General features: G+C 44.3%; 49 protein-coding genes and 1 pseudogene (1 of these 50 running past the window's edge). 17 read left to right on the top strand and 33 right to left on the bottom strand.

What is annotated here, in order from left to right; genetic code table 11:
* The 28 genes from HJG39_RS13840 to HJG39_RS13705 form a co-directional block, all read right to left on the bottom strand.
* On the bottom strand, positions 1-51 hold the 5' end (the start) of the coding sequence (locus HJG39_RS13840) for a hypothetical protein (RefSeq protein ID WP_268409946.1). Its footprint begins 339 nt before the window's first position; 51 of the gene's 390 nt are visible here — the first part of the coding sequence; it begins with the start codon at positions 49-51; its stop codon lies off the left edge, out of view.
* Between the two features lie 221 nt (positions 52-272).
* Complete coding sequence (locus HJG39_RS13835; protein WP_268409944.1) at positions 273-3341, bottom strand: prolyl oligopeptidase family serine peptidase; 3069 nt, start codon at positions 3339-3341, stop codon at positions 273-275.
* Positions 3338-3961, bottom strand: a complete 624-nt coding sequence (locus tag HJG39_RS13830) for a hypothetical protein (RefSeq protein ID WP_268409942.1) — start codon at positions 3959-3961, stop codon at positions 3338-3340. Before HJG39_RS13830 ends, HJG39_RS13835 begins: the two co-directional genes overlap by 4 nt.
* 130 nt (positions 3962-4091) lie before the next feature.
* Entirely contained in the window at positions 4092-7154 is a 3063-nt protein-coding gene (locus HJG39_RS13825; RefSeq protein WP_268409941.1) for a hypothetical protein, read from the bottom strand.
* A 225-nt stretch (positions 7155-7379) separates the two neighbouring features.
* Positions 7380-8336 carry a hypothetical protein gene (locus tag HJG39_RS13820; RefSeq protein WP_268409940.1) on the bottom strand — a complete coding sequence of 319 codons (957 nt, stop codon included), beginning with the start codon at positions 8334-8336 and terminating at the stop codon, positions 7380-7382.
* Positions 8337-8439: 103 nt separating this feature from the next.
* Positions 8440-10701 carry a hypothetical protein gene (locus HJG39_RS13815; protein ID WP_268409939.1) on the bottom strand — a complete coding sequence of 754 codons (2262 nt, stop codon included), beginning with the start codon at positions 10699-10701 and terminating at the stop codon, positions 8440-8442.
* Between the two features lie 117 nt (positions 10702-10818).
* The gene (locus HJG39_RS13810; RefSeq protein WP_268409937.1) at positions 10819-13392 is read right to left on the bottom strand and encodes a hypothetical protein; all 2574 of its coding nucleotides are present in this window, start codon (positions 13390-13392) and stop codon (positions 10819-10821) included.
* The gene (locus HJG39_RS13805; RefSeq protein ID WP_268409935.1) at positions 13389-15212 is read right to left on the bottom strand and encodes a hypothetical protein; all 1824 of its coding nucleotides are present in this window, start codon (positions 15210-15212) and stop codon (positions 13389-13391) included. Before HJG39_RS13805 ends, HJG39_RS13810 begins: the two co-directional genes overlap by 4 nt.
* Positions 15213-15247: 35 nt before the next feature.
* A complete protein-coding gene (locus HJG39_RS13800; RefSeq protein ID WP_268409934.1) occupies positions 15248-15862 on the bottom strand; it encodes a Pvc16 family protein in 615 nt (204 codons plus the stop codon).
* Position 15863: 1 nt separating this feature from the next.
* Positions 15864-17924 (bottom strand): ATP-binding protein, encoded by a 2061-nt coding sequence (locus HJG39_RS13795; protein WP_268409933.1) that lies wholly within the window; start codon positions 17922-17924, stop codon positions 15864-15866.
* Positions 17921-18397, bottom strand: coding sequence for a transcription termination/antitermination protein NusG (nusG, locus tag HJG39_RS13790; protein ID WP_268409932.1), 477 nt, complete (start codon positions 18395-18397; stop codon positions 17921-17923). The genes HJG39_RS13795 and nusG overlap by 4 nt, the downstream gene beginning before the upstream one ends.
* 104 nt (positions 18398-18501) lie before the next feature.
* Positions 18502-19056, bottom strand: a complete 555-nt coding sequence (locus HJG39_RS13785; protein WP_268409931.1) for an RNA polymerase sigma factor — start codon at positions 19054-19056, stop codon at positions 18502-18504.
* Positions 19057-20265: 1209 nt separating this feature from the next.
* Entirely contained in the window at positions 20266-20586 is a 321-nt protein-coding gene (locus HJG39_RS13780) for a heavy metal-binding domain-containing protein (protein WP_268409930.1), read from the bottom strand.
* Between the two features lie 179 nt (positions 20587-20765).
* A complete protein-coding gene (locus HJG39_RS13775) occupies positions 20766-21173 on the bottom strand; it encodes a DUF4345 domain-containing protein (RefSeq protein WP_268409929.1) in 408 nt (135 codons plus the stop codon).
* A 58-nt stretch (positions 21174-21231) separates the two neighbouring features.
* On the bottom strand, positions 21232-21744 hold the full coding sequence (locus HJG39_RS13770; RefSeq protein WP_268409928.1) for a DUF2165 family protein: 513 nt from the start codon (positions 21742-21744) through the stop codon (positions 21232-21234).
* A 266-nt stretch (positions 21745-22010) separates the two neighbouring features.
* A complete protein-coding gene (locus HJG39_RS13765) occupies positions 22011-22526 on the bottom strand; it encodes an anthrone oxygenase family protein (RefSeq protein ID WP_268409926.1) in 516 nt (171 codons plus the stop codon).
* Positions 22527-22669: 143 nt separating this feature from the next.
* Positions 22670-24064: a dihydrolipoamide acetyltransferase family protein gene (locus tag HJG39_RS13760; RefSeq protein WP_268409925.1), complete on the bottom strand. Its 1395-nt coding sequence runs from the start codon at positions 24062-24064 to the stop codon at positions 22670-22672.
* 12 nt (positions 24065-24076) lie between these two features.
* The gene (aceE, locus tag HJG39_RS13755; RefSeq protein ID WP_268409924.1) at positions 24077-26770 is read right to left on the bottom strand and encodes a pyruvate dehydrogenase (acetyl-transferring), homodimeric type; all 2694 of its coding nucleotides are present in this window, start codon (positions 26768-26770) and stop codon (positions 24077-24079) included.
* Between the two features lie 5 nt (positions 26771-26775).
* On the bottom strand, positions 26776-27774 hold the full coding sequence (locus tag HJG39_RS13750; RefSeq protein ID WP_268409923.1) for an acyltransferase domain-containing protein: 999 nt from the start codon (positions 27772-27774) through the stop codon (positions 26776-26778).
* Between the two features lie 50 nt (positions 27775-27824).
* The gene (locus HJG39_RS13745; protein WP_268409921.1) at positions 27825-28826 is read right to left on the bottom strand and encodes an electron transfer flavoprotein subunit alpha/FixB family protein; all 1002 of its coding nucleotides are present in this window, start codon (positions 28824-28826) and stop codon (positions 27825-27827) included.
* A gap of 42 nt (positions 28827-28868) precedes the next feature.
* Positions 28869-29627 (bottom strand): electron transfer flavoprotein subunit beta/FixA family protein, encoded by a 759-nt coding sequence (locus HJG39_RS13740; protein WP_268409920.1) that lies wholly within the window; start codon positions 29625-29627, stop codon positions 28869-28871.
* Complete coding sequence (locus tag HJG39_RS13735) at positions 29624-31093, bottom strand: UbiD family decarboxylase (protein ID WP_268409919.1); 1470 nt, start codon at positions 31091-31093, stop codon at positions 29624-29626. Before HJG39_RS13735 ends, HJG39_RS13740 begins: the two co-directional genes overlap by 4 nt.
* 2 nt (positions 31094-31095) lie before the next feature.
* Positions 31096-32988, bottom strand: a complete 1893-nt coding sequence (locus tag HJG39_RS13730) for an FAD-binding oxidoreductase (protein WP_268409918.1) — start codon at positions 32986-32988, stop codon at positions 31096-31098.
* 58 nt (positions 32989-33046) lie between these two features.
* Positions 33047-34297 (bottom strand): hypothetical protein, encoded by a 1251-nt coding sequence (locus HJG39_RS13725; protein WP_268409917.1) that lies wholly within the window; start codon positions 34295-34297, stop codon positions 33047-33049.
* A gap of 37 nt (positions 34298-34334) precedes the next feature.
* Positions 34335-34589 (bottom strand): acyl carrier protein, encoded by a 255-nt coding sequence (locus HJG39_RS13720; RefSeq protein ID WP_268409916.1) that lies wholly within the window; start codon positions 34587-34589, stop codon positions 34335-34337.
* A 42-nt stretch (positions 34590-34631) separates the two neighbouring features.
* Entirely contained in the window at positions 34632-35873 is a 1242-nt protein-coding gene (locus HJG39_RS13715; RefSeq protein WP_268409915.1) for a beta-ketoacyl-[acyl-carrier-protein] synthase family protein, read from the bottom strand.
* Between the two features lie 297 nt (positions 35874-36170).
* Positions 36171-36491, bottom strand: a complete 321-nt coding sequence (locus tag HJG39_RS13710) for a type II toxin-antitoxin system RelE/ParE family toxin (RefSeq protein WP_268409914.1) — start codon at positions 36489-36491, stop codon at positions 36171-36173.
* Entirely contained in the window at positions 36478-36735 is a 258-nt protein-coding gene (locus HJG39_RS13705) for a type II toxin-antitoxin system ParD family antitoxin (RefSeq protein ID WP_268409913.1), read from the bottom strand. Before HJG39_RS13705 ends, HJG39_RS13710 begins: the two co-directional genes overlap by 14 nt.
* 448 nt (positions 36736-37183) lie before the next feature.
* On the opposite strand from HJG39_RS13705, the gene HJG39_RS13700 reads away from it, so the two are divergent.
* Both HJG39_RS13700 and HJG39_RS13695 read left to right on the top strand, forming a co-directional pair.
* Positions 37184-38236: an SIR2 family protein gene (locus tag HJG39_RS13700; RefSeq protein ID WP_268409912.1), complete on the top strand. Its 1053-nt coding sequence runs from the start codon at positions 37184-37186 to the stop codon at positions 38234-38236.
* A 5-nt stretch (positions 38237-38241) separates the two neighbouring features.
* On the top strand, positions 38242-40290 hold the full coding sequence (locus tag HJG39_RS13695) for an ATP-binding protein (RefSeq protein WP_268409911.1): 2049 nt from the start codon (positions 38242-38244) through the stop codon (positions 40288-40290).
* 218 nt (positions 40291-40508) lie between these two features.
* Here HJG39_RS13695 and HJG39_RS13690 read toward each other — a convergent pair.
* Positions 40509-40676: pseudogene (locus tag HJG39_RS13690) on the bottom strand (antitoxin); the annotation flags it as partial.
* A 319-nt stretch (positions 40677-40995) separates the two neighbouring features.
* On the opposite strand from HJG39_RS13690, the gene HJG39_RS13685 reads away from it, so the two are divergent.
* From HJG39_RS13685 to HJG39_RS13640, 10 genes are all read left to right on the top strand, one after another.
* On the top strand, positions 40996-42141 hold the full coding sequence (locus HJG39_RS13685; RefSeq protein WP_268409910.1) for an acyl-CoA dehydrogenase family protein: 1146 nt from the start codon (positions 40996-40998) through the stop codon (positions 42139-42141).
* Between the two features lie 19 nt (positions 42142-42160).
* Entirely contained in the window at positions 42161-43717 is a 1557-nt protein-coding gene (locus HJG39_RS13680; RefSeq protein ID WP_268409909.1) for an amino acid adenylation domain-containing protein, read from the top strand.
* On the top strand, positions 43701-43955 hold the full coding sequence (locus HJG39_RS13675) for an acyl carrier protein (protein WP_268409908.1): 255 nt from the start codon (positions 43701-43703) through the stop codon (positions 43953-43955). Before HJG39_RS13680 ends, HJG39_RS13675 begins: the two co-directional genes overlap by 17 nt.
* 62 nt (positions 43956-44017) lie before the next feature.
* Positions 44018-44677: a phosphoribosylanthranilate isomerase gene (locus tag HJG39_RS13670; protein ID WP_268409906.1), complete on the top strand. Its 660-nt coding sequence runs from the start codon at positions 44018-44020 to the stop codon at positions 44675-44677.
* A gap of 2 nt (positions 44678-44679) precedes the next feature.
* Positions 44680-45063 carry an ectoine synthase gene (locus HJG39_RS13665; RefSeq protein ID WP_268409905.1) on the top strand — a complete coding sequence of 128 codons (384 nt, stop codon included), beginning with the start codon at positions 44680-44682 and terminating at the stop codon, positions 45061-45063.
* 71 nt (positions 45064-45134) lie between these two features.
* Positions 45135-45845, top strand: a complete 711-nt coding sequence (locus HJG39_RS13660) for a transglutaminase-like domain-containing protein (RefSeq protein WP_268409903.1) — start codon at positions 45135-45137, stop codon at positions 45843-45845.
* A 29-nt stretch (positions 45846-45874) separates the two neighbouring features.
* Complete coding sequence (gene ilvA / locus HJG39_RS13655) at positions 45875-46957, top strand: threonine ammonia-lyase, biosynthetic (RefSeq protein WP_268409901.1); 1083 nt, start codon at positions 45875-45877, stop codon at positions 46955-46957.
* Positions 46958-46975: 18 nt separating this feature from the next.
* On the top strand, positions 46976-47836 hold the full coding sequence (gene trpA, locus HJG39_RS13650) for a tryptophan synthase subunit alpha (protein ID WP_268409899.1): 861 nt from the start codon (positions 46976-46978) through the stop codon (positions 47834-47836).
* Entirely contained in the window at positions 47820-48848 is a 1029-nt protein-coding gene (trpD, locus tag HJG39_RS13645; RefSeq protein WP_268409898.1) for an anthranilate phosphoribosyltransferase, read from the top strand. Before trpA ends, trpD begins: the two co-directional genes overlap by 17 nt.
* Before the next feature lie 3 nt (positions 48849-48851).
* A complete protein-coding gene (locus HJG39_RS13640) occupies positions 48852-49592 on the top strand; it encodes an indole-3-glycerol-phosphate synthase (protein WP_326849262.1) in 741 nt (246 codons plus the stop codon).
* Positions 49593-49647: 55 nt separating this feature from the next.
* On the opposite strand, the gene HJG39_RS13635 is transcribed toward HJG39_RS13640, so the two are convergent.
* Both HJG39_RS13635 and HJG39_RS13630 read right to left on the bottom strand, forming a co-directional pair.
* Positions 49648-49887, bottom strand: coding sequence for a hypothetical protein (locus HJG39_RS13635; protein WP_268409895.1), 240 nt, complete (start codon positions 49885-49887; stop codon positions 49648-49650).
* 146 nt (positions 49888-50033) lie between these two features.
* Complete coding sequence (locus HJG39_RS13630; protein WP_268409893.1) at positions 50034-51371, bottom strand: magnesium transporter; 1338 nt, start codon at positions 51369-51371, stop codon at positions 50034-50036.
* A gap of 198 nt (positions 51372-51569) precedes the next feature.
* Between HJG39_RS13630 and HJG39_RS13625 the strand changes: the two genes are divergently transcribed.
* The 5 genes from HJG39_RS13625 (at position 51570) to HJG39_RS13605 (ending at position 56430) form a co-directional block, all read left to right on the top strand.
* A complete protein-coding gene (locus HJG39_RS13625) occupies positions 51570-52223 on the top strand; it encodes a response regulator (RefSeq protein WP_268409891.1) in 654 nt (217 codons plus the stop codon).
* Between the two features lie 68 nt (positions 52224-52291).
* The gene (locus HJG39_RS13620) at positions 52292-53347 is read left to right on the top strand and encodes a sensor histidine kinase (protein ID WP_268409890.1); all 1056 of its coding nucleotides are present in this window, start codon (positions 52292-52294) and stop codon (positions 53345-53347) included.
* Positions 53340-55013 (top strand): hybrid sensor histidine kinase/response regulator, encoded by a 1674-nt coding sequence (locus HJG39_RS13615; protein ID WP_268409888.1) that lies wholly within the window; start codon positions 53340-53342, stop codon positions 55011-55013. The genes HJG39_RS13620 and HJG39_RS13615 overlap by 8 nt, the downstream gene beginning before the upstream one ends.
* 65 nt (positions 55014-55078) lie before the next feature.
* Complete coding sequence (locus HJG39_RS13610) at positions 55079-55720, top strand: mechanosensitive ion channel family protein (protein WP_268409887.1); 642 nt, start codon at positions 55079-55081, stop codon at positions 55718-55720.
* A gap of 122 nt (positions 55721-55842) precedes the next feature.
* Positions 55843-56430 carry an RNA polymerase sigma factor gene (locus HJG39_RS13605; protein WP_268409885.1) on the top strand — a complete coding sequence of 196 codons (588 nt, stop codon included), beginning with the start codon at positions 55843-55845 and terminating at the stop codon, positions 56428-56430.
* A 145-nt stretch (positions 56431-56575) separates the two neighbouring features.
* Here the strand turns inward: HJG39_RS13605 and HJG39_RS13600 are convergent, their stop codons facing one another.
* Together HJG39_RS13600 and HJG39_RS13595 are read right to left on the bottom strand one after the other, a co-directional pair.
* Complete coding sequence (locus tag HJG39_RS13600) at positions 56576-56839, bottom strand: hypothetical protein (RefSeq protein WP_268409883.1); 264 nt, start codon at positions 56837-56839, stop codon at positions 56576-56578.
* A gap of 111 nt (positions 56840-56950) precedes the next feature.
* Positions 56951-57475 (bottom strand): hypothetical protein, encoded by a 525-nt coding sequence (locus HJG39_RS13595; RefSeq protein ID WP_268409882.1) that lies wholly within the window; start codon positions 57473-57475, stop codon positions 56951-56953.
* Positions 57476-57671: the final 196 nt, after the last annotated feature.

Below are 57671 nucleotides of genomic sequence, written 5' to 3'. Positions count from 1 at the left end.
TACTGGCTCGAAACTGATCACCGCGCCTTTAACCGCAACCAATTTAGACATAATAAATTCCTTCGTTTGTAAGGTTTTGAAAAGTTGAACACGGACGTTGAGCAGAGATGTTAAAAACAACGCACATGTTTGTTCGTGCGTATTTATTAGGAGTCGCAGGTTAGGCTGAATTGTGATTGGAATTTAGCGGAGAAGGTCAACTCAAATCATATTGAATGGCTGAAAAACAAAAAGGGCGCTCATTAAGCGCCCTAAATTAATTTCTAAAAAAGTTATTCTGCTTCAACAATAGTGAAGTCTTGTTGATGCAACTTTTTCCCTCGTGTGGAGAAAATCTCGACTCGCCATTGGGAATTCACTTTGTCGTTTTCATCAACCATTCGCAAAACCGGAAATGGATAGTTGATATTACGGATAGTGAGTTTTTCGTCCTCAACCACAAAGTCTGTTTCATCTTCTAACTTTCGACTCCAACGAATGAACACCGCCACATTGCTATCGTAATCGCTGTCTTGTGGCTCAACTTCAAATTTAATACCGTAGCGAGTCTCTTCTTCTTCACCAAACTGCAACGGGATACGTGTTACTGAATAATAATGCCTAAAACTTTTAGAGAGCCTGAAATGGAAAGGCCCAAACGTGCCATAATCCATATCATCCAATTGGAAAGGGATTTCTTGATAAGCACGAACAGACTGCATCATTGCATTCAGTTTATCGTATTCTTCGTCTGTGTATTTGCCTTCAATCATTATTGTAGCTAATACCGCCCTACGCGCTGAATAGCTATCTGTGGTAACGGGATTGGCAAGATCTTTTTCTTTGTCTTTTCCTCGTTCCTCTAGGCTCAAATACTCAATGCATTTATCGACGTTTTTCTCAACACCTAATCCCATGCAGTATGCAAAGCCAAGGTAAACTAACGACTCTGCATCATTGCCCTGCTCAACCGCTTTTTGAAACGCTTTAACGGCATTGACTTGGTCGACATGATTCGTTTGCTTCATGCGCTTGTGATGACGATAGGTGGGCCTTGTCTCCTCATCGCTTTTTTCACTTTCAATTGGCGGCGATTGGTAGTCTCCCTGCATTAACAGGTAACCTAAACGATGGCTTGCCCCTGAATTTCCTGCTTCTGAGGATTTCTCGTACCACATCCGTGCCATGTTTAAATCTTTCTCAACTTGGTCGCCTCGATGATAGTAAGCGCCAACATTAAACATGGAACGATCGTGTCCAAGTTCAGCTGCGAGTCGATAATACTTTAACGCCAGTGCTTCTTGGTCGCCAACCAATGTGTCTCCACTGAAGTAGTCCGCTAAGGCAACATATTCTTGTAAATCCGCTTCTTTATCCGGCAACGCTGGTAAGGATAAGGTTTCCCTTAAAAAGCGGTCGATAATAGCGGATTCGTGCCAATCTCCACCCCATGTATGATGACCATGCCCAACGCCTTTATAAAATACCGTTTCTACTGGCTTATTGAACTTTTCTAACATGTATTTCATGCGGTTGCTGTGCTCAAAAACCGCAATGTTGTCGTCCGTGCCGGCAAGCAATAAAACCGGCACATTGACTTTGTCCACAAGATAAACTGGCGAGACACGCTTTAAATCTTCGCTGTTTTTGCCCACCACTCTGGTGACGGCATTAATATATTGCTGATTCATTTTGCGGTTACTGGCATTAAACAATAGCGGCAAATCGTAAACGCCATAACCACCTACTGCGCAAGAAAATAAGTCTGGGTTTTGAATGCTCAGCATCAGTGCAGAATAACCACCGTAACTCGTACCGATGGAGCATAAATGTTCAAAGGATTGCTTTTGTAAAAGATCGTTAACCGCAAGCATGATGTCCTGCTCTATCAACTTACCGAACTGAGCGCGGCCTTTTTTCTGGAAACGTTTACCAAAACCACTGGAACCACGGAAGTTAACACGTAAAACGGTATATCCTCTGTCTGCAAGGAACTGAACAGAATTGTTAAAAATGGCATCATCCCTCACGCCAATCGGGCCACCGTGCGGCATAACCAGCAAGACATTATTGTTATTCCTTACAGGCTCAGTTAGTAGCACTTCAATTTCATCATCATCGGGCGTTGCAAGTGAGTAAGTTTGCGTTGCTGCAAAGGTGTAGTCTTGCGCGTTTTTCATGATAGTAGCGAGAAGACGAATAGTTAGCTCAGGTTCTGAGCTTGCACCTTCTACTGCATTGGCACTCGATAATACATAAAACGCACCTGAATCTTGCTTACCCAAGGCTAAAACAACCGCCGTATTGTTATCCAACGAGTTGCTTACCACGTACCACTTTTTACCATCAAGCTGCGATTGAATGTGGCTGCTTAATGCCACCACGGTGTCGCTCAAAAATTCTGTTCTTAAGTTGCCATATTCAAAATAACTCACCGAGCCCAACCCCGTTTTATTGTTGTTCATCGTGGCAGACGTTAGGTCGTATTTTTCGTGTTGATACAAAACTTCTTCTATTTTTTGTGTGCGAGCATTAAAGCGAACCGCGCTTTTTGTGTCGGTATCTTTATTGGTAATAACAAGGAAAGTATCGCCGCTGATATGGCTTATTGGATGGAAGTAAAAATCTTGGTTATTCCATGTGTATAAGTGATTCCAATCACCTTGCCTACTGAGCTGATACCATAAAGAACTGCTTTTTTTCGCTTCATCAAACGTTACTGCGAATAGTGTTTGTGGATCCGCACCTTTAATATAACTTATGGCATCGCTTTTATAGTCGATGGGCTCCTCAAAGTCTTTTGCCGCTTCATTCTGACCAGAAGGCTGCGTTAATTGAGAGAGTTTGGCTTTGTAAATTTTTAAATCAATGACATATTTGCCTGTGTTCTTACTGAACAAAACCGTGTCTTCTTCGTTAGGTAAAAAGTCGATAATATCGCCTACACTTCGCAAATAGGTGAATTCCACAAGTTCACCTAGCTGAGCAAGATCGAGATCGATATATCCTGTTACGTATTCTGCTTTGCCGCGCATCAGGCCGATATAAATCGTGTTGTTATCAACCCACTCCAGCTCTCGAAGACTCTCTTTTTCATACAACCTTAGTTTTTTGTACGACTGCAAGGTTGCGGTATCAAAAATAGTGATGTAACGCTTATCATCATCCCGCGTTTGTGCTGCAATGAGTTTTCCGTCCGGGCTCATTTCGATGTGGGAAATTTGGGCAGGAGCGAATAAGTCTCGAACAGGAATTTTTCCCGCGACCGAAAAGAAAGAAATAAAACACGCGAGCAACACAGAAGCAATTCGAAAAGACGCTAGGTTGCTAACCAAATAACGAATAACGTTGGCGATTCTCATTGCGCCTCTCCTCTGGCTGTTTGAACTGCGCCTTGTTTCTCAGGCATCGGAGTTACTGGGGTTGCCGATGCGGGGGGTGCTACAACCCCTTGTTCCACACTCGCGGCATAATCAAAAAAGCTATCTTCGCCGGGCCCTTGGTATTCAACAGCACGTTGCGCCAAGATATTGGGAAAACTGTCCTCCAAAAACTCCAGCGCCATGGAAGACTGGTTCACCAAGCTAATATTGGCTCCGCCGAATGCGCTAACGAAGGATAAATCCCCAACATAACTGATGACTTGCGGTTTAATAGAGAAGTCCCATATTTCATCTCTGAGCATGTAATATGAGCGACCAATGGTGATTTTTGTAAAGCGATAATCTCCGGCAGGTAAGGCAAGCAAAATATAGTTTGAGCCTTTTCTTAGATCATCTTTTGAAAGTGTGAATGTGGTACGGCCAAACACGCGAATGGAGGATAAATCGGTTTGTGTGTCGACTGACATCAACAAATAGCCATCGTGATTTGATGCTAATATGTCTTTGTCTTTTGATAGGGTATTTTTGGTGGCCCCACACCCTAAAAGCATAAGCATTGATACAACGATCAACCCCCAGCCCAAACGCTTACTCAGCATAACAATCCTTTTCCCTTTAAGTGTTGTTTTTGTCGTTCCTCGGCACTTAAATATCACGCTTCGCTAAACAGCTTGGTTCAAAGTACTGCGAGACCCAAATCTATTGAAGGAAGAGGATTCTAACCTAAGTTTACAACGCTAAAAAGCGCTCTTGCTTAATATTGTGCAGAAACTCTTCGGCAGACGCTTTGTTTTCTTCGGACTTGGTTTTCTTATCTTTGTATTCGGTAACCAGTTTTTCCATATCATCAAGCAATTCATGTCGTTTTTTAAGCGTTGACGTTTTCTTATGATAGGACTCAATGTACTTAGCGACCTTGGCTTTGCTTTCACTTTGTTCGAAAAAGAATAATATTTTTCTTCTTCCCACGGCTTCATTCCAAGTATCAATACTCCAAATGAAAGTGCCCGTTTCAGGAAGTGCATTCTTTTCAATCTTCATCTTGCTGTAGATGTCTTTCAGCATGTCTTTTTGGTTTCGCTGTTCAAGTAACATGCTGTATTTATCTATCAACTCTTCCGTTTTTTCTTTTGAAAAACTCCCAAATAATGTTTTGCGCGAGACCTCTGCTATTCGCCTTTTTGCCTGAGCATTATCATTATAGGTAATCTTATTTTTTTCTTGTTCATGCTGATTTATCCATTTATCGACGGAGGTCGATATCGGTTCTGCTTTGGATGCTTGTTCTTCCCGTGTTTTGAAGCCAGATTTAGCATGATCAATTTCAATTTTATAACTTCTTCCTGTGGCATCTTTCTTCACGCATCCCAATAATTGGTATTCTCCCAGTGTCCATTCCCCAAAGGTAATTGAAGCGATTTTCTTCTCGAAAAGGAGTGCTTTTGCTTTTATCGAAGCGCCAACATTCGCCGATATTTTACCGCCCAAGCGAAATTCACCTTCTATGGGATTAGCAGGGTTAAGACCAAAACTGCCGAAAGAATGATCCTCCTTGCCCTTGGTGTACTTTAAACCGCCGGAAATAGTTACATCACCGAAAATACTGCCATCTACTTCACCATGTATCCCAGCCTGAAGCTTGGCAAGGAAAGGTATGCCAACAAAAGCGCCGCCTTCCACTCTTATAAAGGCTTTTGCATAACCCCCCGTTTTACCGTTAACTTTGTATAAGGTTTCGCCTGTTTTAGCATTGCTTTTGCCTTTTTTAAGACCTAATCCAACACTTGCACCAACCTCAAAACCGCCTCTCAATCCCACTGAGCTACCCGCGACACCAGCAACAAGCGGAATATCAATGTCGATTACCGGAATAGAGGCTCGTTGTCGCCAATCGCCTTCGATGCCACCTTCTTTTTTGTCTCCGTCGTAATACGCATCTAGCCCTAACACCCGCGCGCGCAATTTCTGTATGCCATTGTTCGCGTCTTTTTCGTAAGTAAACTTCCCGCCTTCGTATTTAAGCGACGACAAACCTTGATGTATGGTTAGCTGCTTTAAATCAATAATATTGTTCAGAATATTATTTTCCGTGAAAAGGCTTGAGCCGACGACATCCTTTTCATTAAGCTCCTTGCTGGTGTCGTGCTCCAAATCCATGAAGGCGTTTTGCGCTTCTATTTTATCTTTGGTGAATTTGGCGTTTTTCATTGCCAACGACATCGTGGTGTGAGGCCCTACTGGAATCGTTACATCTGCCGAAGCTATCTCGCCGCCAAGGGCCTTGTCGTGATAAAAAACCTTCGCTTCGGAAACATTCGCCTTTACGCCGCCGGGTAGTTTGTTGAAGTTAACATTTGTGCTTATATCAAATTCCGGCGTTTCACCCTTTTTGACATGCACCTCGCCCCTTGGATTGGCAATAGAAAGGTAGTCTGGGATCACCTCAAATGTGCTATCGGAATGTACTCTTGCTCTGCCCGATTGAAATTCCCCTGCGGTGTTGAGTTTTAGATCGAAGTTGCCGCCAACCTTTTTATCCCCCCACAACGGCACTTGTGCATCACCATAAAAGTTGACCACATCCTGACCTTTAAAATAGGAGAGCGTGATTCTTTCTGAACGCACCCGCCCACTGGCAATACTGAGGCCGTGGATACTCGCACCAAAGAAGTTTAAACCTTGCTCGTTTACAATAAGCTTATCGCCTTGTACTTTTTCAGCGCGAATGAACTCGGAAAAACCAATTGAGGACGTTTGAAAAACCGGTTCAACGGTAATCTCCCACCCCGTGCCAAAAGGTAAATTAACATCAACGTTTCCCCCTAAGGACTGACCAAGAAAAGACACTTGCGCGCGACCAGTTGCCATCAAACCCGCACGCTTTTGGTCGGATTCATTGCCATTCCATTCCCCCAATTTAGGCGGATTAATCCCTAATGAGATGAACTGGTTTGACACTAAATTAGGTTCGTTCTGTTTTTGTGCGGAAAGATCTTCTGAGGTTAACGCCGTTGTATCCGCGCTGTCGGTTTCTTCGTCTGAGGCTCCGCCCCATAACCCCGCCAACTTTGATGCTATTGCACTTTGAATGGAATTGACCCACGCTTCAATCGCATCGACAAAATTATTTAACTTACTCAGGGCAGATTCAAAACCATTTAGAATGCCAAAAATATAAGATTCCGTGACATCGCCACGAAGAGAGGCAAGCCAGCCACCGTTGTAGAGTTTATTGGCAGCCCAAAACCATATTTTACCGATAGCCCAAAGTACCGTCGACACCACCTCTGAGGGTATGGACTTCAGAATATCGACCGCTTTCACTAATGCTGCCACCCACGGACTTAACGACTTAATTGAAGTAACGCTGTAAGTCAGCAATCCCGAAATGACCTGTTTAACTGATGTTCCAATGTTGACATGGCTCCAGAGCATTTGTAACGCATAATCCCGTGCCACATTGACGCCTGCCGACAGAATATCAACGCCCACGGCTCCTGCCCCTAAAACCGTCTGTGGTTTTTGTGCAAGCTCCTTTTTCACCCCCTTGGCTGATTCTGTCATGGTTGCGTCCCCTGCATCGTTGACTTGTGATTGGGGTAAGCCAGAAGAGCCAGACATTACCAGTTCGTGCGAAAGGATGGCTTGATGTAAAGGATACCTGTATTGATTTAACAACAAATATGCCGTTCGCGATTTAGATTGGCCTCCACCTAAGGTTTGCATGGGGTCTTGTATGGAATCTTGTGCCAACTCTGACTGCTTTTCTTGTTCCGTTTTATTCGCTTGCATTATCAATTTCCTTAAGTAAGTTTTCTTGAAGAACCAAGGCTCAACGCACTCATAAAAGATCGAGTCAAATATCAATGTTCAAGAGGAGGCCAATGTGTTTTATGCGCTAAAAGCAAAGCGCTAAATAAGGTATTTGAGGGTTGTTTTTGGGTTTGGGTTTGGGTTTGGGTTTTGTGAAATTTTTACCGGCTAAATTCAACCAAGGTAAGTTCATTAAAGAAAACGCTATACTTTCAAACCATTCGCTTTGTACCTGCGAACCATTTCTATGGGTGTTACAGCGTAAGAGGATTGAGCATCATTAGCTGCTAACTCAGCGATAATACTCTTTTTTGGTTCCTCACCTTTTTTAAGTCGACTAACCGCCCCAACATAAGCCAGATAAAGTTTTTCTCTACGCGCCCCTACAGAGGTTGTCGTTGTCATTCTCTTATCATATTTTAGAAAACCTAGATTTTTATCTATTTTGACCCCTCTAGGGTTCATGGTATTGACAAGTTTAACTACCATTTTCATTCCTTCTGATTGCCCTTTTTCAGCACCATTCATCATTTGCCTTGCAGCATCGTTGTACAACGTTGTAGGTTCCGGATAATAAATAGCTAACGCATTAATTTTATATAACGCTTCTCGCTTTTCATTTTCCTCGACTGCCGCTTTATCCAAAAAACCATTAAAACTTTCAAACCAAATGTCACCAGCCTCTTTTACATTCCCTTCACTCTCATCTTTAAACCGATAGGCGCTTGTGACCACTTCAGGGTCATAGTCATCTTGCAAACTATCAGCAACACTCACCCAATTCGCCACTTCCGCATCATCCCATAGACCATCGCTATCACTGCTTTTATAAACAACTTCAGAATCAGGAAACATCTTCTTGCCTTCTTCAACAGCTAATTGATGCGCCTGATCACGATATCTTGCATAAGGGAACGTTTGCGTAGAAAAATCCCTTGGGGTTTTATCAAGAGAATGCTTATAAGCAAATAGGTGCTTTCCATCTTCTACCAAGACATCTGCTCTCACTGTTTTTCCATCACCACCTTGTTTGCTATTCGTCAACATGACATACCCAACTCGAGGATTGGCTGGAATTCTGCCAAGTCGAGCAAATAAGTCCTTTTCTGACTTCCCATGAACACCTATTGATTCAGCAACTAAAGCTTTATTTGCTTGCATCAGAGACCTTTTTTAACAATTTACTTATCCATTAGAATTGTTGTCGTATTTGAAGCTCTTCATAAAAGTGGCTATTGCCTCAGCGACCAATAAATAGCTAAATCTAAGCATTAAACAACGCACTTTCTGCACTCAACAATGCTTCAAATGCTTTTTGATGAATAGTTTCTGAAAGATCAGTTAAAAACTTATTCACTTCCTTTGCGATTTTATCCTGCAACGCTGTTGCTTTGCCCAAAGGGCTTGAGTTGAGCAAATCTTTTAAAACCGTCATGACGTACTTTTTCAAAAGCTTTTTAAATAGCGCCTCTTTTTGCTCAAATTTCTGCCTATCAATGTAGCCTTTTTGTAAAATGTATTGCTCAATAACGGCTGGTCGTTCTCCTTGCCCTTCAATATATTTAATTACTTGACTGAGTTTATCTTTATCACTGACCAACCAACTCAATGGACCGCGATTATATTGCTCAAGGTATTTAACAACGACCTTCTTCTCTTTGCTATCTGGCGTATGATTAGAAACGAACTGTTGAGGCTTAGTTAATTTGGGCTTTTTTAGGATTTTGTCTTTAACAAGCAAATCATACATAAGCTTTGAGGCGGCTCCCCCAACTTTTTCTTTTGCTACTTGATGAAAAATAACTTCAGCGCTTAATGCTCTACGCTGGCCTCGTGTATTATTTAACTTTTTAATGAAGCCTTTTAGACGCAAATACACTTCCTCAACACCTTCGATTACAGAGCCTACAAGACGAATACTCTCAGATATTATTGCGGCCACGCCGCCAGTTACCAAAGATAAAATACGGCCAGCAAACTTCGCGATTTGCGAACCCAGCAAAATAATCGAACGCACTTTTAAGCTTTCTAACTTATCCAACCCATAAATTGAAAATCCCGTAAGTTCATCAATCACTTTACTCTTGGTGAGACTTTTACTTAACACTTCCACTTTACCGCTAGCGCGCTTGTAAAGTTTATGGGAATTCCAAGCACCTTGGATATCTTTCAAACCAAGCACATCGGCAATAATAAAAAGTTTTTCAGAAATACCACTCAAGTCGGTTAAATCAGTAATTTTCTCTTTAACATTTAGATAATCTTGAATCACACCATCATTCAAATTAGTTTCATCTAATTCATTAATAACGGCATCAACCCCCTTATCTACAGCGGCTTTACTCTTCACCTCATTATTCAGTTCTGTTATAGATTTACTAAGAAGCTCCTTATTCTCCAGCACATTTTGCTGCTGTTTTTCACCTTTTATATCTTCTACATCTATTACTAACTGCTGACCAGTTTCATATATTTCATATGCAGCGTTAGTACCCTGAGCAATTTCAGATACTTTTTTCAATTCATCTCGTGTATTTTTTGCAGAGGGTATATATCCAAAAACATCCCTAATTTGGTTTTCATAAATTTCTTCAGCTTGCGCAATTTCCGTTTTATTTTGGCCTTCCATATTATCGGCAGATGACCTACTCAGAATGCCTAAAGCTTCCCGCTGAACATCAATGCTACTTCCTATTGCCTCTCGAACTTTATGCTTAAAAATGGCCCTACTCCACAATCTAGGATCGTCTTCATATGACAGCTTTGACGTATATTTTATCTGAGACCATGCCTTATGCGATCTGGTGAGCATTTGAATTGAATCGCTAACAACGCTGTACTTCTCTGGATTATTTTTAACTTCATTTCGAAAAGCATCCACGTTCTGCTCAAACTGACCTCTCTCTGGAGATGAATTCCCCCAAAATTGTTCAATTTTAAATTTGCTCAGTAAAGAATACGCTAATGCTTCTCGGCTCGGTACATAGGTGTCGACAGCCCAGTCAAAACCATATTTATCGAAATTTTCTCCATGAATGTCTAAAGCATCAGTTAATCCATTACTTATTGGCCCATCATCATCAATATCTTTTTTTGATATTCTTACGAACTTGCGACTTTCTGGAGGCTCCGAGTTAGATGCACCTTCATCACCTGCGTGCATATTTAACCTATTCGAACCAGATTGAATGCTGCGTTTCATCCCTTCAGGAGCTTTATCGTATAAGTCTTGAAGTAGAAGTGCTTGATAGTAGTAATAGTGACTACCTTCCTGACCTATCTCTTGAGTCACATCAGAAAGCTCAAAATTATAGGTAATTAAATCAGCTAAAATTGCTTTGGTATTATTAACGTCGTTTATGTTACCTCGGTAAATCGCCTTGTCGGCAATAAGTGCTGTGGCGCTTCTATCACGAACCCAATCCACCCACCTTTCCTCACTCCGAGGAGGTTCAGAGAAGTTTCTGGAATTTACCCAAATATCATGAGCATTGTTTTCATTTACCTCTTTTGGTTTTTCTATCATCTTTTCTCCAATACATCAGGATAAACAATAAATACAGTCGCCAATTTGATATTAACTAAGCTTATCGCTAGTAATTTCTCGCACTTCGTTGAGAGTGTAAAAATGCAGAGAGAAACCTTATCTCGACATTACCTTGCGTGATATTCCATGCGACATCAGCACCTGCGCCGACACCTCGTTAAACTCCCAAGCCGAGGTTTTCACGCTTTTCACCAAGCCTTTTTTTGCCATTCTTTTCACCTGCCAAACCGCTTGTTTTAGTGCTGCATTGGCAAAGCCTAAGCCCTGGTAGTCTGTGCCTATCCAAAATGAAATAATGTAGTTTTTGGCGTGTGATTTGGGATTATTTAACGCATTGAAATCGTCGGATTTTAGTTCGAATTTAATTTCTTTGAATGGGCTAACGCATGTTTCTGTTCTAGTCGCCTGCGCGTTACTTTGCTCACCGTTACTTTGCTCACTTTGTTGAGCGGTTTTTCCGTCACAAGCACCGTCACAAGCACCGTCACGGGCATCATCATGCATTTCAGCATCTAACGACACACAACCGACAAACCCAAGCCGAGGATGCACGGCGGCATAGCAAAGTTTTTGGTTATTTTTTCCTGCGTTTTTCCACTGTACAAAAAGTTGTTTGAGCATATCGACAGACTCAATTTCAACGCCGCGCAAACGCTGAGCAATGTTGGGGTCTCGATACTGCAATAAAAACTCAGCAAGATGATGTTCATCCAGTGGCACTAGTTGTAGCGGCGGGCTTTCATCTTGCTCGCCGAGCATCTCTTGATAGGGTTGATACCAATCTAACGTGGTGATGCTTTGCTGATAATTTTCAATATTTTGCGCCAGCTTTTGGCTTTGTTCATCGTTTGGAACCACTTGCAATGCCGTTTCGATACTTTGCTGAGCAAGAGTTAAGTCGTGGGTTGCAAAGGCTGCCAATGCAAGGTTATGCAAGCTCGCTAAATGCGGGCCTTTTAGCTGTAAAAGTGCCATAAAACACTGCTTTGCCATCGCCCAATGCCCAATATCAATGCTGAATAGCCCAAGCTGAAACGCGAACTTGGTATCGTCGAAAACCGGCGTATACAGGTTCCAAATGTGGTTTAAGGTTTTGCACCATAATATTCGCTGATCTACATGCACGCCTGCATCAAGCAAAATGGGCAAGTACGTGGCGAATAGCTTTGGCTCATATTGATGCGTTTTTAACTGCGCTAGCATTTGATTTTCTGAGATGAACGGCGCGTGTTGATTGTTAAAACGCGATGTGTTCGACAACCTTAGTTGCTCGGCTTGCACGGCAACGGCTGCCATGTGTATTACTTGCTCGGCATTTTCGGGCGTTCCTAACGCAAAATGTTGTTCTACCGCAGCAGCAAGCACCCATTGCCAATCGTCTTCTTGCTCATCAAAAAGCGTGATATTGAGCACTTTGCCATTAAGGTGATTTTGTTGGTTTAGCACGCAAAAATACGATGCGTTACGTTGCACGGTTTCAATAAACGCAAAATTCACTTTTTGCATCACTATGCGGGGTTGTTTTTCAGTTTTGTTTTCTGGCAACGAAAAGCGTTGCTTTACATGAAATTCCGAGGTGACGCCAATATCACTTTGAAGGCACAACACGCCTTTTTTGCAACGTGCTCGAAGCTGCTCTTGTAGGCAAATGGCAGCGGTCGGCACATATAAAATCTCACTTCGGCTTTTTGCTATTTCTTGCTGAAAAGCCACCCTTGCTGCTGACTGTAACACTTCAGGAAAAGCGCTCACCGCTTGTGGAAGTGTTACTTTCTGCCATTGATACGCTAAGGTTTTATTGGCCTGCTCTTTTTTATTTTCTGCGCCGACTTTATTCGCTAACTCAGTGTGCGTTTCAGTTCTTTGGCTTAGTTTTTGCCTTTGTTTTTGACTTTGTTTTTGCCGTAAGTGCAAAGGCAAAAAGCGCAGATCAGATGTTGGTTTTCCTTCAGTATTAGCGCTTGAAGCAGCGTCAAAACTAACCTCGCTAACCTCCGATACTTGCGCCGCATATACATCGGAATAATGCACATGAAAAAGTTGCTGAGGCATTGTTGAGGATACGCCATTGGCGATAAACGCCACGGGGTTCCTATCGTAGTGAATAGGGTTGCCGCTGATATCTTGCTCAGGAAGCTGTGGGTGTTGCAATACGTCCCACTGTATCATTTTGGCTCGGCTGTCTTCAGCAAGCGCCTCAAACAAAGGATGCGCCATTAAACGTGCTTGATAGCCCTCTTCAGATATGCCAAATACGTAACAAATTTGGAGCGATTCAAGCTGTAATTCTTGGCACTTTTCATCCAACGCTTGCAGCAATCCCATGCCAAATTGCCCTGTTGTTGCTTGCGCTTCCAGTAAATACACCGGTTCTGATGTGTCGATTTTTTGCTGTTTGTGCAGTAAATAAAGCCAATCTGCAAGGGTATCGGCATAAGACTGAATCCAGCTTTGCAAGCACCATGATTGCTGATGTTGCGCCACGCTTTGCGCAAAACAATGCGAGTTATTCTGCCTCATAAACGCATCGAAAGGCATAAATTGGCTTTGCGCTTGCTGCGCTTCCGTCAGCTCGGTGTCGACAGGCGGCGGCGCAAGCTGAGCGACGGGTACATCAAACCAGCGCGTATTTTCCGCAGAACGGCTTTCAGCCACATGCTTTTGATTCATATTTCTGGCACACCAACCCATGTGATCCAGTACATCAAAATATGCGGTGGCGCAGTTTCATCATCACCGCCTAACAGGTTATGAGTATGCGACGTTGCTTCGGTGTCTTTCGCTTCAAGCGCAATATCAAATTCGTGTTGATGTTCAACAGAAGGGTCGAGCATTTCAGAATCATTGGAAACTCGCCCAGCAATGCCACCAGAGCCATCAACATCAATAAACTTTCCGTCACTTTGCAATAACGGCATTAAATATTCATTGGTGTTTACGGGAACAGGCCCATCAGCAAGCGGTTGAGAGTCGGATGCAGGCTCTGTATTTAACGCCCTAATATTGGCGCTTAAATCCGCGCCCAATGTGGTGGCATTAGCATGATAAGCGCTCACATGGTGAGCATGGCTGTTGGCTTCAATCGTCAATCCTGCCTGAGGCAAGGCTGTACTGTAAGTTTTCACGTTACCTACTTCGGCGTCGTTTTGCGCACCACGAATGAATTGTGTACGTAAATCCGGCGTTGCAACACCGTTATAAACGCCGCCATCACAAATGGCCCACCCCGGAGTCAGTTCTTCCTGTGTTCCCCAGAATGGAATTGCGGTTTTCGGCGGCAAAGGTGGCATGTTGGGCGCTTGCGGTACTTGAGACACCACTTCCGACACATACTCCTGTACGGCTTTGGCGGTGGGTACTTTGTTGTCGCTTTCATCCACGCTATCGGTATGCGGAACCTGTGCAATATCTAAGGTTCCAATAACGCTGCTGGCAACAATAGTGCTGCTCTCCAGTGAATTGATAAACCATGTAGGGTTAGTGCTAATGGTATTCCCATCAATAATGATGCCTTCGCCTTGTTCATATTGGGTAATGTTGGCTTGCAACGAGGCAACCTCTGCATCAACGTAGGCACGATTTTCTTTAAACGCCGTTTGAACTTGTAATTCAGCATCGTTTCTTGCCTCATCTAGCACTTGTTGTTTCGTTTGTTGGGCATTTTGCTGAATGGTTTGGTTCATCGCTTTGGCAGTCACAGCGCGATTATCTGCATTGTTGGTGATGTCGTCTTGAGTGGCAAATTGCACCACGCCTAACGCTGTTTTTGTCCCTAAATACAATTGTTCCGACTTAATTCTGCCACTGATGTTGGCGGGGTTGATATTGCTCACTCCGGCACCGTCGCCGACCAACTTGGCTTCAACCATATTGGCTTGCAAATTAGTCACTGTAATGTTGTCAGCAGAAATTTGTGTCGATGTGAAATCAGCAATATTCCCTTGCATGGAATCAAGCGTCTGTCCTTGTAAATGTTGCGAGGTCAGGCTGTATGTATCCACCATATGCGTGGTGATCATCGCGTCACCGGGTTGCTCATGAGTGGTAAGGTTTAGCTGTTTTGGCAATCGGTTAACATTTAACTCGCCATCCGAAATATGGTTGGCTTGAAGCTGTGTCAGCGCCTGTCCATCACCGCTGAACGTCGCCGTAATATGTTTTGCGCTGATATTTTTCTCTACGGTAAGCGTGTTCGAAGAAACGCTTCCGGCTTTAACCGACTGCGCTTCCATATGCCCTGAATGCATGGTGTTAGCATTTAGCTCATTGCCACTGACAAAAGTCGCCGTTAACGTAGACTCTCCCTCGCCTGACCCCATGTTTAAATCAACTTGCTTGGGCAAACGCTCTGCTGCTAATGTGCCTTCGCTTAAACGCGAGGCATCGCTGCTGATGGCTTCATCTATCAGCTCACCAAATTGTGCTTCGGTAGGCACATCCCCCGATTGAAAATAGGACTTAAGTTTGTTTTTAATCTGTTCATTATCCATCACGGCATTCCTGATCGTTTAATTGGGATTGAGTACTACATGCGATTTAGCGCTTGGGCGATGTCTCTTACTGCTGAGCGAGTACCGGGCTCAGCGATCGGTACAGGAACAGACAGCGACAGCATTAAGCTTGGCTTGGGCGTAGAGCCCATCGCTTGCCACACTTGGCCAGAAATTTTGTCGGCATATTCACTACCGAACAGGGTTAGGCGCACACCAAAAGGTGCGGTGTCTAGTTCATGTTCGGCTTGAATGTCTTCGGGTAAGAAATCGAAATAGCCCAAACCAGAAATCAAATAGCCCAGCAGTAAATGTTCAATCATGGCACTGCCGACTTCATCTTTGCTCCACACTGTGAGCATGTAAGTCATATCCACATAACGCGGCTCAACGTAAATACTGTGCTGGGTTTTGTCTTTATTGAGCACGGTACGCACAGGGTCCGAACGGCGGCGGTGATTGTCTTCCGACAAGCCAATAAGGTAAGCGTTGATTTTCGGGCGGCTGGACAAATCCGCTACAAACTTGGCATCTGGCGCAACAAAGGAAAACTCCACACAATGTTCGGACTCTTTGTTGTTAACCAATACACGGTGCTCAATTAAGGTTTGCAAAGACTGCTGCACTTTACTGAGAATTAGTGGATCCATTTCATTCTCCTATTGTCAGCGCATGATTTTGTCGCTGACGCCATTGGTTTACTTTTTGTGCAGCCAAATAACCGGCGCTATGTTTGTCGAGTTCTCGCATAATGGCTTTGGTTAAAATGGCTTCGCCAATTTGGGGAGCGTCCTCACAAATGCAGTACAGAACGCAAAGCTCTGCGATATTGGCAATTTGCGCGGGGCTGAATTCAAAGCTTTCAGCAAGCAAAGGCAGGCTTATGCTTTGTGCTAATTGATAGCGTCCTTGCCACGCTTTTTGCCATAACGCTTCGCGTGCTTCTACATTTGGCATCGCAAACTCAATGACACTATGAAAACGACGCAAAAACGCTTCATCTAAGTTGTTTTTAAAGTTTGTGGAAAGCAGCAAAACACCGTTGTAATTTTCCATGCGCTGCAACAAGAAACTCACGCCCATATTGGCGTTTTTATCGTGACTGGAATTCACTTCACTGCGCTTAGCAAAGATGGCGTCGGCTTCATCGAAGAGCAATATCGCGTGTTGTTGTTCCGCTTGATCGAACAATTTAGCAAGGTGCTTTTCGCTCTCGCCAATCCACTTGCTGGCTATATTCGCCAAATTCACTTTATACAGCGGCAACATCAATTCAGCGGCAATCGCCTCCGCCGCCATGCTTTTTCCCGTACCCGGTTTTCCCCAAAACAACGCTTGTACGCCCGGGCGCAAACCGCGCACTTCTTCGCTTAGCAAAACGCGATACCGAATGCGATGCACCAACTCTTCAATTTGAGTTTGAATAGTGCTGGTTAGAATCATGTCGTCCCAATTGGCTTTGGGCTGACTTAAGGTTGCCAGAGTAGGATGCTTAGCGCTGTATTCGGCGATGCAAGCGCGCTGAAGCTGCTTGCATAAAGCATTGGAATCCAGAGGCATTGCACCGCACTCACGGATCACATCTTGCCCTATTTGCACGATTCTTGAGGGGGGAAAGGGATAAAGCTGCGCCAGCCACTGTGCGTCCAAGGGTGTTAACTGACGCTTAAACTCAGTTGATACGCGCAACCACACAGAAGCTCGCTGTTTCGTGTTTAACCTAGGAAAGCGAATTTCGGGAATCGCATCAAAATGCGACACTATCGTTTCAGGTTCATCTTCGCGTTGATGCAAACAAGGATTATCGGTGATCAAGACACCGGCTTTTAGTTGTAGCCAATGCTGTAGCATTTGAGCCAGCGCCGCATTACGCTGACAGAAATACAACGCTTTAGGCCAATAGACCAAGCTATATTGCGAACTAAGAACAAGGTTACGTAAATGCATGCGCAATTCATTTTCGTGCGGTAACTGATTGAGATCCAAAATAAAACAATTTTCAATTTCCTGACTGGCACCAAGGCTACGCACCAGAGGCAAACGCTCGTTAACATCATCACAATTGAGCTGCCACATACCTGTGTATTCTTTGTCAAGCAAGTGCGCATAGCACTGCCGATGCGCCAAATTCATTTCCGCTTTCACAACACTCCAAGCCCCTTGAAACGGCTCATTATTGTTATGGAAAAGGACTGTATTAGGCGAATTCGTTATCGAAAGCACCGACAAAACCGCAGTATCTATTGATATAGGTGAAACGGAAAAATGCCGCTCATGCTCGCACACAAAAAATCCCCAACGAAAAAGTGGAGAGTGCGCGCAATCCGCGAGCCTATATATGTCGCTTGGTTCTGAAGGCTGTTCATTTGCATCAGAGCGAGGGGCAGCGGCAATGATACTCACCGCATGAGCTATGCTGATGTTTGGCCCTTGCTCGTACCAATTTGATTTCAAATAGGGTGCTAACGCATCGGGTTCAATTGTGAAAATGTAGGCTAGCGCTAATAACTTGGCGCTGTGCGCATCAAGCTGAAAACGGGCTATCACAGTCGCGAAGTGTGCAAGCGCAATAAGCTCATCAAGGTAATGGTGCATGGCTTGATGAGTTTGTTGCATTGCCGCAAAATCCTCACTGCTATGCATCGCCTGTCCAAACTGGAATACGCTCGCTGCTAAGCTTTGCTCCAGCTCACGAATACGCTGAATTGTCACACGCGAACTCCTAAAGGAACAACCTGCTCTAAAGGAACACTCACCAGAATGCATTGGTTGAGTTGCGGCACTTCCAGCGCCAATTTACTTTTACCCTGATCACGAACAAGCTTGCCCACCGTTCCCCGCAACGGACCGCGAATAATTTGCACTTCATCCCCCCGAATTAATCGACTGGATTTTGTTGCCAACGATTGGCTAAATTCTGTAAGGCGTTTCATAGTGTCAATTTGACTTGAAGACACTTGTGCAACTTCTTCCCCAAAGCTCACTAGGTGCGAGAATCCGCGTAAATAGCGCACTAAGTGCAAGTGTGACTCCGCTAAATTGACAAACACATAGCATGAAAACAACGGCTGTCCGTTTGCATCGGTTGGGAAGTAGCTTTCCAGCTTTTTTTGCGCCATCGCCTGACTAAACTCGCGTTCTTTTTTGTATTTTGTGTAAGCTACATACCAGTATTTTTCAGACATTTTTACTCCTTGCAGGCTCCGCCACTTCGCCTTATGCAAACTCATTCCATATTGGTGGGCTTTTAGACGCCACCTGTTTTCTGGTGTGAAAGTTGAAACAAAGATTAATTAAAGTGACGCTGACGTAACTGCTTACGCATTATTTGAACGCGCTTGCGAAGGTTAACCGCCGTGAGTTGAGTGCGACTCGACATTTCTTGATAGTCCAAGCCCTCAAATACTCTTAATGCCAGTACCTCTTGGTGTTCTTTTGGCAATAAAGAAATATCGTCTAGCAAGGAATTAAAATCGGCTTCTCGTTCAATCATCTGCTCAAGCGGTTCACTTTGATTAGAAGCAAAAAAGAAGGTATTAGGAGCAGCATTCACTTGATTTACCAATTCACGCTCTTTGACTTCTGCACGGTAAATATCTGCACAAATATTGCGCGTCATTGTGCATAACCAAGCCAGTGGATTATGAATAGGCTCGCCTGAATTACTGAGGTATTTATAGGCTTTTTCAGCAGTTAATGACATCACATCATCAACCATATCGCTTCTACCAGACAGCCATCGAAGACAAAAATTCCTTACCTTGAACTGATTCTCAGTCCAAATTTGATTAAATTGCTGCTCTACGGCATTTGATTGAGTTATTGAAACTAAGGAAATGCTCATTATCTCTCCATCCTTCACGTTTTATTGCTTCGGAGAAATGACGGAACACTTCTAATAATGTGATTATATTATTAACCTATATGTTTATAAAAACAGGCTTCACAACAACCAAAAATAACAAGAAAAATATTCACAATTAAAAAGTAAACTTCCTCATGAAAATCAACTCAGTCACTTCTCGATAACGTCAGGGAAAGCTAATAAGCTATGTCTTATTAGTAAATTACGGCATATTACAGCGGCCATTTAAAACACGAAAACCGATTTAGAATTTGCATAGAGGCTAATTTTTTATATTTTGTTTTTACGAAAATATAATTACTCACTTCGTTTAGTTAAGATCTCTCAAGTTCATTTTCGTGAATAAAAACAAGCAAATAAAATTAAAAATCTATTAATTACAATCACTTTTTTGCTCTTATTGCATTCCACAAAAATGAGATACCTGAATGATAACCGCTAGATTGCACGTCGTTTTTCAGATTATTAGGTAGTAAAGATGTGAGCTTTTCCTGATATAAATAAATTATCGGAATCAAGCTAAGGATTTGAAGAAAAAACAGTTCAAAAGTATTAATCAAAAATAACCAGACATATAATCCATCAAAAAATAAAAATCACATTTGATTAAAAAAACGTTAAACCGATGCTTTAATTGCTAAAAAATTCAACATAACGAGGGCAATCAAATGAAAATATTGTTAACCCAAACTTAACCAAATAAAGCCATTTCCGGTTACATTCGTTTTCATATTCCTATCTAAAAAATTTAATTATTTTGCAAAAAAAATGCGTAAAATCGATTTAATTTAAAATTAAACTTTCCCTATTTAACAAAAAACATGGATAGTTTAGATGTGAAACAGCACCTCGAAATAAGGATCATCATAAATGATTTATTTTAACCATCTTTCGGAATATTCACTCTACTCTAATAAGATTTAAAGGGATAACGAGTTATAGCCAACAGCAACGCCCTGTTCGCTGCTGAGATTGGTCTACATGGAAGTAATCGCTATAAGGTGGATAACAATGAAATACAGCTATTGGGTTTGAGCTATTGGGTGTGCTAGATAAACATGTCTCTGTTCGTGGTGGCATGCGATAGAAAAAAGAAAACCCCAACCGCATCAACCGGCTGAGGTTATTGATTGAGAACTGAGTCGCTTATTGAGAGCAGGAGGTAGGTTGTCGGCGCAATGCTAACGGCTATCTTGGTGCAAGCTTTACCGCTGTCCCAAATACCAGAATCTCTGAGGAGCCATCCATAATGGCACTGGTGGTGAAACGAATGCCAACAATGGCATCTGCACCTTTTTCGTTCGCATCCGCCACCATACGTTGGATGGCAATGTTGCGCGCGTCTGTTAACATTTCGGTGTAACCACGAATTTCTCCCCCCACTAGGCTCTTTAGCCCAGCCATGAAATCGCGACCAATATGTTTACTTTGCACAACATTGCCAGAAACGACGCCACAGATAGTTGCTATTTCTTCACCGGGTATTGTGTCAGTTGTTGAGAAAATCATATTCATTCCATTTATGTTTTAACAAGACACTATCATAATGCCATTGAATTGGTCTTTTGAGAAATGACCGATTTACACCCGACAACCACACAGCGCTATCTATGGACACAAATAAAAAAACCGACACCAGGCGTGCCGGTACCCACTAGGGCAATGTATAACGAAACGTCACTTTCAACTTAAATACTTGCTGGCGTTACCGCGTATTTTTTGATGGCGATAATGCCCCAAATGCCAATTAAGATTTCGCAAATCGTGGCAATCACTAAACCTTCGTTTGGCATGCCATCTGCTGCGAAACCAACAATACGCGCTAATCCCCAGCCCATCCAAATCATGATAGAAATAACGGTTGCGGTGTATGCAAAGTGGCTTTTAAAAGCCCCAACAGCAACCAAAATTCCCCCCAGTAATAAACCGCCACCCGCAGCACGAATTTCACTTAATAAATTTACCTGACCAGAAATGTCGGTTTGGTTAGCAGAGGCGTAAAACTCGATAGGCGTAAACAGGTAAGATGCGCCAATAAAAATCAACAGTAGGCCAGAAATAATCAGCATGGACTTTACAAATTTTGAATCTTTCACAAGGATTCTCCGATTAATAATTGCAATTAACTCACTTCAACTCACAACGACTATTTAACTAGCGTGTTTCCGGTGCATTCGTTGGTATGGATACGAAAATCGTTGCTGCGCCGCACATAGCGAGGAATAGGGTGACGAAATCGAATACCATTAGCGTAAAGTCGCTTGGCATTTCGCCGGTGTTGAACATGCCGCCTTTTAAGGTGACGAAGCCAAAAATCAACATAAATAGGAAGAAACCAATTCCCATATAGAATTTTTCTTTTGCTGCGTTAAACACCTCTGCAACATCACGGCGAGACTTCCACATTTTGATAGCGCCTAGAACGCAAAACACACCGCCGACTAATTTTGATAAATAAATGAAGGCATAGCCAATGTGTGGCAACACAGGATTATGAATCGCACGAGGATGCGGCATCCCATTGACCATGGTGTCTTCTAAGGTCAGTACATACGCCACAATTTTGACCCATGTATCATAAACAATTAGATTTCCAATACCGTCCATTATTCCCCACGAAGCCATCGCGGCAACGATCACGACTTGCATTGTTCTTAGGTTAATCACATTCATGTCCTACTTTGACTGAGCCTACTTACATCATCTTCGCTTTTAGCAGGCAGAGGTTGGCGTTAAAAAATGCCTGTTTTTACAACAGGTCATTCAAACAAGTTCGGTAAAATTAAAACACTTCGAGAAAGGAATTTGACCTGTACTGAGGGTCAGTTTTTAACACGACAGGTCAGCCATCTAAAAAGGAATAAACCCTAGGAAGATCAACGCTTTTTAGTTGGCTAAAGGTAGGAGCAAATACGCTTAAATAACAAGGCTAATTAAGTCCACGCAGCGGCTTCTAATAGCGCACCACAAATAAAGCTTAAACACGATGCTAGCGCTGCGCCTGTGCGAATATGATTATAGTAAGTCCACTCTGTTAAGTAGGTCTGCCAAACGGCATTGGCTTGAGAAGATTCCGCTGATGTAGTCGACAATAAATTATTGCGCGGCACATTACGTGTACCTGTGACTAAAAAACACCAAATAACATAAATAACCGCTCCAGCAATCACTAACAAAGAGCGTATTCCTCGGTAATCTACCGAGAAGATAAAAATAAGCGCTAAGCATAAGCCAAACGTCCCCATAAATACCGACATAAACCAACGGTTAAGCACGGTTACATTAATGGACTGCATCGCTCGCATGCCTTCAACGGCAGGCAATTCGCTCAAACCACGCATGATGAAAGTCGAGAAGGCATAAAACATCCCTGCAACCAAACCTGTTCCTAAAATAGCCGCTACTAACACCACAAGATGAATCGCTTCGGTCATCGTTGAGTTACTCATTTACATTTCTGACAAGTGTGTATTTTTACGCATGAAAAGCGCAGTATTCAAGTGAACGCTCGTTATAGTTTGTAGCCAGTAAATTCACAGCCGCAGAAAAGCGGCTGTGGAGCATCCACGAAAGGGTATTCAACAAATCGGGATTAAATCAGCATTGCCATTGGGTCTTGCAAGGTTTCTTTTAAGATTTTTAAGAAACGCGCTGCGTCGCCGCCATTAATCACTCGGTGATCAAAGCCAATCGTCACTGGCATTATCAAACGAGGGACAAACTTGCCATTTTCAGGGTCGCCTTCCAATACAGGCACCCATTCGGTATCGGCCACCCCTAAAATACCGGTTTGCGGCCAATTAATGATGGGGAAGATGCCCGACACACTCATGCCTTTCAAATTCGATAAGGTGAACCCCGCGCCGCTTAAGTCTTTGGCCGTAATTTTACGGCGTTTGGTACGCATGGTTAGTTCGGTAAATTCCACCGCAATTTCTGTCAGTGACTTTTTATCCACCTCTCGCAATGTTGGCACAACCAAGCCTTTTTCCGTGTCGATGGCGACCCCAATATCGAAGTAATCACGATAAATGATCTCTCCATTGATCTCATCATACGCCGCATTGAAAATGGGAATTTCCTTCATCACTTTGGCAATGGCTTTCGCTAATAAAACAGTAATGGTGAAGCTGCCGCCTGCGGATTTCACTTTAGATACAAACTTTTTGCGCGACTTTTCAAGGTCGGTAATGTCAATGCGTTCTTGCAACCAAGCATGAGGAATGGTGGACCAACTATGCACCATATTTTCTGCGGTAGCGGTTTGCATGCCAGTGGTTGCTACCCGCGTAACGGGGCCAAACGCGTCTAAATCTGGCATCGGTTTTACGTGTCTTGCCGCACCTGCATTGTTGGCTTGAATCACACCGCTTTGCCCTTGTATTTGTGCGCTCTGTAACTGCATAACACTGCGCACATAGTCTTTTACGTCTGCTTTTTGGATGCTATTGCGCGTGCCAGAACCTTCCACATGCGATAAGTCGACACCCAACTCACGCGACATCCTGCGTACACTCGGTCCCGCTTTAAGCGGCCCAGATTCTACACTTTCCGATACGTCACTTTCAGCACGACGATGGTTGTCTGCAACACTGCCAGTATTGGCTACCTCGGCAACAGGTGGCGCCACAGCGCTTTTATCTTGTTGAAGTGGCTTTTTCGCTTCAACGTCATCGGTTTCCGTTTTCACTGCTGGCGCTGCTTCTACGGCAGGTGCTTTATCTGCTTCAGGCGCAGGGTTTTCGACATGCGCTTTTAAGTGAAGGATTTCCACACCTTGCGACACCTTATCGCCTTCGGAAACCAAAATATCGATAACCTCGCCATCAGTATCGGCAGGTACTTCTACCACTACTTTGTCGGTTTCCACTTCTAGCAAAATATCGCCCGACTTCACCTTGCCACCAAGGGTTACGCGGATATCGACCACTGCGCCGTGCGATACATCTTCGCCTAATGAGGGCATTTTAATGATTTTATGATCCACGCTTTTGTCCTCTTATCGAAATCGCGGGTTGGTTTTTTGAGTATCTACGACAACGCCTTGACTATGTTTTTTGAACGCTGCTTGTGAAATTCGGCCTTCTCGTAGCAATAACGACAGCGCACCATGCACAATATGATGCTGATCCACCTCATAATGTGCGCGTAGCGTGTCTCTGGCTTCACTTAAGCCAAAGCCGTCAGTGCCTAACACTTCGTATGGTCCCGGCACCCAACGGGCTATACTGTTGGCAAGGGATTTCACATAGTCGGTAACGGCCAAAAACACCCCCTCGTTTTCACTTAGCATTTGAGCAACGTAAGGTATTTTTTGCGTTTTCGTTGGATGCAAACGGTTGTCGCGCAAGCAGTCTTGTGCTTCGCGCTCTAATTCAATAAAGCTGGTGATGCTGAAAATATTCACGGCATAACCTAACTCTGTCAGATAAGATTTCGCCAATAGCGCCTCTTGCATAATGGCACCACTAGCCAATAGGTTGATGCTTTTACTCTTGTTGGCCTTGCTACCGTTACTGCTTTTCGTACTGGCCTTTTCAAGGCAATAACCGCCCTTTAAAACACCTTGTTCGTAGTCAGCAATGTTTTCCAGCGCTGGCATCACGTAGTTCTGGTTGTATACCATCAGGTAATAGAAGATGTTCTCTTGGTTTTCGTACATGCGGCGAATGCCTTCGCGCACAATAATCGCTAATTCATAACCAAAGGCCGGATCGTAGCTTTTAATACAAGGCACGGTGCTGGCCAGTACCAATGAGTGTCCATCTTGATGCTGTAAACCTTCGCCATTTAACGTTGTTCGCCCTGCCGTGCCGCCTAACAGAAAGCCTTTTGCCATCATATCGGCACAGGCCCAAATCATGTCGCCGACACGTTGAAAACCAAACATAGAATAGAAGATATAAAACGGAATGGTTGGAATGCCATGCACCGCATAAGACGTTCCCGCCGCCATAAAGGACGCCATCGCGCCCGCCTCACAAATGCCTTCTTGCAGAATTTGGCCGTCTTTGGCTTCGGTATAAGGCAATAAGGTATCGGCATCCACAGGCTGGTAATTTTGGCCTTCGCTGGAATAAATGCCCATTTGTTTGAACAGGCCATCCATTCCAAAGGTACGCGCTTCGTCTGGCACAATCGGCACGGTAAGTTTGCCGAGGTCTTTGTCTTTACACAGCAAACTGATAATGCGCACCATGGCTGTGGTGGTCGAGACTTCTCTGTCACCACTGCCTTTGAAAATAGATTCAAACAGTGCGTAATCCGGCGCTTTGATATTGATCGGTTCAACTTTACGTTGAGGCAAATAGCCACCGAGTTTTTCTCTTTGCGCGCGTAAATATTGCATTTCAGGGCTGCTTTCCGGTGGTCGATAAAACACGGCTTTGGCAGCCTCTTCATCAGAAAGCGGAATACCGTAATCTTTGGCAAGTTGAATCCGCTCTTCCGGCGAGAAGGTTTTCTTTTGGTGTGCGGTGTTTCGACCTTGAATGGATTGCCCCAACGCTTCGCCTTTCACGGTTTTGACTAAGATCACCGTTGGGCCTTCGCTGTATGCTTCCGCTTGGGCAAAAGCGGCGTAAATTTTCTCTGGATCTTGCCCACCGCGCTTAATAGCTTTTATCTCATCGTCGGATAATTCTTCCATGATACGCTGCAATTCTTGGTTGTTACCCACCCAATGTTCACGCTGGGCTTTGCCATCTTTGATGGAATACATTTGGTAATCGCCATCAACGCATTCGTCCATACGACGACGCAATTCACCATGAATGTCTTTCGCCAGTAGCGCATCCCAGCTACCGCCCCAGATCACTTTTAGAATATTCCAGTTGGCCCCAGCAAAACTGCGTTCTAGCTCTTTGATTATCTTGCCATTGCCGCGCACGGGGCCATCTAAACGTTGCAGATTACAATTCACCACTAGCACAAGATTGTCGAGTTTTTCGCGCGCGGCGATATTCAATGAACCAATCACTTCTGGTTCATCGGACTCACCATCGCCAATAAAGCACCAAATTTTTCCGCTAGTTTTGCTTTTCAAACCACGGTTTTCGAGGTATTTCGAGAAGCGTGCCTGATAAATAACCGAAGGCACAGAAAGCCCCATTGAGGCATTCGGTACTTCCCAAAAATCCGGCATTGAACGCGGATGCGGGTACGAACACAAACCACCACCTTCGCCTAGTTCTCGACGAAAGTTCTTAAGCTGTTGCTCCGACAACCGGCCTTCAATATAAGCTCTGGCGTAAAATCCGGGTGCGGCATGTGGCTGCGGCATAACGATGTCGGCTTCTCTGTTTTCACTCGCGCCTTTAAATACATGGTTGAAACCCACTTCAAATAGGGTTGCTGCCGACGCATAAGTGGCAATATGACCACCTAAACCATCGCCAGAATCAACACCTTGTAACACCATAGCTAGCGCATTCCAGCGGATTAGGTTTTCGATACGCTTTTCCATATCCATGTCACCGGGATACTCCGGCTGCTCACTTTGTGGAATGGTGTTTAGGTAGCGCGAACGGAACATGCTGCTCGCCATATCCAAGTTCATATCCAAAGCGAATTCTTGTGTGCGCGACAAGATATACTTCACGCCATCAGGACCAAACTCATGTTTGATATAGGCCAGCGATTCTAACCAGTCATGCTCGTCGTCAGACAAGGCTTGAATTAATTCTTCTTGCATGAACACTAACCTCTTTGGAAGTAGCCGTCGATAGCGGCCTGCAACCGTTTTTCATTACTACCACGCGGCCCAAGAATGGGCAGAATTTGAGGGGCCGAATCGCGGGAAACATTGTATTTAATAAAGGCAGCTAACGTGCCGGATGGCCCAACATCGACATAACGAAAGTGGCCTTGAGGGTTAAAATTCTGAATGGCTTTTTGGAACATAATGGGCTGACGAACCGCATCCCACGTGTAAGCCATATCAAATTCCGTTTTAACATCACCATCAATACAGCAAATCATCGGAATATCCGCTTGACGCTTGCTCATCGCCCAATTCGTGTCTTGCAAATAGCTTTTGAACAAAGGTTCAGAGGGGTCAATTAACGGCGAATGAAACGGCGTGGTGATATTAAGCAGTTGATATTTATATTTTTTATGTAAAAAAGCTTCCAGTGCGTCCACATTTTGGCTAGTGCTGGTGACAACAAAATGATTATCAAAATTCACCCCCCCTAGAAAACTGTTTTCATGCAGTTCTGGTGTGTCGTGAAATAGCTGAATATCTTCAACGATGGCCATCATCACGCCTAAACCAGAATGTTCTAAAGCTTCTGCTTGTTTAATTGACGCCGTAAGCGCTTGTTCAATGCTAAACGCACCGCTCACCGCCAAAGCCGCAAAACTGCCCATGCTGGTGCTCAACACATAATCGGGGATCACGCCTTCTTGCATTAGCGTTTTCGCCAAAGCATATTCCACCATCACGATAGCCGGGTGTGTATATACGGTCGCATCGAACCAATCCTTAGCGGTTTTTTCACGGCTGTAGATTTCTCGCAGTACCGATTTTCCATTCACGCTGTGCGCGATTTCATCTAATTCGAATAAGGTTTTGCGGAAAAAACGGTGCTGTTCAAATAAATCGGATGCCATGTGATAGTAATGGCTCCCTTGTCCTGAAAACATGAAAACTGTTGCCAGGTTATTGCTGTCTTGAGATAAGGCGTATTGATTCATAAAACTCACCCCGAATACTCTTATAATTGACGCTAATGCACTGATTGGTGCTAGCTTGATTCATCGCTTAGTTGTGCCTGAAGCGCCGGCATCACTTCAACGAGGTCCGCAATCAGACCATAATGCGCCACTTTAAAAATGGGCGCGTTTTCATCTTTATTGACGGCAACAATGACTTTCGAATTTTTCATGCCAGCAAGATGCTGGGCGGCGCCCGAAACCCCAAGCGCAATGTATAAATCTGGCGATACTATTTTTGCGGTTTGCCCAACTTGTTTGTCATTTGGCATCCAGCCAGCATCCACAACCGCACGCGTTGCGCCAATGGCTGCGCCTAATGAATCGGCTAATTGCTCGGCTCGTTGGATGTCATCTTTTGACTTCACTAAACCACGTCCCACCGACACCACTACTTTTGCAGATTGCAGCGGCGGCCTTTCAGATTCGGTTTGTGTGATGTTAAGGATTTCACCTTGCAAAGATTCACTGGGTTCAGGTAGCGCAACGTGAGTCACCTCCGCGCGTTCTGAGCGCTTCGCTTCTGGCAGCGCATCAAACGAGGAGGCAACAACGGACAACAATTTGATGTTGTCTTGGCTTTGAACACGGTTCAGCAAACGACCGGCGTAAATTGGTCGTACAAAGGTATCGGCACTTTCAATCGCGCTGACATTACTGATTTGGTCTACATCTAAATGCGCGGCAATATTCGGCATTAGCGCTTTGCTGATGGGTGTTGTGGCACAAACGAGATGCGTATAATGTCCGTGTTCTTGCACCAATCCCGCTAAACAACGGCCAAGGTGTGTTAGGGCTTGATATACATGGGAAATGCCTTCTACTACCCAGATTTTGTTGATATTGGCGTTAAACGCTAAGCTTTCTAGCAAAGACTCACTAACGCTTCCTAGCAACAAAATATCAATACCGCATTCCTGCCCCGGCACTTGCATTTCAGGGCTTTGACACAATTGCCATGCAGCATTCAATACTTTTGAAAACTCTGGCTTAACACTATGATTATCGTGTTCTGCAATAACTAATACGGACATAAATTCATCCTATGACTTAGGTAAGACGCGCATTAATGCCAACTAGCTCACTAAATGACGTCTTATCTCTGCGGCTAACGCATCAACCGAATTAAGCAACGTGAGCGTGGTTTCGTTTTTCGGCACTAAAGTGTCGAGATAACTCACCCCTGAATACAACATTTGCGTAGCCAGTAAATCGTTGACGTTGAGCTTTTCAATTGGCTTAGATCGCGCTTTCATCACATGCGCTAAACTGGCAGCGCGCTGCTCGTTTAAGCACAAATCCACAGTGAGCACCGCAGGCAAGGTGAAACACACCGACACTTCGCCATCATCAGCTTCACAATCCACTTCTATTCGCGAGCCTTCAACACTTAAACGCGACACACTATTGGCTTGGTTCCAACCCAGTAACGCTGCCAACATTTGCCCGGTTTGATTGTTGTCATAATCCACCGCTTGCTTGCCCACTAGCACTAAATCAGGTTGCTCTTTTTCCACTACTTTTTGCATCAACTTGGCAAGACTTAATGGCGAGAGTTGCTTTTCTGATGGCACGCGTACGTCGATGGCACGATCCGCACCGCCCGCTAAGGCTTTACGCAGCGTTTTCTCTGGGTCTTTCTCACAGAAGCACAACAACACCACTTCGCTGGCAATGCCTTTTTCTTTAAGGCGCACCGCTTCTTCTAGGGCAACATGGCAAAACGGATTAATGATTTTGCTCATACCTGCTTCGGCGGTAAGGAAGTTGTATTGGCCGTTGATTTCGGTGTTACCCGGATCATCCACTTGTTTTAATGGAACGAGGATCTTCATTTGGTTGTCGCTCCTTTTGTCTCTCCTTGTGAAAAGCCACTGCCTAAAACAGGTTTAACAAAAGGTCGAGCAAATTGTTTTTGCATGCGAAACGGCACGGTTAAATCAAACACCGCTTTTACACCAAAGTTTGGGTTTGCAGTGTCGCGTCGATACTCAGGCGACTGCGATGGGTCCATTGGGAATGGTTTTTCATTCACCATGGTATGCACATCGGTGTCTGCGGTGAAACGCGTGGTCATGGCCCAAATTACGTCTTCCGGTGAATGCGGGTTCACATCTTCATCAACGATATACATATGCTTAAACGGCGGAGCTAACGACAACACCTTTTTCGCCGCTTCAACCACGGCTAAGTCGTCTTCATCTTTGGTTTTGCGTACTTGTAAAACGGAGGTCAACACCCCGCCACCAGCAGTATTAAAGTGGCTATCTACCACCTCAAAATCGAAATGCTGTTTAATAAAGCCTTTGGCAGCAATTTCTGGGGCAATAGCTTGTAATTCTGATTGCTCTAACCCCGGCCCAATTAACGACTGATAAATCGGGTTTTCGCGGTGGGTAATCGCTTTCACCTTAACAATCGGCACCGGCACATTGGGATTCACGCGGCCTTGGTAGCCCACAAATTCGGGCATAGAGCCTTTGCTGGAATCCAATGCATTTTCCGCTACCATTTGGCTGGTAATTTCAGCCTCGATGACAATTTCTGCATCGCTTAAACATTCGGTTTTCACGCTTACACAATCGGAAATACGCACGGCTTTGCCACGCATACCTCCAGCAATATCCAGCTCACTTTCACCTTTTTTCACAATCGGTTCGGTTAAGCACGAGGCAAAATAAATGGCGGGATCTAAGCCTAAATTAATAGAGATAGGCAGGGTTTCACCACGTTTTTGCGCCGCTTCAAACCAATCACCCAAGTGGTGCCCCGGAAAGATGGAAATGGTCATTTCGTCTTTGCTATGAATGCAAAAACGGTGAACAGAAGCGTTAAACGCGCCGGATTCTGGGTCCCGTGCGAGCACCAAACCTAAGGTGATGTAAGGCCCTGCGCATTGTTCTGTCAGTGTTAAAATTGGTAGGTTTTTCAGCAAGTCGATGTGGGTGTTAATCACCACTTCCTGACACACTGGCGAATCGATTTTCTCCGGTGCAATACGATGACCTAAGCCTTTGAATACCGTGCCGTGATAGCTTTCATTTTTGCCCGTTAGCATGAGCTGATTGCGCTTGCGCGAACCAAATAACCCCATTAACACTGGCATAGTATGACCTTGGCAGTTTTCGTACATCACCATGGCTTCATCGCGGGTTTGGTTAGACGCGGGTACGCCAGCAATATCTCGCGCGTAATGCGCTGCCACCTCAAGATGGCAGTTCATACTTTCGGTGTGACGCAAGGGCACATCCCCTTGCGTTTCCAAGAAGCGAAGTGCGCTACGTAGATCAAAAATCTCCATGCTTACTTCTCTTCGTCGAAGTTGCTGTACAAGTAGTATTGGCGCTTATTCAACCCGTTAAACAAAGTGTTCATTACCGGATAAACACCTTTCGTTTCGTTGGTGGTCATACGACGCGACTCATTCGACAACAAGAAGAAGATCTTTCTTAAGCGATTCATCTGATCTTCATCACGTTGGTTGGCAAAGTATTCGTACTCCAAGAAGAAGCGTTTACCGCCGTCCATCGGCATGATGTAACAGAAGTGATGCTCGATGTCGTATTGCTCACCAAACTCGGCGTTTTTCTCGCAAATTTGCTCAATTAATTCGGGTTTATCACCATCAACGAAATACATGATGGAGAAGAACCAATGCTTACGTAAGAAGCGCGGCGAGAACATACGATAATTAAACCAGTATTCTGGGTCGTTGTACTCTGGGTCGAAATAATGTTGATTGAGCGTACGTTTTAGCTGGTTGCTGTCGATGTGCTCGAACAAAGTTTCGATTTCATCGGTGCTCAATTCGATGTTTTGCAGGAAGTAGTCAAACTTGGGACCAAACAAGTCATCGTATGGCTTGTCGTCGTCCATCACGTCTTCCACAATTGCCATGGCTTCTGGGCCGGTGATGGCAGGAATCCCTTTGATCATACGCTGCATTTCATCTTTCTTAACATAAGTTAAGTCGGGGAACAGCTCTTCGAACTTCGCCAATTCTGATTGCGTTAACATCATCAAGGTGGCGTAGTTAATCTTCAAATAATACTGGGCGACATCCAGAAAGTTTTCGGCATCTTCTTCAGTAATACTTAAGAATTCGGAAAGCACTTCAATGCCCAATAATCCCATGCCTGCGCCAATTTCATGCTCGGCAAGTTCACGGGTCACATCAAGGGCTTCGTCCATTTCACGGAACGGAATGAAGATGATGGTTTCATCTTCCTGAACCGGATAAATCTTCAGCCTTAATTTGGTACAGATACACGGCAAGCTCGGCTGATAATAGTCGCTTGGCTTGGTTGGCATTCCCGGTGCTTCGTCAGAAGTTTGGGTGACGACTTGACCATCCATTGTGACAAATTCTGCCTCAATGTAATGATCTGCCATCATGCCTTTTTTGTAGCCGAAGAAGGAGTGAATACCGGTGGACACTTGGTTGCCACACACGCCAGCGGCAGATTCACCGATAGAGAAACGCATGCCTTCTGCCATACAGGCTTTTTGTAAGTCGAAGGCCATAATACCGGCGCCGACTTCAGCCCACTCTTCTTGCTTGTTCACCTCTAAATGCTTCATGCGCCCCATGTCGATCATAATGATCTTGTCTTGCATGATATTGGTGCTGTTGGTTCCCGAAGAGATAGGTAAGAATTTGATTTTGTGCTTATTAGCAATCTTGATGATTTCTGCGGTTTCTTGCGCATCTTTTGGCAAGGCCACATACATAGGCACATTTTCCACATGGTTCAGTGAACCAAAGGTGGTGTACGCTGCCAGAATCGTTGGGTCGTTAAAAGCCCAATCATCTCCCACAACGGCGATTAATTCGTCTAAAACATCATCGCTTGCCCACTTAACGATTTCTTCGTTTTCCGCACGCTCAGCAAACACTTTGCGTTTGGTTTCGAACACGTCCATTGGGGCCATTTCGATTTGGAAATAACACTGAATGTTGCAGGCGCCGCACAAGGTGCAGCTATCAATCACTTTTTGGGTTTCCGTGGTAAGCGGAAGTTCGCCAGACTGTAAAGCGCGGAAAATCTTTAAACGCCCGTGAGGATGATGGCCGAAGTTCACATGTTCTTCAGCCGCATGACAACGCCCTGTGCCCAGATAGTCGATACGGCACATACCGCAGTTACGACAATTATCTGCATAATCAATAATCCGAGTCGGAATTCGTTCACCCATTACAAATACTCCGCTTAAAGTTCTCTAGGTTGGTTTAAAGTCTGGCGATTGAGCTTGCTTAGCCTCGGCCGCAAATACGGTGTGCTTTACTGAACGTATCGTTTGCAACAGATGCCAATGTTGAGATGTCTAACGACACCGCAAAAGCCGCAATCAATTCCGCCAGTTTTTCAGCGCCGTGGTCGCCGTCACAGCCCAACATTTTCATCATTTCGTTCTGCGTAGGCAGACGTGATGCGTTCGACTTGGTACCGGTAACGATGCAGTGGAAGGTGGATGACCAGTAAACACCGCCATCTTGTACTTCCCAGAAGTTTTGCTGCGCGCCCGACTCATATACGCAACCTAAATCTTGGCCCGTTGCTGCATACATCGCGGCGATAACGTTCACTGCGTTAACAGAGAAACCGCCCGGCGTGCCTGCGAAAACGTTTGCTGCTTCCGCTTGTTTCGCTTCGGCTTGGAATTGCTCAATAGAACAGTTGAAGTGTTCCAACATGGCTTCTTCTTTCAAGAAGACTTCAGTAAACACGCGCGCACCACGAGCTGATGTCCAGTCGTTGATGTTCTTCATGTTGATCTTCTTGTCGCCAGCAATGTTGCCTTCGATTGAGTAGAAGCGGATTGGAATGCCGGTATCTGGCGTGAAATGATCACGAATCCAAATGGTGCCGTTATCCGTCATTACCGTTACCATGTTTTGCCCTGCTGCTTGGCTCGTGAAGAAGCAGAACTTAAGGTGTACGGTGTTACCAATGATGTACTCTTGAATTTCTTCTAACTTACCGTGGCGCGATAATTTGTCGCACTCGGTTTTGATTTGGTCGAAATTCTGGCGAGTCCAGCGAATAAACGCCTGACACTCATCAAGGTTTTTGAATTGGAAAACTGGCGCACGCGTCATTTGGCGCTTTAAGATATGGCAACGGATACCGCCTGAATCGTTAATAACTCGCGCACCACGAGAAGCAGATAAAGTGATAACCCCTTCTACGGTGGCAAATGGCGCAACAAACATGCCTTTAGCAAGATCACCATTCACTTGTAATGGGCCCACCATACCAATAGGGATTTGCACTGCGCCCACGAAGTTTTCAACCACACCGCGCACGCGCTTCGGGTCGATTTGGTGGTTAGTAATGGCTTCTAAGTCAAAACCAATGCGCTCATTTGCCCATTCAACACGTTTTTTGTATGACGCGGCATTATGGCTATTACCCTTAGGTACACGATCACCGATCTGGAAGTTCTTAGGGTATTGGCCTAAGTCGTCATCGTTTGTTGTTTCGTCGTCTTGATATTCTCTCATTGTCTTACACTTCTTTTGTTTGGCTGAAGGGGACGACTTATTCGTCGTCTTCTAGCGCTGGCGCAGCCAAAATAGCTTCAACGGCTTCGCGAACAGTTTTGAAGGACTCAACTTCTTCGTCTGGAATATCCACATTGAAGTGCTTTTCGATGCCTTCAGTCAGTGTGATATAACCAATCGAATCAAGGCCCACATCGTCTTCTAGGTGGTCATCCCAACCAATCTCTTTTGGTTCAAAAAGTGATCCATTGATAATCTCAATGACTTTTTTCGCTACTTCATCTTTATCCATGAATATCTCCAGGTTTATTAAATAGTTACGTTGATAATTCGATTAGTCACAGCGTGAGACAATCAACGATGCGTTGGTCCCGCCGAATCCGAACGAGTTACTTAAAATGTGGTTAAGCTTGCTGCTTAGGTTTTCGCGAACGATGTTGGCGTTAGCCAGTTCATCGTCGAGATTTTCGATGTGAGCCGAGGCGGTGACGAAGTTTTCCTGCATCATCAACAAACAGAAAATCAGCTCTAATCCACCCGCTGCGCCAATGCCGTGTCCGGTTAACGCTTTGGTGGAGGAAATTTTGACTGGGTGCTCACCAAACAACTTGGTGATGGATTTCACTTCAACCACATCCCCTTTAGGTGTGGAGGTGCCGTGAGTATTAACATAATCAATTTCTGATGGCGCTAATCCAGACTGTGTCAGCGCTTCGCTCATACAACGTAAGTTGCCGTTGCCGGTTGGGTCCGGCGCGATGATGTCGTGGCCATCAGCAGTGGCGCCAAAACCGGTAATCTCACCGTAAATTTTTGCGCCACGGGCCACGGCACGTTCGTATTCTTCAAGAATAACAATGCCTGCGCCGCCGCTAATAACAAAACCATCTCGGGATTTGTCGTAAGGGCGCGATGCGCTGCTTGGGGTTTTGTTGTGTTTTTTCGATAACGCTCGACGCATGCCTTCGAACATGCCGGTAAGCGCAGGAGTGACTTCTTCTGCACCACCAGCCACCATCATGTCGGAAACGCCATGACGGATGCATTCGAACGCGTGTCCAATGTTGTGCGTAGCCGTTGCACAAGCAGAACCAATCGAATAGCTACGGCCCTTAATGCCGTAGTAATACGAGAAGTTGGCAGTCATGGTATTGGTTAGAGCACGCGCAATATCGAATGCGCTCACGTCATGTTGGCGTTTTCCTAATCGGTCGAATATTTGTTTGTATGGGTCGGAATTACTAAACGAACTGCCTAGCAAGCACCCTACGCGCTCATCTTGTAGGTTTTCTGCGGTTAATCCGGCATCCGCTAACGCTTGCTCACAAGCGAGTAGCCCGTAAAGTGCCGACATATCCATAAAACGCGCCTTCGGCCCAAACGGCTTGCGAATTTCATCTGCCGTACCCAAGCCTTTAATTGTGCCCGCCACATGACTTGCATAGCCTAGCGCTTTGTACTCGGGCACAAACTCAATGCCAGAGCGGTTGAGCCTAAGCGACTCCGCAACTTCATCAAGCGAATTACCAATGCTTGAAATTACTCCGCAACCTGTAATGACGACACGTCGAACCATGAAACACCTGTTGTTGTGTTAGCGTTTGTAAATGTGCAATAAATTCTCCCGATTACGCCTACACAAACAACTGAACCAAGGTACAGGTTTTTTCAAAGCCGAAAATTGCCTTAAAACCGCAATAAAACAGGGGTTAAGCGGTGACTAGTTATTGAGAAACAGCCTACGAGTGCAGGTAAATTAAGTGGTGATTTACGTGGTTGTGCAGATTACGAAAATTTTGCAAAAGGCTGCTGATCTAAAGTACAGGTGGGATTGTTTGGATTGGATTGGATTGGGAAAAGCTTATAACCTACTTCAGCTAATAGCATCTTGGCTTTCTTCATTATCAGATAGATGATTATGAATGTCTTGACGTCCTATCACAGCCATGATCTCGATATATTCATCCTCAATGCGATAATAAATGCTCTCTGAACCACAGACATTTCGGCGATATCCTGCACGAATATGATCCACCGAAGGGGCAAGATGAGGTTTTGCTGCTAACATTTCAAACCGTTCGATCAGCTTAGTAAAATAGGTATCGGCCTGAGCCTCGCCGAACTGCTCTAACCCCCATAACCAAATACGCTGCAAATCTTCTCGCGCACTATTTGATATTCTATAATTTCCCATCTTCGAGCGCCTTCTCCTTAAACTCGGCTAGCATTTCCTGTGCATTTTTTTCAGTAAACCCGCTTTGCTCTGCGGCGATAAGCTTAGCGCGAATGGCCTCAACTTCTGCCATACGCATCTGTTTTTCACGTAAAGCTTCGCGGATAATTTCACTGTCTGTGCCATAATTTCCCGTTGCCATTTGGCTTTGCAGCCATTTATCTTGCTGGTCGGTTACGGTAATACTCTTCTTAACCATTGCCATAACTTACTCCCCGAAATCCGGTTACTTAATCTTACTTTATACTACCACTAAAGAGCATGATGTATATATTCTCATCAAAAGAAGCAGCATAAACAATCTGTTAGAAACAGATATTCGACCGTGTAAAAACCGGTGAGAAACGTAAAAAATTATAGGCACAAACACTTTATCCAATGATATTTCGGTGGTATTGAGTCCAATGCATTCTCGTTAAGCAAAGAAATAACTGCGACGACTTAAAGGAAGGCATGACAATACCCCAAACTCTCTTAGCACTACCTTGACGAGACTTTTATGGTTACATTAAACTCCTTTTCTCACAAAAATAACCCAGCAGTAGTACTGAGAACTTTACCTACTTTTGTATGCCCCCTATTAGCTTGTATGAATTAGGACGAATACAACTTATTACCATGCCTTTGAAAGGCTGAAATCAAGGAACGCAAGCATGTGCAATCATAAGTTTTTCGCTCCATACAGTGATGACTTCAGGGATTACTTATCTCGTGTATTTCAATCATCTAATGTAAACTTTTTATTTGGGGCAGGAGCCTCCAATCCAGCCATAAAAGTTGCAGGGGACATTGAAGACAAAATTCAAAGTTTGTACAACAAAGGTGACAAAACCCAAGCTGAAAAAACTGAGTATGAGTTTCTTATTGAAATACAAAGAGTTTGTTCTCTTTTGACTTTAGAGCCTCCATGTATAGCCCAAGAAGACAATATAAGTGGAGTTTTATGCTCTTATGAGAAATTCCTTAGTATTATTCAAAACACACTTCAACAGCGAAAAAACACTCTCCTCCCTAAAAAAGTCAACATATTTACAACCAACTACGATGTTTTCCTTGAGCGTGCAGCTCTGAAGTATAAAGGCTTGATACTAAATGATGGCTTTCAAATACGTTCAACATTGAAGAATGAATATCAATACGAAACAAGAAGTTTTAGCCGAACATTCTTTGAGACCAGCGCACTGTATGATTATAAGGTGGAACTACCTGTAGTGAACGTAATAAAGCTGCATGGTTCTATGTCTTGGGTACAAGAAAGCTCGAACTCGGAAGTTATTAAATATAAAGCTGAGACGGCTCCTCTACCCAATGTTGATGGCCTAACGGAAGAAGAAATCGCTCAATATTTGAAGCACTATTACCTGATTTACCCCAAAAAAGAAAAATTTAAAACAACACTGCTAAACCACACCTACTACGACCTCATGCGGATTTATTCAAATGAATTGGATAAAGAGCAAACATCCCTCATTGCCTTTGGCTTCTCTTTCGCTGATGAGCATATTCTTGATCTAACTAAAAGAGCCTTAAGAAACTCTACCCTAAAACTAATTATTTTTGCCTTTGATGAACAAGCCAAAAATAATCTCTCTGATAAATTCTCATCATTTTCCAATGTTGACATCATTTATCCAGATACTGATAAGCGAATAGCTTTTTCTGAGTTTAACGAAGCCATGTCGTGCTTTGGCATAAACCGGAGTTAAGTTGAATGCTTAAAAAAGAAGCAATATTAAAGGTTGGTGAAGTCTGCGAAGTTCAGGGTAGAGCAGTCACTATTCGAATTTATAAAAATAAAAACTCGTCAGACTTATTCTATAACGGTTCAATTATTAAAAATGTTTCCGTGGGGAGCTTCATTGAGATTCGGAAAGGGTTTACTAGCTTAATAGGGAAAATTGAGGGCGAAAAGCTATTAGAAGACAAAATCAATGAATCGACCAACCAGCCTACATCAACTTATCAACGCTACTTAACAGTGAGCTTGTCAGGTCATATTGACAGAGACTCAAAGTTCATTGGTGGTACGACTGAGTTACCACTAATTGGGAATGAAGCCTACATCCTCACGAATGATAAAATTGAGATCATTCACAACATTGGCATAACAAATTCTGAGCAATCAATTAGTATTGCCGAAACCCACGTAGATAAAATGCCCGTTTCGCTACCGATTGATGGTTTGCTAAATACTCATATAGCTATTTTTGGAAACACTGGTAGTGGCAAATCCAATACACTAACCTCCTTTTATCAAGCTTCCTACAATCAGCTAAGATGTTATTACGGTTCTGAAGTATTTAATAGTCGCTGCAGGTTCTTACTATTTGATTTTAATGGCGAATACACCTCAAACACATGTATTACAAAACATAAGAAAGTATACAAACTTAACACTAGAACACAGAGTTCAGACAAGGTGCCTCTACCAGGAGAAGGGGTACTAGATATTGACGTCATTGCTATTATCTGCGAAGCGACTGAAAAAACACAGAAACCAATGCTTGAGCGAGCGCTCAAAAAATATAAAGCAGCAAAGTCTGCTGAGAACCCAAATGCTTATGCTATCGGAATCCTCCGAAAGCAAATTTCCAGGGCGTTTCTTCTTGCAGACAAACCCAAAACGACTGTTATTCTAAATTACTTCGACTCTATCCTTGATGACTCCGAAGGTATTCAGAGTGATATATCAATATACAACAATGGGTCTGTTAAATTGATCAGTAATAGCGCAGTAGGCAATGGCTTTATTGAGTCTGAAAACTCCCAAAATATAAAGAACTCTAACTTGTACTCATTGGTCGGTAAATTTTCTCTTGCTGAAAATGATTTCAACAACTTTGTAAAATTTGTCTATATCCAGCTTATTGATGATTTACTTAACTCTCGTGTAGCAAATGAACATGTAAAGCCTGTGCTAGGTAAGCTTAAACAGAAGAAATCTATTATTGAGAAAGTTATTAATTTTGATGGAGGCGACTTTTGGGGAGAAAACAATTTCGTTGTTATTTCCTTAGACAAAGTAAATATTGATATCAAAAAGCTGCTGCCATTGCTTGTAGCAAAGGCAGTCTATGACGAAAAGAAAAACTCTCGTGATGGCCGGTCACTCAATATCATAATTGATGAAGCCCACAATATTCTCTCTAATGAATCATTCAGGGAAACAGAAGCATGGAAAGATCACAGGCTAGAGACGTTCGAAGAGATTATCAAGGAAGGCCGAAAATTTGGAACGTTCCTCACAATTTCTAGCCAACGTCCTAACGATATATCCAATACGATTACCTCTCAAGCCCACAATTATTTTATTCACCGATTAGTTAATGAACGTGATTTAAGCTCTATATCAAAAGCAGTTTCTTACATTGATAAAGTTACAGAGGAATCTATTCCTACCTTACCAACTGGAGTTTGCATCTTTAGCGGTATATCCACCCAAATCCCATTAAAACTCAAAATTCACCCTTTGGCAGAATCCGAGCAGCCAAACAGCAATACTTTTAAATTTTTTGATTGGAAACCTCCTGCCGAACCGGAGACATTAGCGAGCTTTTTAGGTTTAACCGAGGAAGAATTATCAGAAGTTGATATTGAGTTACATGAGGATACTGGTAGCTCTGGCGAAATGGTTTATTGCTATTATTTTTATGTCCCAGATGACACCCCAAAATACATTCTTAATGACAGGAACTGGGAAGTTGGGCAATTGATTTCCGACATTCCAGTATGGCTCTTTGAACAAAATGAGGACCGATGAAATATGTCCAAACCAGCCCCCAAAACACTACCAGCTGAGGAATTTAGAACACCATCTAATACTATGTTACCGGATATTCGAAACGAAGAATTGGGAAAGGCAGGAATAGAGAAATTTTATCAAGCCATAGCTGACTTTAAGCTTGAGAGCCATGTCCCTGATGACCTAGTTATCCAATATGACACTGCTAGAAACCTATTTTTATATACTTTTCATGTTTATAGATTTTTTCCTTCGACTGCTTCAGAAAGATCAGCTCGCCGGCTCTCGACTGTTTTGCGTAACTCGTGATCATCAAGCATATCCATCATCCACTCATAGGTTTCAGCGTGAATTAAATAGGCTGCAGGGTTGTTGTGATTCAGAATAGCAAAGGCTACGCTATCAGTGTTCATTACTCCCTCTCCCTATCGTTTTCACTTTCTCAAAAACGCACCTCTATTGGCTCGCTGAATTCGCACTCCTGCCCCAATGTACAGTGGCCTTTTAAAAACCGCTATTGCCCGCCACACTTGCTTTTCACCTGACATAAACGTGTAACAAACTGACCCAAGGTACAGGTTAATTATTTACCGCAATGCCTTAATGTTGCTCCCACTATAGTCATTACTTTGCCTCTGCGTGAAAGCGACATTCACAAGCACAATTCGCTTATGAAAAGCTCGCGGCAGCAGGCATGAAGCAGCAATTTAAGGTGCGAACTTTATGTACGAATGGACGGAAGACCAAAAAGCGTTACGTCACTCTATTAACGAGTGGTCCGAAGCGTTAAACACAGAATACCCAGAAGACATGGCGGACCGTGACGTTTTCTTAAAACGTTGGGAAACCGTAAAGCAAACGGGCATTACTGCGTTATTGGTTGCTGAACAATATGGCGGTTTGGAGCAAGACATCCTAAGCGCGATGTACGTGATGGAGAACTTCGGACGCATTTGCGACGACGCCGGTTTAAGCTTTGGTTTATCCACGCATATTGTGAGCACAGGCTTACCCATTCAGCGTTTTGGTAACGACGCTCAAAAAGAAAAGTATCTTCCGTTATTAGCCGCAGGCGAAAAAATTGGCGCACACGCCATTACCGAAGCTGAAGTCGGCTCCGATGCATGGAACATGGACACGCACGCCGACAAAAACGACAACGGCGATTTTGTGCTAAACGGCAGCAAAACCTTTTGTTCAAACGGGCCAATTGCCGACACCTTTATTGTGTACGCGCGCACCAATGCAGACGCAGGTACACTTGGCGGCTTTACCGCGTTTATTGTGGATAAAGGCACGCCGGGCTTCACCCAAGGTCAACCCATGCACAAAATGGGCTTACAAAGTTCCACGCTGTGCGACCTGTTCTTCGACGATGTGGTCATTCCAAAAGAAAACGTATTAGGCAAAGAAGGCCAAGGCTTTTCGATTTTTAATTACGTGATGAAGTGGGAAATTCTCATTTCTTTCGTGATCAACGTGGGCGAGATGGAATCGCTCCTGCAAAAGACCATTGCCTACAGCAAACACAGAAAGCAGTACGGCGAGCCTATCTGCAAGTATCAAGCGGTTTCCCACAAAATTGCCAACATGAAAATTGGCCTCGAAACCTCTCGCGCCATGCTTTACAAAGCCGGTTCCGACATGCACCGCAAAGTGAACTCCACCACCAGCTTAGCCATGGCTAAAGTCGTCACCAGTGAAGCGTTTGTTGCCGCATCGTTAGATGCACAGCAAATTTTTGGTGGCTATGGCTACATGAAAGAAGCGGGCATTGAAAAATACCTACGCAATTCCGTGGCGAGCAAAATTTACTCTGGTTCTTCTGAAGTTCAGCGTAACACCATTGCTTCCATGCTCGGCCTGTAAGTATTGCTAGGGAATGTTTATGAAAATCGATTTAGCCCACTCCTTTATCGAACCAATGGCGGCCAATCAGCCCAATGTCATTGCCGTCAAAATGAAGGACAATCAACTTAGCTATCAAGGCTTGAACCAGCGTAGCGCGGAAATTGCCACTCAAGTTGCGCAATTCGTTAAGACAAGCGAAACCTGTGTTGGCATGTTTATCGAAAAAAGCATTGATGCCGTGGTCGCCATTTATGGCATTTTGCGCTCGGGCTCTGTTTATGTGCCGATGGACATCAAAAATCCCGTCGAACGTTTACGCCACATCATTAAGCAATGTGAAATCGACACCCTTGTTACCACTCCCAACAATGTGTCTAAACTCGACGAAGCGCTGGGTGAGCGTGCATCACAAACCAATTTAATTGTGATTAACGACGATGCTAGCTTAACCCTTATTCCTGCTAGCTCCCCTATTCCGTTGGAAAAGAAAGGCTTTCGTGTCGAGAACCAGAATTTAGCCACTGTGTTATATACCTCGGGTTCAACCGGCGTGCCCAAAGGCGTGATGCTCACCCACAATTGTTTAACTCGCTTTTGCGATTGGTCGGTGGATTACTTCAAGTTAACAGCAGAAGACAAATGCATCAGCCACGCACCATTGCATTTTGATTTGTCCATATTTGATATTTTTGCCGCCCATCGCGCGGGAGCAACTACTGTGTTAGTGCCTGATGGTATGTCGGGCAACCCTCGCTATTTAACCAAACTCATTGCCACTGAAAGCATTACCGTGTGGCAATCCGTACCCTCGGTATTAGTGCTATTACTGAAATATGGCGCTATTGAAAACTATCAGTATCCAAATCTGCGCCAAGTGTTATTCGCGGGTGAAAAACTCAGTACCGAGAATGCGAAAAAATTAGCAACGCACTTTAGCAACGCCACGCTACACAATATTTACGGCTCAACGGAAACCAACAATAGCTTTGTTTTTTCCTTCCCCGCCAGCTTAGGTGACGACATCCCAGATCCACTTCCCATTGGCAAAGCCTATTCCTACGTGGATTACATGATCGTCACCCTTGAAGGTGAACCGGCAGGCATTGGTGAAGAAGGCGAGCTTTACGTGAAAACGCCCACGTTAATGCGCGGCTATCGTAACAACAAAGCATATTTGTATGAGTCTGACGCGCGCTATGGATATTTCAAAACCAACGACATCGTGAAGCAATTGCCTGATGGCAATGTGCAATTCTGTGCTCGCGCTGACGATGTATTGAAATCAAACGGCTATCGCATCAACGTAACCGAAATCGACACCGTGCTACAAAGCCACGATGTTATTCGCGAGGTCGGCACCTTTGCTGTGCCCGACGATGAAATTGGCAACCGCTTAATTGCGTATATCTGCGCCGATGAAGACACCCTTTCCATGCTTGAACTGAAAACATACTGCGCTAAGCACTTACCGCATTACGCCGTACCCCATGAGTTTGAGATCACTTCTGAGCCTTTACCGAAAACCTCTTCGGGAAAGGTAAATAAGCAGCAATTAAAAAAAATGAGGCAAGAGAAACATGTCGAAATTACCTGACCTGAAGCAATACATCACTGAAGAGTTTATTCCTGACGGAAACAACGATCATCTTGCAGATGATTTGGACCTAATTGCCAGCGGCGTTATCGACTCTTTAGGTGTACTTAAGTTAGTGGCTTTCATCGAAAACACTTACGACATCACCTTGGAGCCAGAAGAAATCGACCCTGAAAACTTAAAGTCGATTGACGCTGTTAGCAAACTAGTGGAGTCACGCGGCATCAGCTTAGCGTAATTCCGAATCACCCAGCGTTAAACCAAAGCAGACATTGTGACAGATTTGAAATGAGCGACACCATGCAACCGAAAATTAAAATTTGCGGCATAAAAACAGTTGAAGAAGTGACACTTCTCGATGACCTCGATGTTTCCTATGCCGGCGTGTGGCACGGTGTTCCACAAGGCAAGCATAATTTGGATATAAACCAACTTGTGACCTTATCCACGCAGCCAACCCGTCATCTCAAATTCATTTTAGTCACCATGCAGCATGATATGAAACTTATCGCTAATGCAGTGGAAAAAGGGTGTATCGAAGGGATTCAATTGCATGGATTTCACCTGCCGTCATTGGTAGGGAAAATCAAATCAACCTTTGGTGAAGCGCTGAAAATTTACAAAGTTGTGCACGTGAAAGAATCGAAATGTGTAGAGGACGATTTGATTGATCGCTACCTCGATTCTGGCGCGGACGTCATTATTTTGGACAGCTATCAAGACACCCAAAATATTGGCAGCACAGGCATCAGTATTGAACCGGAATTCGTCGATGACTTTCTGCAAAAACGCAACATGGCAGAAAAAGTCATGCTTGCCGGTGGCATGGAAGCACACTCCATGCAACGCATGGTGAAGAAGCATCCTTTGTACGGCTTCGATATTGATTCAGCCGCGCGCGAAAACGGCCTTATTGATGCAAACAAAGTGCGCGAGCTTGTCTCGTTCATGGGAGAGTAAAAATGATCACACGTAGTTTAGATGAAATTATTGGTTCTGAGCGCGACATCGCTTGGGGAAATGGCCGCAGCCGTCGTTTTCTTATCGAAGAAGACAAAATGGGTTACAGCGTTACCGAAACCATTATTGATGCAGGCACGACCTCGTTGCTTGAGTACAAAAATCATATGGAAGCATGCTACTGCATTGCTGGTGAAGGCGAAGTAGTCACTTGTGAAGACGACAAAAAACACATCATCAAGCCGGGCACCATTTACGCGCTAGATAAAAACGACAAACACTACCTCACAGCTTACAGCGAAATGAAACTCGTGTGCGTGTTCATGCCTGCGCTTAAAGGTAAAGAAGCACACAACTTATCAGACGGCGAAAGCTCAGTTTACTAAGTCTTCGAGCCTGTCTTTAACACGACCCGCATCATTGCGGGTCATGCCATATTAGAATATAGGATACCGTTATGAGCACTGAAGATTTGAGCGCTTATTTAAGTCCCACATCCATCATTGATAGCGACAACCCTGCCGTTATCGAGTATTCCAAACGCGTACTTAAAGATGTGGATATGAGCGACCAAACCGCGGTGGCTGTTGCCCTTTACAACCGCGTCCGAGATGACTTTTTATACAACCCTTACATTGCCTTTCACCGTGAGGAAGCCTATCGCGCCAGCGTTGTAATAAAAGAAGGAAAAGGTTATTGCGTCAGTAAAGCGGCGTTACTTTGTGCCCTTTGTCGCGTTAACGGCATTCCCGCTCGTATTGGCTTTGCCACAGTGAAAAATCACATTGCCACACAGCAATTAATTGACCTGATTGGCACCAATGAATTCGCTTATCACGGTTTCACCGAAATTCTATTAAATGACGAATGGGTAGCGGCAACGCCAGCCTTTGACCGTTTAACCTGTCGACGCCACAAAGTCGAGCCTTTGGCGTTCAACGGTAGCGACGACTCCAAATATCAAGCTTACGACCTCGACAATAACTTGTTCATGGAATATGTCGAAGATTTAGGGCACTACGCTGATATTCCCGTCGACAAAATCATTGCCAAATTCCGCGTGAAATACGGCGATGAAATTGTGGATAAATGGATTGATGCCTTTAACAGTATGCGCGGCATTGCCAAACGCCGCTTTGATCAAGAGGACGTTGTTCAGTCCACTTAACTCACTTAGTCAACGTGAGGAGACGCAAAATGAGAAGCGAAGGTATTACAACGATGAATAGCAATCTTAACGATTATCTCAGACGCACTTTGGAAGCCCGTATTTACGATTTAGTTGTGGAAACGCCGTTGCAACCAGCACCCTTGATTTCCGCTCAATTAGACAATCAGGTTTTCATTAAGCGAGAAGATATGCAGCCTATTTTTTCGTTCAAACTTCGTGGAGCCTACAATAAAATTTTGCAGTTAAATCAAAAACAAAGGGACGCTGGCGTGGTAGCAGCGTCAGCAGGCAATCATGCCCAAGGTTTGGCTTTAGCGTCTCGTCACCTTGGTATCAAAGCATTAATTGTTATGCCATTAACGACCCCAAGCATTAAAGTGGATTCCGTACGCCGCCTCGGTGCGCGTATTGTGCTTTCCGGGGCCAACTACGACGAAGCGCTGGCCCTTTCCAAACGGATTGTGGACAGAACCGGCATGACTTACGTTCATGCCTACAACGACATCGATGTTATTTCAGGACAAGGCACTGTCGCAGCCGAAATTTTGCGCCAACACCCCAGTCACATCGACGCGGTGTTTGTGCCTGTTGGTGGCGGTGGGTTATGTGCCGGTATGGCAGCCTATATCAAACAAATTCGTCCCGACGTAAAAATGATTGCTGTGGAATCCGAAGAATCCGCCTGTTTAAAAGAAGCCATATTGCACAAAAAACCTAAGCGTTTGGCGTCGGTTGGCAAGTTTGCCGATGGCGTTGCCGTCAGCGAAATTGGCTCAGAAACCTTCCGTATTCTTAAAGAATTTGTGGATGATGTTGTTACCGTAACAAACGACGAAATCTGCTTTGCCATTAAAGATATCTTCGAAGAAACCCGCTCTATAGCGGAGCCTTCCGGCGCCCTTGCGTTAGCTGGGTTGCGTAAATATAGCGCAGAAAAGCAACTTTCAGGGCAAACCTTAGTAACCGTATTAAGCGGCGCCAATGCCAATTTCAGCACACTCAATTATGTCACCGAACGCACTTCCTCTATCAGCGCCATTATCAAGCCTGAAGAAGCCATCAGCGCGACTGTTGAGCGTGTCATTTTAAAAGATTCCAGCTCCAACTAATTTCAGGAGAAGCATGAAATGACCCCTTTAGAGCAACGCTTGCGCCATAATCGTGAGCAGAAACAACGCAACCTAACTGTGTTTTTGAATGCCGGTGATCCGGGGCTGGACACCACTATCGCATTATTAAAAACCTGCGGTGAAAGCGGTGTTGATGTTGTAGAGCTTGGCGTTCCCTTTGCCAATTCCTTCACCGACGGCGCCACGCTTATTCGTTCTCACGAGCGAGCGATTGCCAATGATGTCGACTTTGAAACCGTTATCGACATGCTAAAAAAGCATCGACATGAATGCAAAAGCGCCATCGTTTTGCTGGTGGATTTTAGCTACACGGTAAAATCACGCGGTGTAGCATTTATTGTAGAGCAAGCCGCACTTGCTGGCGCTGATGGCATCTTGATGCACGGATTACCTCCGCTCTACGTTGATGACTACATTAAACAAACCCAAGCCCACAACATTGCACCTATTTTCAGTCTATATCCGCAAACTAACTCGGAAAGGATGAAGCAAACACTCGCGCAAGCACAGGGCTTTGTTTACTTAGTATCCATGTATGGCAGAACCGGCTCTGCTATTGATTTCCACGACCTAAAAATACGCCAGTTTTACCACAAAGTTCGCCAAGCGACATCGGTGCCTTTAATGGCAGGATTTGGAGTGAAAAACGTAGAAGACATCAGCAAAATTTTCACCAACAGTGAATTAGATGGCGTGATCATGGGTAGCCAAATTGCCAACATCATCGAAGAAAATTTAGATAACACCAGCAACATTAGCGATGCCGTACAAAGCTACGTTAACGCCCTTGCGCAAACCAAAAGCATTCAAACCGACCCGAGCAAAATGGAGGAATTAGCCCATGTCGATCCTGCGTAAATTAGTGCGTAACAGCGACGATATTTCCGATCAGGAGTATCAAGATTTTTTTACCTCTGTATTCGAAGACCGAAAACAGCGCGACGAACTTATTGTTGCGTTAACCGCTCTTTCTGCTAAGCCATTAAACGCCAAAGACATGTCAAACTTCGTTCGATATGTCGAAAGAGACGCGCCAAAAAAGGTGCTGAAATGCTCCGATAGAGCTATCAATATTGTCGGAACTGGCGGCGGCGCGCCAACCTTTAACATTAGCACCACATCTACCTTTGTAGCGGCCGCAGCGGGCGCAACCGTGTTAAAAAGTGGCTCCTACTCTTACAACAGCAAAAGCGGTTCATTAGATTTACTCGCCAACCTAGGTATTAACCTGAAGCACTCGGAAACCGCATTAGAAGACATGGTGGAAGAACTCAACATTGGCTTTGTTCCTCCTCAAATGTACGCACCTATTTTGCGCCGTATTGCCATTTCTATTATGCCCCTGAACCTGCGAGATATTGCGGGTTTTATTAATAAAATTGGCCCCTTGTTGTGCCCAATAAAGGTCGCCGGACAAATTTGCGGCGTAAGCCAACACGGTTACATCGACATCTTCACCAAAGCCATGCAAACCTTCGGCATGAACAACAGCATGACAGTGTGGGCCGAAGTAGGACTGGATGAGTTTAGCGCTATTGGTAAAAACCAGTACGCGTTAACCGACGATCCGAAAGCCACTATTCAAGTGCTTAACCCCTTAGATTATGGAATGCATTACGATGACATGCTCGACTTAGCGGGCGGCGAACCTGATGAAAATGTGGAGATAATGAAACGTTTGCTCACCACGAATGAACGTAGTGCTGCGGTGGATACAGTCGCCTTAAATGCCGCTCACGTGATTTTGTTAGGTAAGCAGGCCGACAACCTAAAGGACGCCTTGGCCATGGCGCATCAAGCGATTTTTAGCGGCGCAGCGTTTGACCTACTGCAACGCACAGTGGAATACAGCCATGACACTCAGTCCTAAACCTTGCGACAAAGCACGGAGTTAACAATGGAAAGCAACATGCTAAAACGCATTTTAGAGGTGAAGTCGCAAGACCTTATTCCTGTTTTGGCCGAGGTAAAACCGTCCTCGCCGAACAAAGGCGATTTACTGAGAAACCGTAGTGTTGCCGACATCACCCGCGCTTACGTGGAAGGAGGCGCAGCCTGTTTATCGATTGTCACCGGTCGCTGGTTTGGCGGCAATATTGGCATGCTAGCGGAAATGGCCGAAGTGGCCAAAGAGAGCGGTATCCCCGTGCTCAGAAAAGATTTAATCGTTAACAAAGAGCAGCTGAAAGAGTCCAAAGCCAATGGTGCGAATGCCGTTTTGCTCACCACCAAGATTTTACAAGCACAGCATTTAGAAAAGTTAGTTCTCGCTTGCGTCGATATGGACATGACGCCTTTTATTGAGGTAGCAACACCAAAAGAAATTGAACAACTCCCTTCCCACAATGCCATTGTTTTAGGTATTACCAATCGTGACATCGGCCAAAAAGAGATGGATGTTGACAGCGGATTAAAAGGTATTAGCTTAATCGAGTCGGTGAAGGGGAAAGCCGGTGCCATCATAAGCGCTAGCGGCATAAGCACCAACGCCGAGGCCAATTTACTGATGCGTGTTGGCTTTGATGGGTTATTAGTGGGTACATCGTTGCTGGAAGCCGAAGACCCTACCCAAGCGGTGCGCGACTTGTCGAAAGTCCGAGTAGCAAGCGAATAGTAGCGTTTACCGAAGGCGCAAGCGTACTAGCGGCATACCTCAGCGCCCTGCGCGTTTAAAATAGCGGCGGTTTTCCGCCTTTGCCTGATGGACGAAAAACCTCATGAAACGAACACCCTTTTTTATGCGGCTCGTCAATCGCTAAATTCGCATGACATTCCGGGCAATAATTATCACTCGATTCACGCCCAGAGCCGTTACATACAGGACAACGTTCAGAACGGCTCTTCATTCCGGTTCCACCACAAGCTGGGCACGTTTTCTTTTTAAAGCTAGGGTCGAAAGTCGTCATCATTCACCTCTTGCCAACGCAATAATATCGATCTTTGTGTCAATAATGGTTGCATTATTACCCACTCACGCTCACCACACCATGACGCAGATCAATCCACATTATCGACTCATTCAATAACAGCGTACTTAAGAAGCGAAGCATCCAAACTACAGCAAAAATAACGTTCCCAAGCCAAGAAACGTTACAAACCCCACAATATCCGTGACCGTCGTTAAGATCACCGAACCAGAAAGTGCAGGGTCGATTTTCAGTTTATCTAACACCACAGGTACAACAACACCTGCCAACGCGGCAGACACAATGTTCAGCAAAATCGCTAAGCCAATTACCATGCCAAGCCAAGGATCGGTAAACCACATCCACGCAACAATGCCAATCACCACGGCCCAAACTGCGCCGTTTAGGCCACCCACGCGCATTTCCTTTTTCAGCAGCGACATCACATTCGATTTCGTTACCTGCCCAAGCGCAAGGCCACGAATCATCAAAGTCAGCGTTTGGCTTCCAGCAATACCGCCCATGCTTGCCACCACCGGCATTAATACCGCAAGAGCAACCACTTGTTGCAAAGTCGCTTCAAACAAGCCAATAAACCACGATGCTAAAAACGCAGTGAGCAAGTTAATACCTAACCACACAGCGCGGTTTTGCGCACTTTTTCTCACCGGCGAGAATAAATCCTCATCTTCGTCCATCCCCGCAGTCGCCATCACTTGACGCTCATAGTATTCGTTTTTTAACTCACAGGCTGTACGAATATTCACACGTCCCAACAAAACGTTATTTTCATTAATCACTGGCAGCGCGGTAAACACAGAGTTTTGCACAACTGAGGCGGCAGAATTACAGTCGTCTTCGGCATGAAGTACATCAATTCGTTCTTCAGATATATCCACCAAAGGCACATGTTCAGGTGACTTAAACAGGTTATCCAAGCGCACTACTTCGGTAAATTGTCCCGCACGATTGACCAAAAAAATGGTATCCATGTGATGAGGCACACCACGTCGAATTAATCGCAGCCCATCTCGCACTTTTGCAGTAATAGGCAATACCAACACATCGTGATCCAGCCAGTGACCAATTTGCTCATCTTGATATTGGTTAGCATCCTTAAAGTATTGGCGCTGCTTTTTATCCATGGAAACCAAAGCGCGATCAACTAACTTCGAAGGCAGTGAGTCGGCTAACTCAAGTAACTGCTCAGCTTCAATGTCGCTAAAAATGCCATCCCAATCTTCCGAGTCAATGGCATCAATCAAGGTTTCCCTTGGGTCGCCACGCATATGAACCAACACATCCAAGCGCTTATTTTTTGGCACCATTTCCCATGTTGATAAACGCTGAGCAATGGGCAATGACTCCAACAATAATGCTGTGTCCGATGCGGCTTGTATGGCAATAACACCAGCGACAGATTCATACTCGCCCATTTTGGGCGCATCAACGACTTCTTCGATTAATTCAGGGAGTAAATCTGTCATAAGAATCCATTTTGCTTGTCAGTAAAAAAATAAAGACGCCAAATTTTGGCAAAAGTCACATGAAACCTGTTAAAGCATAACAAAAACACAAGTAAAAGCCTCACGTCAGGCAACTTCTCCTCGGTTATTAGTTGCCTTAATATTCACTTAAGTTAGGCTAACTAGGGTTCGCAAATTGTATATAGATAACAGGTGACTATGCGTATTTTAGTGGTGGAAGACGACCCGATTTTAGGTGATGGTTTAGTGCAAGGGTTAACCTTGGATAGCTACGCCCTAGACTGGGCAAAAACGAAATCCGATGCACAAATCGCGTTAACAACCAATCAATATGACCTAATGCTGCTCGATATTGGCCTTCCCGATGGTTCGGGTTTGGAAGTATTACAAGGATTACGCAAACAAAAAAACGACATTCCTGTGCTGATCCTTACCGCCTACGATGAATTATCGGACAAAATAAAGGGACTTGATAGCGGCGCAGACGATTACCTTGTTAAACCCTTTGATTTGGACGAACTTCGCGCCCGTATTCGCGCATTAAGCCGTCGCGCAAAAGGGAGCGCTTCCCCTGTATTCCAAGTGGGCAACATTACCCTTGATCCCTCCACCCACAAAGTGACACTCGCTGATGAGCCAGTAAAATTAGGCCCAAAAGAATTTGCGATTTTACGCGTGTTAATGGAAAAACCGGGGCACATTTTAAGCAAAGCACAAATTGAAGATAAGCTTTACGGTTGGGATATGGAAGTCGAAAGCAACACCATTGAAGTACATGTTCATGGCATTCGCAAAAAGCTGGGGAAAACAGCAGTGAAAACTATCCGTCACGTTGGTTATTTAGTGGAATAACTGCTTTTGATATCAACGTGCTCAGCCTTTTAATTCAGCATCGATTACCTACAAGAGAACCCTTATTCATGCGCTTAAACGCCGTTACCTCACACTCTGCAATTTTATGGTTTGTTAGCTTACTGACGCTATTATTGTGGTTAGCCTTAAGCCTTGCCGTGCCGCAATTAATAAGCGACGTTTCGCTACCGGCAAGCTACGTATTAAGTGTTGTTTTCCTTGGTGTTATTAGCGTTGTCATTGCCCTATTACACGCACGTTCAACACCAAAATCCATCTCCACCAGCATTCACGATTTAACCACACAATTGCATCGTGTTAATCAAGGTAAATCCGACAGAATCGAGCTGGTTCTTGGGCAAGGTGCCAGTCAGACCACACATCAACCGCTTGCGGATTTAGTACGTGAAATCAATCGTTATTTGTCGATGGAAACAGACCGCATCAGCCAAGAGCAAGCCTTTAGTTCGGAAGCCTCACATGAACTCAGAACGCCACTGGCAGGAATGCGATTACAAGCACAAATCGCCCAACGCACTGAAAACAAAGAACAACAACGCACTGCACTGAATAACATCGTGCTCGCCGTGGATAGAAGTACGCGATTAGTGAATCAACTACTTGCTTATTCACGCTTGACCAAACGCAAAATGCTCTCAGACATCACCCACGTGAATTTGTCACAAACGGTCCAAGAATGTGCTCACAAGTTCGCCACCGCAATTGGTAAAAAGCAAGTCTCGCTCAATATCGCTCAACCAGAAAAATTGCCAAGCATTGATGCGAACAACGCTCAAATAACAACACTGCTGGAAAATCTGATACAAAACGCCGTTGACCATATTCCCGAACATGGCACAATTGCTATCGGTCTTTCATCTTTAAATCAAAGCGTTAGTATCACTATCGACGATTCCGGCGAAGGCGTGAGCGATGAAAATAAACGCGTGATTGTAGCTCCATTCCAAAAATCAGAAGATGGAAAACAATCGGGCACAGGTTTAGGGCTCGCTATTTGCCAACGCATTACACAATTACACAAAGGGCAGTTTACACTTTCAGATTCAGCACTCGGCGGACTGTGCGTTACGCTAACATTGCCGTTGCATCAAGAAAGTGACTAAGCTGACACAAAGAATTACAACGTCGCATTCATTAAGCGCTATGGAACACATTACTTTTTGGCTACGCAAATTGTCTCTAGCTCGAGACAGAAGCAGCATTGAAAACATCGTATCAGAAGCGTGTCGCACCTTGATTCATGCGCATCATGTGCAGTTTGTGTACTTTGACGCCCCCACCCACAACAGCAAAACAACCAATGTCAAAGCAACGCCTCAACAACAAATCCAACACTTATTAGTTCGCCCCGATAACCGTGCTTTTTTAGTCAATGATGACGCTTTACTAACACAACTTATGCCACAGGGTTTATCCAACAGCGATGAAACGTCGGTTTGGATGATCCCCTTGCGCGCAGAAGAGCCTATTGGTGTTTTGCTATGCGAGTTAGCCAATGCATCATTTGACGAGACTCCCAACGGCATCAACGCCGCGCAAATTATTACCGAAAGTGCCGCCATTGCGCTGGAAAACGCCAATGTCTCAGAACAACTGGCGCGCCTTGTTGCTGAGCGCACGGCAGAATTGGCCATTGCCCGACAAGAAGCCGAAAACAAAAGTCAGATGAAAAGCCGTTTTTTATCTGCGGCGAGCCACGACTTACGCCAACCTTTGCAACAAATAACCAGCTTAATCAACATTCTCACGCGGCAACAGACCACATCTGATGGCATTAAGCATCTATCTCGCGCTAAACAAATCGTGCAAGGGATGGAACGTTTAGTGAATCGCTTGTTAAATCTCGATGAATTAGAAGAAGGTAAAGTTAAACCGCGTATCCAAGATGTATTGCTATCGCCTTTATTTCAAAAACTTGAAGACGACTTCACTCAGCAAGCACAGGAGAAATCCCTGCAACTCACCTTTACCGCAGATAATGTCAACCTGCATACCGATGCTGACTTGTTACTTCAGATGCTACGCAACTTAATTGGTAACGCCATCAAGTACACACCATCGGGGTTTGTAAGGGTTCAGGGTATTCAACAAAATGACTATGTTGAGCTGATTGTTGAAGATTCCGGCCCGGGTATTCGACCAGCGCTACAAGAGCTCGTATTTGAGCCGTTTTATCAAATTCGTGATACACGCCAACATTCCGCCAGTTTTGGCTTAGGGCTCGCTTTTGTGAAAAGCATCGCGGAAGTTTTGTGTGTACCCGTTAGCGTATTTTCAGATGGAAAACACGGCACACGTTTTACCTTGCAAGTGCCGGGCAGCAAAGCAGAAATGGTGGAGTTAATTGAACAGACGCCCAGCGTTATTCAAACCGAAAGTATTGCCCGTGGCTGTGTGCTGTATTTAGAAGATGACGACGTGCTTGCCGAAAGTATCAGCATCTTGTTAGAAATGGAAAAATTCAACGTGATTACCGCTGATTCACTGTCGCAGGCACAGCAAAAACTCACTGAAAGCGACATCTCGCCAGATGTTATCGTGACTGATTTAAATTTGCATGGTAGTGAAAATGGATTAGATGCCATTCAGCAACTTCGCCTTCGTTACCATGCACATATTCCTGCTATCCTGCTAACGGGTTATACAGAACACAACATTCAAGATAACGCCCTGAAAGTGGTACAAAAAGTGTTGAATAAACCCATTGACGCCGACGAACTGATCGTCGAAATTGAACAACTTCAAACCTCACCCGATGCGAGGCCTTAATCTCAGTTTAAGCTAGCTCAGGTAAATAGCAGCCAGAAAAATTATTATTAATACCGGAGAAATCAATGCAGCAATTAGAACCAGCGTGGTTGGTAGACGTACTAAACTGGGCCAGCAATTATCAGGCGAGCCTCATTTGGTCGCTTGTCACCTTGCTTTTCTACTTGTTCGTCACTCGCCTTGCGTTACCTAAAATTGAACAAAAAGTGGGGCAAAGTAAATTAAAAGCCGATGCGGCGACACGCGCCTATCATACAGTACGTTTGTTAGTGGCGACTTTAACCGTGGCTATTGTATTGCTGGTGTGGGGTATCGACTTTAGTGGCTTATTAGTGCTTTCTACATCACTCATTACCCTAACAGGCGTAGCGTTATTTGCGAGCTGGTCTTTGCTCAGTAACATTACTAGCTATTTCATTTTGTTGTTTCAAAATTCATTCCGTCGCGGCAACTTCATTCGCATTATTGATGTTGATAACTACATTGAAGGTTACATTGCCGAGGTGAATCCGTTTAACACCAAATTGATAACCGAAGACAGGGAAATTGTGGTGTATCCGAATAATCTAATTTTGGCGCGCCCGACCATCATTAATCCGCGTCAGCGTTGGTCTGTTATCGGTAAAACCACCGACAGAATGCCGTGTCCACCAGCGCCAGAAGCGCCTTCACAAACACCGGCACAAACACAACAAGCGCCTCAGTAAAAAGTCACATTGGCACTGAAAAAATAATCGAAAAAAAGTGTATTTTCATGTGACTTTAAGTTGAGTTTAAGTTTCGACCGATAATTTGCTCACTCAACCTTCTATTTGAATGAGTAAAGACAGTGCAAACCATCGCATTAAACACCGTAACCACAGCAGAATTAGACGCAGCACCAGCGGCGTCTAATACAACGACTATTGGTGAGTTCAACGCCCTCATCACGGCGTTACGCCCACAGCTTTTACGCTATTGTTTAATGTACTTACGCAACCCCGATGAAGCCGAAGAAGCGTGCCAAGACACCTTATTAAAGGCGTATCAATCGTTACATTCCTTTCAAGGCCGTAGCAGCTTAAAAACGTGGATTTACAAAATTGCCGCCAACGTTTGCGCCACCCAATATCGCAAAATCCAGCGTCAAGATGGCTATGTTGATGCCAGCGATGCTGAAGATGAAGAATCAAATATTGAACAAGATTGGCAATTGCAAAGCGACGACACCTTTGAAGCGGATTGGGATAACAACCCAACGCAAGACTTCAACCACATTGTGAGCGCGTTAAGCCTTCAAGAACGAAATGTATTATGCTTTCGTTTTAAAAACGACTTGCCGCTAAACGACATTGCCGTGGTGCTAAGCTTGAATTTAAGCACAGTGAAAATGTGCTATTACCGCGCGTTGGAAAAGGTAAAGTTGGCAAAAGCATAGCAAAAGCACTGCAATGCCCACTTAACCTGCGCTATTTCAGAAAAGCGCGAAAAAGGTAAGCACGGAGCCAGAGTAAAGGAGCGCAGACCAAACGGTTTGCGTTCCAACGAATTTACGAGCGATTTAATGCGCTTGTTATATTTACTTAACCTTCCCAAGCATCGCATTTTAGATTTTGCTTTAGTATTCGAAGAACACTATCAGACTTTAGCGTTTCAAGTGATGTCCCACTGTTAACGATTTGGAAATGCTCAATAAAGTTTTCTCTAATAGTAACGACTTCTTCGTTGCCATCAAGATAAACGCTATCATCAACCTTTGCTTTCAATATTTCCCGAGCTTGGGTTTCACTCAACTTAAAAGTAAAATTGAAACCTTCTGTTGTAGGAAATGTTAAACGAATTTTCATGTGGACTTTCCTTGTAGATATAGCGCCTCGTTTAATGGGCAATTTATTGTTGACTAAAATATGTGAGGCACGAACAAGAGCCAACGGTAAATTGTCCGATTGAATGCCTCATTAGTTTGCGTGTACGGTGGAACTGAATACAAAACGTTGGTTAAGAGTGAGCTTTTGATCAGAATCAGTTCTTCCTCGCGAGATTATTTCAATATCGCCTTCCCCGAGAACCTTTACTTCAAACTCTTCTGTGTCGCTGACCCCAAAATAGATTGAACAACTTTCACCGTCAACGCTACCTTTGATTAAGTTTTCATAAGGTTCTGAAACACCATTCGTATAATATGCGTAAAATTTTTTGGTTGGTAAATCTACCGCAAAAATAAATGCTTTTTTTTCTGACTTATAAGGAGTTAAGGGCTCTAAACGTAACGCTGTAAAATTACCTGTCAAAGGAAAACTTATAACTGATCCAGCAAATGAAGGCACATCAGGGTGACCGGAGTGAACAACGAATGATTTAACCGCTCTCAAACTTTTACTAAATGTTATGGCGCTATCAATAAACTCCGATCCAAGGAAGCATTTGGACTGAGCCGGCATAGCCATAACGCAAAGGAGTATTAAAAAAAGGGATTTATTCAACGCGAACCTCTGAAATAACCTTTATGCAAACTAACGCCTGTTTAATTTGCGGTAAAAGTTTTGGCTATAATAAGCGAAGAACGAGCTTGAACCAAACTTTTAGTGTCCATTTGAGACGTTTGTATGGATAATTAATCCCACCTAAACATCCGATTTCGGTAAAGTGAGACCCAGGCTTAAGCAGCAACTTAAGCTT

Origin of the sequence: Alteromonas sp. a30 (assembly GCF_026788005.1) — a bacterium.
Lineage (GTDB): Bacteria > Pseudomonadota > Gammaproteobacteria > Enterobacterales > Alteromonadaceae > Paraneptunicella.
The sequence above is the reverse complement of the archived record's forward strand: the minus strand, read 5'-3'. Positions and strand labels throughout refer to the sequence as shown.

What these genes read in the sequence shown, in the direction of transcription:
- HJG39_RS13835 (WP_268409944.1), bottom strand. Translation starts at nt 3,341, where the DNA reads ATGAGAATCGCCAACGTTATTCGTTATTTGGTTAGCAACCTAGCGTCT.
- HJG39_RS13830 (WP_268409942.1), bottom strand. Translation starts at nt 3,961, where the DNA reads ATGCTGAGTAAGCGTTTGGGCTGGGGGTTGATCGTTGTATCAATGCTT.
- HJG39_RS13825 (WP_268409941.1), bottom strand. Translation starts at nt 7,154, where the DNA reads ATGCAAGCGAATAAAACGGAACAAGAAAAGCAGTCAGAGTTGGCACAA.
- HJG39_RS13820 (WP_268409940.1), bottom strand. Translation starts at nt 8,336, where the DNA reads ATGCAAGCAAATAAAGCTTTAGTTGCTGAATCAATAGGTGTTCATGGG.
- HJG39_RS13815 (WP_268409939.1), bottom strand. Translation starts at nt 10,701, where the DNA reads ATGATAGAAAAACCAAAAGAGGTAAATGAAAACAATGCTCATGATATT.
- HJG39_RS13810 (WP_268409937.1), bottom strand. Translation starts at nt 13,392, where the DNA reads ATGAATCAAAAGCATGTGGCTGAAAGCCGTTCTGCGGAAAATACGCGC.
- HJG39_RS13805 (WP_268409935.1), bottom strand. Translation starts at nt 15,212, where the DNA reads ATGGATAATGAACAGATTAAAAACAAACTTAAGTCCTATTTTCAATCG.
- HJG39_RS13800 (WP_268409934.1), bottom strand. Translation starts at nt 15,862, where the DNA reads ATGGATCCACTAATTCTCAGTAAAGTGCAGCAGTCTTTGCAAACCTTA.
- nusG (WP_268409932.1), bottom strand. Translation starts at nt 18,397, where the DNA reads ATGTCTGAAAAATACTGGTATGTAGCTTACACAAAATACAAAAAAGAA.
- HJG39_RS13785 (WP_268409931.1), bottom strand. Translation starts at nt 19,056, where the DNA reads ATGAGCATTTCCTTAGTTTCAATAACTCAATCAAATGCCGTAGAGCAG.
- HJG39_RS13780 (WP_268409930.1), bottom strand. Translation starts at nt 20,586, where the DNA reads ATGATTTTCTCAACAACTGACACAATACCCGGTGAAGAAATAGCAACT.
- HJG39_RS13765 (WP_268409926.1), bottom strand. Translation starts at nt 22,526, where the DNA reads ATGAGTAACTCAACGATGACCGAAGCGATTCATCTTGTGGTGTTAGTA.
- aceE (WP_268409924.1), bottom strand. Translation starts at nt 26,770, where the DNA reads ATGCAAGAAGAATTAATTCAAGCCTTGTCTGACGACGAGCATGACTGG.
- HJG39_RS13750 (WP_268409923.1), bottom strand. Translation starts at nt 27,774, where the DNA reads ATGAATCAATACGCCTTATCTCAAGACAGCAATAACCTGGCAACAGTT.
- HJG39_RS13745 (WP_268409921.1), bottom strand. Translation starts at nt 28,826, where the DNA reads ATGTCCGTATTAGTTATTGCAGAACACGATAATCATAGTGTTAAGCCA.
- HJG39_RS13740 (WP_268409920.1), bottom strand. Translation starts at nt 29,627, where the DNA reads ATGAAGATCCTCGTTCCATTAAAACAAGTGGATGATCCGGGTAACACC.
- HJG39_RS13735 (WP_268409919.1), bottom strand. Translation starts at nt 31,093, where the DNA reads ATGGAGATTTTTGATCTACGTAGCGCACTTCGCTTCTTGGAAACGCAA.
- HJG39_RS13730 (WP_268409918.1), bottom strand. Translation starts at nt 32,988, where the DNA reads ATGGGTGAACGAATTCCGACTCGGATTATTGATTATGCAGATAATTGT.
- HJG39_RS13725 (WP_268409917.1), bottom strand. Translation starts at nt 34,297, where the DNA reads ATGAGAGAATATCAAGACGACGAAACAACAAACGATGACGACTTAGGC.
- HJG39_RS13720 (WP_268409916.1), bottom strand. Translation starts at nt 34,589, where the DNA reads ATGGATAAAGATGAAGTAGCGAAAAAAGTCATTGAGATTATCAATGGA.
- HJG39_RS13715 (WP_268409915.1), bottom strand. Translation starts at nt 35,873, where the DNA reads ATGGTTCGACGTGTCGTCATTACAGGTTGCGGAGTAATTTCAAGCATT.
- HJG39_RS13710 (WP_268409914.1), bottom strand. Translation starts at nt 36,491, where the DNA reads ATGGGAAATTATAGAATATCAAATAGTGCGCGAGAAGATTTGCAGCGT.
- HJG39_RS13705 (WP_268409913.1), bottom strand. Translation starts at nt 36,735, where the DNA reads ATGGCAATGGTTAAGAAGAGTATTACCGTAACCGACCAGCAAGATAAA.
- HJG39_RS13700 (WP_268409912.1), top strand. Translation starts at nt 37,184, where the DNA reads ATGTGCAATCATAAGTTTTTCGCTCCATACAGTGATGACTTCAGGGAT.
- HJG39_RS13695 (WP_268409911.1), top strand. Translation starts at nt 38,242, where the DNA reads ATGCTTAAAAAAGAAGCAATATTAAAGGTTGGTGAAGTCTGCGAAGTT.
- HJG39_RS13685 (WP_268409910.1), top strand. Translation starts at nt 40,996, where the DNA reads ATGTACGAATGGACGGAAGACCAAAAAGCGTTACGTCACTCTATTAAC.
- HJG39_RS13680 (WP_268409909.1), top strand. Translation starts at nt 42,161, where the DNA reads ATGAAAATCGATTTAGCCCACTCCTTTATCGAACCAATGGCGGCCAAT.
- HJG39_RS13675 (WP_268409908.1), top strand. Translation starts at nt 43,701, where the DNA reads ATGTCGAAATTACCTGACCTGAAGCAATACATCACTGAAGAGTTTATT.
- HJG39_RS13670 (WP_268409906.1), top strand. Translation starts at nt 44,018, where the DNA reads ATGCAACCGAAAATTAAAATTTGCGGCATAAAAACAGTTGAAGAAGTG.
- HJG39_RS13665 (WP_268409905.1), top strand. Translation starts at nt 44,680, where the DNA reads ATGATCACACGTAGTTTAGATGAAATTATTGGTTCTGAGCGCGACATC.
- HJG39_RS13660 (WP_268409903.1), top strand. Translation starts at nt 45,135, where the DNA reads ATGAGCACTGAAGATTTGAGCGCTTATTTAAGTCCCACATCCATCATT.
- ilvA (WP_268409901.1), top strand. Translation starts at nt 45,875, where the DNA reads ATGAGAAGCGAAGGTATTACAACGATGAATAGCAATCTTAACGATTAT.
- trpA (WP_268409899.1), top strand. Translation starts at nt 46,976, where the DNA reads ATGACCCCTTTAGAGCAACGCTTGCGCCATAATCGTGAGCAGAAACAA.
- trpD (WP_268409898.1), top strand. Translation starts at nt 47,820, where the DNA reads ATGTCGATCCTGCGTAAATTAGTGCGTAACAGCGACGATATTTCCGAT.
- HJG39_RS13635 (WP_268409895.1), bottom strand. Translation starts at nt 49,887, where the DNA reads ATGATGACGACTTTCGACCCTAGCTTTAAAAAGAAAACGTGCCCAGCT.
- HJG39_RS13630 (WP_268409893.1), bottom strand. Translation starts at nt 51,371, where the DNA reads ATGACAGATTTACTCCCTGAATTAATCGAAGAAGTCGTTGATGCGCCC.
- HJG39_RS13625 (WP_268409891.1), top strand. Translation starts at nt 51,570, where the DNA reads ATGCGTATTTTAGTGGTGGAAGACGACCCGATTTTAGGTGATGGTTTA.
- HJG39_RS13620 (WP_268409890.1), top strand. Translation starts at nt 52,292, where the DNA reads ATGCGCTTAAACGCCGTTACCTCACACTCTGCAATTTTATGGTTTGTT.
- HJG39_RS13610 (WP_268409887.1), top strand. Translation starts at nt 55,079, where the DNA reads ATGCAGCAATTAGAACCAGCGTGGTTGGTAGACGTACTAAACTGGGCC.
- HJG39_RS13600 (WP_268409883.1), bottom strand. Translation starts at nt 56,839, where the DNA reads ATGAAAATTCGTTTAACATTTCCTACAACAGAAGGTTTCAATTTTACT.